This window comes from Natrialba aegyptia DSM 13077 (assembly GCF_000337535.1).
Lineage (GTDB): Archaea > Halobacteriota > Halobacteria > Halobacteriales > Natrialbaceae > Natrialba > Natrialba aegyptia.
This window is the reverse complement of the sequence record NZ_AOIP01000019.1, coordinates 1-56413: the sequence shown is the minus strand read 5'-3', so window position 1 is coordinate 56413 and position 56413 is coordinate 1. Positions and strand designations below refer to the sequence as shown.

Annotated in this window: 56 protein-coding genes (1 of these 56 cut by a window edge); 38 read left to right on the top strand and 18 right to left on the bottom strand. The window is 64.5% G+C overall.

The genetic code is table 11. The annotated features are described in order from the left end of the window. Nucleotides 1–303 carry the 3' portion of a rhodanese-like domain-containing protein gene (locus C480_RS09260; RefSeq protein ID WP_006665351.1) on the top strand. The gene continues 39 nt to the left of window position 1, outside the view, so the window shows 303 of its 342 coding nt (coding positions 40–342); the start codon falls outside the window, past its left edge; it ends in the stop codon at nucleotides 301–303. Between the two features lie 67 nt (nucleotides 304–370). After that, nucleotides 371–739 (top strand): hypothetical protein, encoded by a 369-nt coding sequence (locus C480_RS09255; protein WP_049903500.1) that lies wholly within the window; start codon nucleotides 371–373, stop codon nucleotides 737–739. Nucleotides 740–771: 32 nt separating this feature from the next. On the opposite strand, the gene C480_RS09250 is transcribed toward C480_RS09255, so the two are convergent. After that, nucleotides 772–2973: an ATP-dependent DNA helicase gene (locus tag C480_RS09250; RefSeq protein ID WP_006665349.1), complete on the bottom strand. Its 2202-nt coding sequence runs from the start codon at nucleotides 2971–2973 to the stop codon at nucleotides 772–774. Nucleotides 2974–3062: 89 nt separating this feature from the next. After that, nucleotides 3063–4025 (bottom strand): cation diffusion facilitator family transporter, encoded by a 963-nt coding sequence (locus tag C480_RS09245; protein WP_006665348.1) that lies wholly within the window; start codon nucleotides 4023–4025, stop codon nucleotides 3063–3065. A gap of 141 nt (nucleotides 4026–4166) precedes the next feature. On the opposite strand from C480_RS09245, the gene C480_RS09240 reads away from it, so the two are divergent. After that, entirely contained in the window at nucleotides 4167–4739 is a 573-nt protein-coding gene (locus C480_RS09240) for a metallophosphoesterase (protein WP_049903510.1), read from the top strand. A gap of 4 nt (nucleotides 4740–4743) precedes the next feature. Then, complete coding sequence (locus C480_RS24530) at nucleotides 4744–4866, top strand: hypothetical protein (protein ID WP_275040273.1); 123 nt, start codon at nucleotides 4744–4746, stop codon at nucleotides 4864–4866. Nucleotides 4867–5086: 220 nt separating this feature from the next. On the opposite strand, the gene C480_RS09235 is transcribed toward C480_RS24530, so the two are convergent. Then, nucleotides 5087–6199, bottom strand: coding sequence for an arginase family protein (locus C480_RS09235; protein WP_006665346.1), 1113 nt, complete (start codon nucleotides 6197–6199; stop codon nucleotides 5087–5089). Between the two features lie 173 nt (nucleotides 6200–6372). On the opposite strand from C480_RS09235, the gene C480_RS09230 reads away from it, so the two are divergent. The 6 genes from C480_RS09230 (at nucleotide 6373) to C480_RS09205 (ending at nucleotide 14205) form a co-directional block, all read left to right on the top strand. After that, nucleotides 6373–7776: an aspartate aminotransferase family protein gene (locus C480_RS09230; protein WP_006665345.1), complete on the top strand. Its 1404-nt coding sequence runs from the start codon at nucleotides 6373–6375 to the stop codon at nucleotides 7774–7776. A 6-nt stretch (nucleotides 7777–7782) separates the two neighbouring features. Beyond that, nucleotides 7783–8790, top strand: coding sequence for an NrpR regulatory domain-containing protein (locus tag C480_RS09225; protein ID WP_006665344.1), 1008 nt, complete (start codon nucleotides 7783–7785; stop codon nucleotides 8788–8790). A 212-nt stretch (nucleotides 8791–9002) separates the two neighbouring features. Further along, nucleotides 9003–10106, top strand: a complete 1104-nt coding sequence (locus C480_RS09220; RefSeq protein ID WP_049903498.1) for an ABC transporter substrate-binding protein — start codon at nucleotides 9003–9005, stop codon at nucleotides 10104–10106. A 5-nt stretch (nucleotides 10107–10111) separates the two neighbouring features. Next, the gene (locus tag C480_RS09215; protein WP_006665342.1) at nucleotides 10112–11257 is read left to right on the top strand and encodes an ABC transporter ATP-binding protein; all 1146 of its coding nucleotides are present in this window, start codon (nucleotides 10112–10114) and stop codon (nucleotides 11255–11257) included. After that, on the top strand, nucleotides 11258–13243 hold the full coding sequence (locus C480_RS09210) for an ABC transporter permease subunit (RefSeq protein ID WP_006665341.1): 1986 nt from the start codon (nucleotides 11258–11260) through the stop codon (nucleotides 13241–13243). Beyond that, nucleotides 13240–14205 carry a nitrilase family protein gene (locus C480_RS09205; RefSeq protein ID WP_006665340.1) on the top strand — a complete coding sequence of 322 codons (966 nt, stop codon included), beginning with the start codon at nucleotides 13240–13242 and terminating at the stop codon, nucleotides 14203–14205. Before C480_RS09210 ends, C480_RS09205 begins: the two co-directional genes overlap by 4 nt. Before the next feature lie 107 nt (nucleotides 14206–14312). Here the strand turns inward: C480_RS09205 and C480_RS09200 are convergent, their stop codons facing one another. Beyond that, nucleotides 14313–15359, bottom strand: a complete 1047-nt coding sequence (locus tag C480_RS09200; protein ID WP_006665339.1) for an NrpR regulatory domain-containing protein — start codon at nucleotides 15357–15359, stop codon at nucleotides 14313–14315. 228 nt (nucleotides 15360–15587) lie between these two features. Here C480_RS09200 and speB point away from each other — a divergent pair, with 228 nt between their 5' ends. The 3 genes from speB (at nucleotide 15588) to C480_RS24525 (ending at nucleotide 17975) form a co-directional block, all read left to right on the top strand. Further along, nucleotides 15588–16592, top strand: coding sequence for an agmatinase (gene speB / locus C480_RS09195; RefSeq protein ID WP_006665338.1), 1005 nt, complete (start codon nucleotides 15588–15590; stop codon nucleotides 16590–16592). Between the two features lie 3 nt (nucleotides 16593–16595). Then, the gene (locus tag C480_RS09190) at nucleotides 16596–17780 is read left to right on the top strand and encodes a pyridoxal phosphate-dependent aminotransferase (RefSeq protein ID WP_006665337.1); all 1185 of its coding nucleotides are present in this window, start codon (nucleotides 16596–16598) and stop codon (nucleotides 17778–17780) included. A 69-nt stretch (nucleotides 17781–17849) separates the two neighbouring features. Next, nucleotides 17850–17975, top strand: coding sequence for a DUF7859 family protein (locus C480_RS24525; protein WP_006110933.1), 126 nt, complete (start codon nucleotides 17850–17852; stop codon nucleotides 17973–17975). 35 nt (nucleotides 17976–18010) lie between these two features. Here C480_RS24525 and C480_RS09185 read toward each other — a convergent pair whose 3' ends face one another. After that, a complete protein-coding gene (locus tag C480_RS09185; protein WP_049903496.1) occupies nucleotides 18011–19024 on the bottom strand; it encodes a threonine aldolase family protein in 1014 nt (337 codons plus the stop codon). Nucleotides 19025–19157: 133 nt separating this feature from the next. Here C480_RS09185 and C480_RS09180 point away from each other — a divergent pair, with 133 nt between their 5' ends. The 7 genes from C480_RS09180 (at nucleotide 19158) to C480_RS09150 (ending at nucleotide 25572) form a co-directional block, all read left to right on the top strand. Beyond that, complete coding sequence (locus C480_RS09180) at nucleotides 19158–19643, top strand: hypothetical protein (RefSeq protein WP_006665335.1); 486 nt, start codon at nucleotides 19158–19160, stop codon at nucleotides 19641–19643. Next, a complete protein-coding gene (locus tag C480_RS09175; RefSeq protein WP_006665334.1) occupies nucleotides 19633–20031 on the top strand; it encodes a hypothetical protein in 399 nt (132 codons plus the stop codon). The genes C480_RS09180 and C480_RS09175 overlap by 11 nt, the downstream gene beginning before the upstream one ends. A 63-nt stretch (nucleotides 20032–20094) precedes the next feature. Further along, nucleotides 20095–21189 carry an aminopeptidase gene (locus C480_RS09170; RefSeq protein WP_006665333.1) on the top strand — a complete coding sequence of 365 codons (1095 nt, stop codon included), beginning with the start codon at nucleotides 20095–20097 and terminating at the stop codon, nucleotides 21187–21189. A 396-nt stretch (nucleotides 21190–21585) separates the two neighbouring features. Continuing rightward, nucleotides 21586–22167 carry a plastocyanin/azurin family copper-binding protein gene (locus C480_RS09165; protein WP_006665332.1) on the top strand — a complete coding sequence of 194 codons (582 nt, stop codon included), beginning with the start codon at nucleotides 21586–21588 and terminating at the stop codon, nucleotides 22165–22167. Between the two features lie 178 nt (nucleotides 22168–22345). Next, on the top strand, nucleotides 22346–23404 hold the full coding sequence (locus C480_RS09160; protein WP_006665331.1) for a DMT family transporter: 1059 nt from the start codon (nucleotides 22346–22348) through the stop codon (nucleotides 23402–23404). A gap of 176 nt (nucleotides 23405–23580) precedes the next feature. Next, a complete protein-coding gene (locus C480_RS09155) occupies nucleotides 23581–24693 on the top strand; it encodes a pyridoxal-phosphate-dependent aminotransferase family protein (protein ID WP_006665330.1) in 1113 nt (370 codons plus the stop codon). Between the two features lie 597 nt (nucleotides 24694–25290). Next, nucleotides 25291–25572 (top strand): hypothetical protein, encoded by a 282-nt coding sequence (locus tag C480_RS09150; RefSeq protein WP_006665329.1) that lies wholly within the window; start codon nucleotides 25291–25293, stop codon nucleotides 25570–25572. A gap of 181 nt (nucleotides 25573–25753) precedes the next feature. Here C480_RS09150 and eif1A read toward each other — a convergent pair whose 3' ends face one another. Next, complete coding sequence (gene eif1A, locus C480_RS09145) at nucleotides 25754–26044, bottom strand: translation initiation factor eIF-1A (RefSeq protein WP_006110924.1); 291 nt, start codon at nucleotides 26042–26044, stop codon at nucleotides 25754–25756. 115 nt (nucleotides 26045–26159) lie between these two features. On the opposite strand from eif1A, the gene C480_RS09140 reads away from it, so the two are divergent. Then, nucleotides 26160–26339 carry a DUF7470 family protein gene (locus tag C480_RS09140; RefSeq protein WP_006827001.1) on the top strand — a complete coding sequence of 60 codons (180 nt, stop codon included), beginning with the start codon at nucleotides 26160–26162 and terminating at the stop codon, nucleotides 26337–26339. A gap of 367 nt (nucleotides 26340–26706) precedes the next feature. Here C480_RS09140 and C480_RS09135 read toward each other — a convergent pair whose 3' ends face one another. Then, nucleotides 26707–28680, bottom strand: coding sequence for a DUF460 domain-containing protein (locus C480_RS09135; protein ID WP_006665327.1), 1974 nt, complete (start codon nucleotides 28678–28680; stop codon nucleotides 26707–26709). A 123-nt stretch (nucleotides 28681–28803) separates the two neighbouring features. Continuing rightward, nucleotides 28804–29736, bottom strand: a complete 933-nt coding sequence (gene rnz, locus C480_RS09130; protein ID WP_006665326.1) for a ribonuclease Z — start codon at nucleotides 29734–29736, stop codon at nucleotides 28804–28806. 162 nt (nucleotides 29737–29898) lie between these two features. Between rnz and C480_RS09125 the strand changes: the two genes are divergently transcribed. From C480_RS09125 to C480_RS09115, 3 genes are all read left to right on the top strand, one after another. Then, nucleotides 29899–31011 (top strand): DUF7282 domain-containing protein, encoded by a 1113-nt coding sequence (locus tag C480_RS09125; protein WP_006665325.1) that lies wholly within the window; start codon nucleotides 29899–29901, stop codon nucleotides 31009–31011. A 39-nt stretch (nucleotides 31012–31050) separates the two neighbouring features. Continuing rightward, complete coding sequence (locus C480_RS09120) at nucleotides 31051–32055, top strand: AAA family ATPase (RefSeq protein WP_006665324.1); 1005 nt, start codon at nucleotides 31051–31053, stop codon at nucleotides 32053–32055. A 194-nt stretch (nucleotides 32056–32249) separates the two neighbouring features. Then, nucleotides 32250–32687, top strand: coding sequence for an acyl-CoA thioesterase (locus C480_RS09115; protein ID WP_006665323.1), 438 nt, complete (start codon nucleotides 32250–32252; stop codon nucleotides 32685–32687). 442 nt (nucleotides 32688–33129) lie between these two features. Here C480_RS09115 and C480_RS09105 read toward each other — a convergent pair whose 3' ends face one another. After that, the gene (locus tag C480_RS09105; RefSeq protein WP_006665321.1) at nucleotides 33130–34206 is read right to left on the bottom strand and encodes an RNA methylase; all 1077 of its coding nucleotides are present in this window, start codon (nucleotides 34204–34206) and stop codon (nucleotides 33130–33132) included. A gap of 168 nt (nucleotides 34207–34374) precedes the next feature. On the opposite strand from C480_RS09105, the gene C480_RS09100 reads away from it, so the two are divergent. Both C480_RS09100 and C480_RS09095 read left to right on the top strand, forming a co-directional pair. Next, nucleotides 34375–34935 carry a TATA-box-binding protein gene (locus C480_RS09100; protein WP_005554970.1) on the top strand — a complete coding sequence of 187 codons (561 nt, stop codon included), beginning with the start codon at nucleotides 34375–34377 and terminating at the stop codon, nucleotides 34933–34935. 205 nt (nucleotides 34936–35140) lie between these two features. After that, nucleotides 35141–36211 (top strand): potassium channel family protein, encoded by a 1071-nt coding sequence (locus C480_RS09095; RefSeq protein ID WP_006665320.1) that lies wholly within the window; start codon nucleotides 35141–35143, stop codon nucleotides 36209–36211. A gap of 66 nt (nucleotides 36212–36277) precedes the next feature. Here C480_RS09095 and C480_RS09090 read toward each other — a convergent pair whose 3' ends face one another. Both C480_RS09090 and C480_RS09085 read right to left on the bottom strand, forming a co-directional pair. Then, the gene (locus C480_RS09090; RefSeq protein WP_006665319.1) at nucleotides 36278–36703 is read right to left on the bottom strand and encodes a universal stress protein; all 426 of its coding nucleotides are present in this window, start codon (nucleotides 36701–36703) and stop codon (nucleotides 36278–36280) included. A gap of 177 nt (nucleotides 36704–36880) precedes the next feature. Next, entirely contained in the window at nucleotides 36881–37168 is a 288-nt protein-coding gene (locus C480_RS09085; RefSeq protein WP_006665318.1) for a DUF5789 family protein, read from the bottom strand. 152 nt (nucleotides 37169–37320) lie between these two features. On the opposite strand from C480_RS09085, the gene C480_RS09080 reads away from it, so the two are divergent. Together C480_RS09080 and C480_RS23795 are read left to right on the top strand one after the other, a co-directional pair. Next, on the top strand, nucleotides 37321–38121 hold the full coding sequence (locus C480_RS09080; RefSeq protein WP_006665317.1) for a PHP domain-containing protein: 801 nt from the start codon (nucleotides 37321–37323) through the stop codon (nucleotides 38119–38121). A 59-nt stretch (nucleotides 38122–38180) separates the two neighbouring features. Next, nucleotides 38181–38345, top strand: a complete 165-nt coding sequence (locus C480_RS23795; protein ID WP_006665316.1) for a DUF6757 family protein — start codon at nucleotides 38181–38183, stop codon at nucleotides 38343–38345. 47 nt (nucleotides 38346–38392) lie between these two features. Here the strand turns inward: C480_RS23795 and C480_RS09075 are convergent, their stop codons facing one another. The 4 genes from C480_RS09075 to C480_RS09065 all read right to left on the bottom strand — a co-directional run bounded on the left by C480_RS09075 (nucleotide 38393) and on the right by C480_RS09065 (nucleotide 41153). Beyond that, nucleotides 38393–38716, bottom strand: a complete 324-nt coding sequence (locus C480_RS09075) for a 4Fe-4S dicluster domain-containing protein (RefSeq protein ID WP_006665315.1) — start codon at nucleotides 38714–38716, stop codon at nucleotides 38393–38395. Nucleotides 38717–38829: 113 nt separating this feature from the next. Further along, nucleotides 38830–39636, bottom strand: a complete 807-nt coding sequence (locus tag C480_RS09070) for a TrmB family transcriptional regulator (RefSeq protein ID WP_006665314.1) — start codon at nucleotides 39634–39636, stop codon at nucleotides 38830–38832. Nucleotides 39637–39717: 81 nt separating this feature from the next. Beyond that, nucleotides 39718–39870 carry a hypothetical protein gene (locus tag C480_RS23790; RefSeq protein ID WP_006665313.1) on the bottom strand — a complete coding sequence of 51 codons (153 nt, stop codon included), beginning with the start codon at nucleotides 39868–39870 and terminating at the stop codon, nucleotides 39718–39720. Between the two features lie 107 nt (nucleotides 39871–39977). Next, nucleotides 39978–41153, bottom strand: coding sequence for an MFS transporter (locus C480_RS09065; protein ID WP_049903507.1), 1176 nt, complete (start codon nucleotides 41151–41153; stop codon nucleotides 39978–39980). A 307-nt stretch (nucleotides 41154–41460) separates the two neighbouring features. Here C480_RS09065 and C480_RS09060 point away from each other — a divergent pair, with 307 nt between their 5' ends. Next, entirely contained in the window at nucleotides 41461–42594 is a 1134-nt protein-coding gene (locus C480_RS09060) for an asparaginase (RefSeq protein WP_006665311.1), read from the top strand. A gap of 21 nt (nucleotides 42595–42615) precedes the next feature. Here the strand turns inward: C480_RS09060 and C480_RS09055 are convergent, their stop codons facing one another. Beyond that, nucleotides 42616–44142, bottom strand: a complete 1527-nt coding sequence (locus C480_RS09055) for a hypothetical protein (RefSeq protein ID WP_006665310.1) — start codon at nucleotides 44140–44142, stop codon at nucleotides 42616–42618. A 113-nt stretch (nucleotides 44143–44255) separates the two neighbouring features. On the opposite strand from C480_RS09055, the gene hemB reads away from it, so the two are divergent. From hemB to C480_RS09030, 5 genes are all read left to right on the top strand, one after another. Next, nucleotides 44256–45260: a porphobilinogen synthase gene (gene hemB / locus C480_RS09050; protein WP_006665309.1), complete on the top strand. Its 1005-nt coding sequence runs from the start codon at nucleotides 44256–44258 to the stop codon at nucleotides 45258–45260. Between the two features lie 506 nt (nucleotides 45261–45766). Continuing rightward, nucleotides 45767–47482 (top strand): ammonium transporter, encoded by a 1716-nt coding sequence (locus C480_RS09045; RefSeq protein ID WP_006665308.1) that lies wholly within the window; start codon nucleotides 45767–45769, stop codon nucleotides 47480–47482. Nucleotides 47483–47601: 119 nt separating this feature from the next. Then, the gene (locus tag C480_RS09040; RefSeq protein WP_049903492.1) at nucleotides 47602–48189 is read left to right on the top strand and encodes a PH domain-containing protein; all 588 of its coding nucleotides are present in this window, start codon (nucleotides 47602–47604) and stop codon (nucleotides 48187–48189) included. 125 nt (nucleotides 48190–48314) lie between these two features. Further along, complete coding sequence (gene hemL / locus C480_RS09035; RefSeq protein ID WP_006665306.1) at nucleotides 48315–49661, top strand: glutamate-1-semialdehyde 2,1-aminomutase; 1347 nt, start codon at nucleotides 48315–48317, stop codon at nucleotides 49659–49661. A 60-nt stretch (nucleotides 49662–49721) separates the two neighbouring features. Beyond that, nucleotides 49722–50393, top strand: a complete 672-nt coding sequence (locus C480_RS09030; protein WP_006665305.1) for a hypothetical protein — start codon at nucleotides 49722–49724, stop codon at nucleotides 50391–50393. 82 nt (nucleotides 50394–50475) lie between these two features. Here C480_RS09030 and C480_RS09025 read toward each other — a convergent pair whose 3' ends face one another. Further along, entirely contained in the window at nucleotides 50476–50838 is a 363-nt protein-coding gene (locus tag C480_RS09025) for a group I truncated hemoglobin (protein ID WP_006665304.1), read from the bottom strand. A gap of 219 nt (nucleotides 50839–51057) precedes the next feature. On the opposite strand from C480_RS09025, the gene hemC reads away from it, so the two are divergent. From hemC to C480_RS09005, 4 genes are all read left to right on the top strand, one after another. Continuing rightward, nucleotides 51058–52194 carry a hydroxymethylbilane synthase gene (gene hemC / locus C480_RS09020; protein WP_006665303.1) on the top strand — a complete coding sequence of 379 codons (1137 nt, stop codon included), beginning with the start codon at nucleotides 51058–51060 and terminating at the stop codon, nucleotides 52192–52194. Then, complete coding sequence (gene cobA / locus C480_RS09015) at nucleotides 52195–53028, top strand: uroporphyrinogen-III C-methyltransferase (RefSeq protein WP_006665302.1); 834 nt, start codon at nucleotides 52195–52197, stop codon at nucleotides 53026–53028. It begins immediately after the preceding gene. Continuing rightward, entirely contained in the window at nucleotides 53025–53795 is a 771-nt protein-coding gene (locus C480_RS09010) for a uroporphyrinogen-III synthase (RefSeq protein WP_006665301.1), read from the top strand. The genes cobA and C480_RS09010 overlap by 4 nt, the downstream gene beginning before the upstream one ends. Nucleotides 53796–53886: 91 nt before the next feature. Next, entirely contained in the window at nucleotides 53887–55473 is a 1587-nt protein-coding gene (locus C480_RS09005; RefSeq protein ID WP_006665300.1) for a DHH family phosphoesterase, read from the top strand. Here C480_RS09005 and C480_RS09000 read toward each other — a convergent pair. Then, the gene (locus C480_RS09000) at nucleotides 55465–56226 is read right to left on the bottom strand and encodes a PHP-associated domain-containing protein (protein ID WP_006665299.1); all 762 of its coding nucleotides are present in this window, start codon (nucleotides 56224–56226) and stop codon (nucleotides 55465–55467) included. The genes C480_RS09005 and C480_RS09000 overlap by 9 nt on opposite strands. Between the last annotated feature and the right edge of the window lie 187 nt (nucleotides 56227–56413).

Below are 56413 nucleotides of genomic sequence, written 5' to 3'. Positions count from 1 at the left end.
ATCGGCGACGATGGCGATGACGATGACGATGAACTCGACCTGATCGACGTCCGCGAGGACACGGCCTACGACGACGGCCATCTCCCCGGTGCCGAACACGTCACGATCGACGAACTCGAGGAGACGGTCGTCGACCGCGACTGGGCCGACGAGGTCATCGTCTACTGCTACATCGGAAAGACCTCGATCCAGGCCGCTCGACTCATCGACGAGTACGGCGACGCAGAGTCCGTTGCGAGCATGGACGGCGGCTACGAGGCCTGGGAGTCGGCTACGTCCGAATCAAGCCTCCAGCCGCAGTAACGGAAGACGCACAAGACACAGCAGTTCGGCCAGAAACTATTCGTGGCTACTATCGTGTCTCTGTTCTATGAACCGACGTTCTGTCATGGCACTCGCTGCAACGGTGCCGTTTGCAGGCTGTACTGGACTCCTCGCCGGCGGTGGCGTCGATACGACGATCGGCGAGGACGAAGTCGTCGAGTTCAGTGCCGACGCGGGATCGGAACTGGAAATCACGGTGGAGGTCGAAGAGATATTTCCGCTCGGTGACGGCGAGAACGGGAGCTCGGATCTCGAACGCGAGGGGATCGGATTTCGACTGGATCACGAAGAAAACGGCATCGTCGACACCCGGACGATCACGGCGGACGAGGAGACGTTCGAGGTGTCGGTCGAGGACGGCGGAACGCACGTCGTGATGCTGATCGGCGGCGTCGGGCACGTGACGATCGAGTGAGCAGGGCGGGCGTCGAAAGCGCCCGTGCCGAATCAGGGTGCCGGTGGGTCGCCACCGTAGCAGTCGTGGTCGCCGTAGAAGTTTCGCATCGCGAACTTGAGTTTGTCCGAGCCGATATCGAGTAGCTCCTGTCGTTGTTCGTGCGGAAAGGTACTGTTGACGCTGTACTTGCCGAGATCAGACTTCGCCTGCTTCGAGTAACGCCGGTCGAGGAGCGCGCGGACGCCGATGTCTTCGGGCGAGCGGATGACCCGGCCGAGCGCCTGTCTGGTCTTGCGGACGGTCGGAATCTCGACCGCGTAGCGCCAGCCGGTCTCGGTGCCCTCGAAGGCCGCGTCGTAGGCCTCCTGGACCGCCTCGGCCCGGTCGTCGAGGTGCGGGTACGGAACCCCGACGACGAGCACGGTTCGGGCGTCCTCGCCGTCGAAGCTCACCCCCTCCGCGAGCGTCCCCCACAGCGAGGTACAGAGGACGGCGTCGTCGTCCGCGATGAACTCTTGTCGAAGGTCCTCGACCGCGACGCCCGGTTCATCGAGGTAGACAGTCCTCTCTGACCGGTTTTCGAGTCGTTCGGCGTACCGACTCGCTTCCCCGTAGTTCGGGAAAAAGGCGAGCGTGTTCCCGGGCGTCATGCGAACGGCGTCGTGGATCGTCTCCGTGACATCCGTCTGGACCGCCGGGTCGTCCCGGTCCGAAGAGAAAAGCGGCGGCGTCTCGACGGCGTAGGTCCGGCGGTTGTCCGCGGGAAACTGCAGTCCGTAGGCCATCGTCACCGGCTTCTCCAGCCCCAGCACGTCCTCGGTCACGTCGAACGGCTGCAGCGTTGCACTCATCAGCACGGTTGCGGACACCTCCTCGAACAACTGGCCGGTGACCTGTCGAGGCAGACAGGAGTACAGCTCCGCGCGGCCGTAAATCTCGTCGGTCCCCGCGTCGCGGGTGACGGAGACGACCGGATAGAGCCCTTCCTTTGCCCCTTCGTTCATCCACGCGCTGACGAACGCCGCCGCCTGGAGCGTCTGACACTCCGTCCGCGTCGCCGTCTCGCCCTCGCGGTAAGCCTCCTCGTACTCCTCGTCTAACTCCTGGCCGAGTTTCATCGCCGCCTCGAGGTCCGCCTCGATCCCCCGCCCCGAGTAGCGCTGCAAGAACTCGAGTGTGAGGTCGTCGCGTCGGCCCTCGTTGGCGATCGGGACGTCCTCCCAGTTCTCGCCGATCCGTTCGCGCGCTCGCGGCCCGCGGCCGCTCGCGTTATCCGCGGCGCGTTGCACCGCGCTCTCGCCGAAGCCGAAGGAGTCCTCGTAGGTTTCGACGAGCGCCCGGTGGAAGGCAGAGAGCGCGTTCACGGCGTCCTCTGCGCGCGGATCGTCCGTCTCCGCGAGTTCATCCAGCGCGGACTCGAACGTGCGTTCGGAGCAGGTCCGGGTGGCGTGCTCGCGGGCGGCGTCTTCGACGTTGTGGGCCTCGTCGAAGACGGCGATCACGTCATCGGGGTCGCGGCCGAGCCAGCGGAAGAACTGCTCGCGGATCGTGGCGTCGAGCAGGTGGTGGTAGTTGCAGACGACGAGGTCGACGCCCTCGATGCCCTCCTTCAGGAGTTCGTAGCCGCAAAGCTGGCGTTGCTCTGCGTAGTCGTAAATTTCGTCCGGGGTGCGAACGTCCTCGAAGAGCCAGCCGAAGAATTCCTCGGTGTCTTCGGTCAGGTTGTTCCGGTAGTACTCACAGACGTTCTGGTCTTCGAGGTCGTCGAGGCGGTCCTCGATGGACTCGAGTTCGTCCATGACGGCGCTGCGGGCGTCGGCCGCGCCGCCGTCGCCGTCCTGGCTCTCTTCGAGGAGTTCGCGCTGGCGGCGTTCGAGTTGCTGTTTGTCCTGTTCGGCGTCGACGACGGCGCGGGTGTTGTCCCGGAGCGTTTGGCACTCCTCGTAGCCGACGTCGATGTGACACATCGAGCCTTTGCCCTTGAAGACGACGGCGCGGATCGACTCCTCGCAGGTGATCGCGCGGGCTTCCGCGACGAACTGGCGCATCTGCTGGTGGACGTTCGTCGTGATGACGACGGTCTTGTCCTGTTCGCGGGCGACTTCGAGAGCGGGGACCAGCGAGGAGAGGGTTTTGCCGGTCCCGCAGGCTCCCTCGAAGAGTACGTTTTGCCCGCGTGTGAGCGCGTTGTGGATGCGGTCCATCGCCTCGCGCTGATTCTCGTACGGCTGATCGTACGGGAAAAAGCGCATGTACCCGGCTGTCTCGGACACGATAGGTGATTGGTTCCCGCTCCGATAAAAGGGTTCGTCTCGGATGAGTACCTGCGGTCGCGATGCGCTCAGAGGCGATCGGACTGCGACGTTTCGGGTTCGATGTAGACGCGCTGGATCTGGTCGTCGTGCTCTTTCAGCGCCCGTTCGATAGCGGTGATCCGCTCGTCGATCGTCGCCGCATCGAGTTCGGATTCGAACGCGACATCTGCGGTGACGAGTAATTCCTCTGCGCCGAAGTAGACGGTGCGAAAGTCGACGAGTTCGGTGACGCCGTCCCAGTCGGCGACGATGGCGCGGAGTTCGTTTTCGGCGGGGGCGGGTAAGCTCTCGCCGAGGAGGAGGCGCTTGTTCTGCCAGGCCAGGGCGATGGCGAATCCCATGAGCAGGATGCCGATAACGAGCGCAGCGCCGGCGTCGTAGATCGGGTTATCGTACGTTCGAGAGAGGTAGACGCCGAGGAGGGCGATGCCGGCACCGGCGAGCGCGATGGCGTCCTCGGTGAGTGCGGTCAGCGTCGTCACGTCGCTGGTCTTTCGGAACGCCTCGCGGAACGACTCCCAGCCGTACTCGTCCATCTGGGCGGTAATTCCCTGGTAGGCCTTCCAGAACGCGTAGGATTCGAAGGCGATGGCTCCGAGCAACACCGCGTAGTTGACGTAGATCGGATCGAACGTCGCGCCGAGCAGCGTCACCGGCTCGTTCGCCCGGTGGACTTCGCCGGCTTGCAGTGCGCTGTAGCCGTGTGTCGCGCTCTCCCAGCCGGCGATGCCAAACAGCATGACGCTCACGAGGAAGCTGTAGAAGAACTGGGCCTTGCCGTGGCCGAACGGGTGACTTCGCGTGGGCTCCTGTGCGCCGTAGCGGATGCCGATCAGCAGGAAGACCTGATTGCCCGTATCTGAGATCGAGTGATAGGTCTCCGAAAGCATCGCGGGGCTGCCGGTGAGCACGAAGCCGCCGAATTTGAGAACTGCGATCGCAGCGTTTGCAAACAGCGCAGCGATGACGACGGCGGTACTGGTGGCCATTGGGTTCACTATCGAGACAGGTTCCTAAAGAAGTATGCCGGACGCGGGAAGGTATCATGTTGGATGAATGTCTATCCTCGGTGAGAGACCGACACCACTACACCGAAACCCATGCCACGGACGGCGGTCGTAGACGAAGCCATGACCGACTCAGACACCAACACCGACTTCGACTCCGACTCATCGGCGACGACGATTACCGTCCTCTCTGACACCCACAGCGCCGACGGACACGAACTCGACGGCGACGTGCTGCGTGCGGTCCGAAACGCGGATGTCGTTATTCACGCGGGCGATTTCACGAGTTCAGCGGCGCTCGATGCGTTGCAGGATGAGTGTGCGGTCCTGTTTGCAGTCCACGGCAACGCGGACAGCGCGGCGGTTCGCGACCGGTTGCCGACGGCCCGCGTCGTCGAGGCGGGTGGCGTTCGCTTCGCGGTTACGCACCGCCGTGACGGCGGCGAGACTGGATTAGCGATGTTCGGCCGCTCGCGGGACGCCGACGTCGTCGTCTCGGGACACACCCACTGCCCGACGGTCGTTCGGACGGACGATTGTCTCCTGTTGAATCCCGGTAGTTACGCCCAGCCGCGCGGGAATCGGCCGGGGTACGCCGTTCTCGAAACCAGAACCGACGGCGGCGACGATACCAGCGAACTCACCGGCGAAATCCGCGAGCCGACCGGTGAACTCGTCGAGTCGTTCGTCGTCTGAAGACATGAGTCGACTGCCGCAGGAGCGGGCAGTCGAAGCGGCGAAAGGTGGAGGAGAGACGAGGACGCCAGCGGGTGGCGAACAGCGGAGACGGCTGCGGTGGGTGGGCGGCGAGCGGGAGGGGTGAGGATGATCGGGGGTGATCGGATTGGGGGATTGGGGGTGATCAGGGCATGGCGATGGTGGATGGGGGGGGATGTGGGGGGGATGCTACCTGACAGCCCTCGAGTTCACCGGCCGATTCCCACCGCGGTGGGCCGGTGATCGAGGCGCATTTTGACCAACGGTGGCAAACACATTATAGTCAGCGCAAGGTGAAAAATCAGTTTTAGTCTCCGGTGGGTTGCTCACTCGAGGTCCCACCAGTCGGCGTAGTAGTCGGTGATTTCGGCGAGCGTTCCGGCTGCGGAGTCGAAATCCTCGTCGAGCCACGGGAACGGATCGGCAACTGCTGACTCGAGATCGAGCGCGCCCTCGAGCGTACCGAGCATGGCGTACCCGAGGTGGCTCGGGTGGTAGCCGCCTTCCTGCAGGACGACGAGTCGCCCGTCGGCGGTGCGCGCCGCGAGTTCGCGAGCGCGCCTGCCGAGCGATTCGAAGCCGGCTTTCGTCACGACATTGCGCCCGAGCGGATCGACGACGCCGGGGTCGCCGCCCGCGCTGACGACGAGCAGGTCGGGGTCGTACTGGTCGAGGACGGGGGTGACGAGCCGATCCATCGTCGCACGGTATCCCTCGTCGCCGGTTCCGGGCGGAAGCGGGACGTTCAGGTTGTAGCCTTCGCCCGGGCCGACGCCGTGTTCGTCCACGGTGCCGCGCTGCGGATGGGCATCGGGATTCCACGAGTCGTGGTCGTTGTGAACGCTGATCGTCAAAACGTCCGCGCGGTCATAGAAGATTTCCTGCGTGCCGTTGCCGTGGTGAACGTCCCAATCGAGCACGGCGACCCGGTCGACGGTCGTGTCGGCGAGCACCTGTTCGACCGCGACGGCGGCGTTATTGAAGAAACAGAACCCGTCCACCTGCGCCGGCTGGGCGTGGTGGCCGCTCGGCCGAACGCAGGCGTAGGGCACGTTTTCCAGCCCGTGTTCGAGGGCGTGCTCGGCGGCGGCCGCCGCTGCCCCCGCGGCGTGGCGGGCCGCCCGGGCGGTCGCTTCGTTCGCGCCGGTCCCGCCGGTGATCCGTCCGCCGCCGGCGGCACAGAACGCTTCGATCGAATCGACGTGAGCCGGCTCGTGGACGCGATGGAGCTGGTCGTCCGTCGCGCGCGGTGCCGATTTCCACTCGATCTCGTCGCCGAACTCGTGGCGCAGAATGTGGCGAACGTTCCGTACGCGCTCGGGCCGGTCCGGGTGGGGTTGTTTCACTGCGAGACGACCGCTCCACTCGGCTTCCCCCTCGCCGGCGGGCGGTTCGTGCGCGAGGAAACTGTCGTGCCAGAAGGCGGTTCCAGAGACCATAGAGACCCCAGGAATCTCGATCGTGGTATATGTGTGCATTGCGGAAGGTCGAATCGATCCGTCAGACGGGTCGCGAACGATCCGCCGCCCTGAATTGACTCCAGATTGATAGAAAGATATATTATTGGCCGCTACAAGACATCCTAGAACCGGAAGAGTGTTTCCGGGATTCGATGACCGATACCCACTCGCCACACGCCACGTCGACGGACGAACTACTCGCACAGGCGTACGATCAGTACCAGAAACGGACATCGAGCTCGGAAGCGATGGCCGACGAACTACGGGAACTCGTTCCCGCCGGCGTCTGTAGCACGTTTCGGGCGTACGAGCCGTATCCCGTCCACGCACGGCGGGCAGCGGGAACGTCCATCATCGACGTCGACGGCAACGAATACCTCGATTTCGCGTTGAACAACGGTACCCAACTCGTCGGACACACCCACCCACAGCTATCTGCGGCCGTGAAGTCGCAGATCGACGACGGAACGCTCTACACGCGACCGAGCTCCCTCCTCGAGTTCGCGGCGCAGCCGCTGATCGACCGCTGGGAGGCGATCGAGCAGGTTCGGTTTACGAACAGCGGAACCGAGTCGGTGATGCACGCGATGCGCCTGGCGCGGGCGGTGACCGGCCGCGAGAAGATCATTCGGATGGAAGGAGCCTACCACGGCGCGCACGATCCGGCGCTCGTGAGCAAGATGCCGCCGGTCGACCGCGCCGGGCCGGCGGCCGATCCGACGCCGGTCAAAGAATCGCAGGGAATCCCCGAATCGGTGCCGGAGAACATCCTGCTCGGGCAGTACAACGATGCCGACAGCGTCGAGCGGCTGCTTCGCGAACACGAGGGCGAGGTCGCCGGCATCCTCGTCGAACCGGCCTGCTTCAACCTCGGCGTCGTCGAACCGGAAGGTAGTTTCCTCCAGCGGCTGCGCGAACTCGCCGACGAGTTCAATGCGGTGTTGATCTTCGACGAGGTCAAAACCGGCGTCAAACTCGCGCCCGGCGGCGGAGCCGAGTACTACGGCGTCCAGCCGGATCTCGTCGCGCTCGCCAAGGCGATCGGCGGCGGCTACCCGGTTGGTGCCTTCGGCGGCCGGCGCGAGTTCATGTCCCAGATCGCGGCGGACCTGGACGAGGGCGTCGCCACCGGTGCCGCCCATTACGGTACGTACAACGGCAACCCGCTCTCGCTCCGGGCGGTCGGGGTTACGCTGCGAGAAATCCTGACCGACGACGCCTACGATCACGTGACCGAACTCGCCGACCGACTCGCCGCGGGCTATCGCGACGTCATCGACGATGCCGGTCTCGAGGGCCACGTCGTGACCGCCGGTTCGCAGGGCATGGTGTACTTCACCGACGAGCGGATTCGGACGTTCCGCGACTGGGAGCACGTCGACGAGGAGTTCCACGAAGCCTACTGGTTCGGCATGCTCAATCGCGGCGTCATCCCGCACCCGCACGACGCTTCCCAGCAGTGGACGATCAGCGTCCAGCACACGGCGGACGACATCGACGCCCACGTCGACGCCTTCGCGGATCTCGCCACGCATTTATCCGCCGCACAGCAGTAGTCAGGCATGACGAGCGATCCGGACCGGCGGACGTACGACATTCTTCGCCTGCTCGACGCACACGAGCCGATCGGAAGCGTCCATCTCACCGAGCACCTCCGAGAGCGAGGCTACTCGCTCACCGAACGAACGGTTCGGCTCACGCTCGCCGACCTCGACGAAGACGGCCTGACCGAGAAGGTCGGCGGGAAGGGACGGCGACTGACCGCGGCCGGCCGCGCCGAACTCGAGCGCGGCGGCGTGAGCGGCCGGGTCGAACAGGTCCGCGAACGGCTCGCCGATCTGACGAGCCGCGTCACCTACGATCCGCTCGCGGACGAGGGTGCCGTCGTCGTCGGCACCGTCACCGTTCCCGCAGCGGCGCACGAGCAGGTCGACGACCTTCTCACCGCGATCGACGACTCGCCGCTCGGACCCGTCGTCGCGTCCCTCGAGTTCAGCGAGCGCAACGGAGCCGAGTACATCGAGATCACGACGCCCTCGAGCGTGACGATCGACGGCGTCTTGCTCGCGGAGGGGATCGACAGCGATCTCGATACCACCGGCGTCGTCGAGTACCACCCCGATCCGGAGACGGTGCCCTACGAGGACCCCGAACCGACGGCACACGGCGGGGCGATTCGACGGTTTACCGACGTGATCGGCGACGAGCGCGCGACGGTCGACATGGTATCGTTGCTGATCGAGGCCCGACGGACCTCAGTCGAGGCCGCACTCGAGGGTGAGGCCGGCCTGTTGGTCGCCGACAACCGCGAGTTCCCGCTCGCACATTACGACCGCGCGCACGAACTCGCGGCGACGACCCGCGACCGCCTGGGCGGCGTCATCGACGCTCGTCGGCCCCGCGAACCGGGGCCGTTTCCGTGGGACGAACCGGGCTGGGCGTTCGCCTCGCTCACCTGCGTCGGCGCGTCCGAATGTCTCATCGCCCGCTGCGTGGAAGCCGACGTGGCAACCGAGTGGACGACGCTCGCCCGCGTCCAGTCGCGAGCTGAACTCGACGACTGGTCGTGACCCACCGTCATCGAACCCGAAACCGTCGTTCTACTGTTCCGAAATAGCCAGATAATACACGCATAGAGCATCAGAATTGGTGTTTCAGAAGTTCGCGACCGAGACAATCTCATTCAACCACCGTCCGGGCGAAAGGATGGTGGTACGTCATACCGTACTGTGGGAACACTTATGTAGGGATAGCCTGGATAGTGTGGGTAGGTGGCAATAGTATGCCAGCACAAGACACGAACGGGCGGCGGGAGTTCCTTCGCACGAGCGCGGCGGTGGGAGGCGTCGCAGCTCTCGGTGGGCTTGCCGGTTGTACAGGGATGCTCGATAGCGGCGACGATACGCTGACCGTCGCCGTCTACGGCGGCGTGTTTCAGGAGGTCATGGACGAAGAACTGTTCCCGGCCTTCTCGGACGAACACGATATCGAGGTCGAGTCCGAGGCGCAACCGACCTCCGAAGAGGCGCTGACGCAGTACGAAAACGCCGTCAGCGCCGGACAGGCACCGGTCGACGTCGCCATCATGGCACAGACCGGCGTGCTGAAGGGGCTAAACTCCAATCTGTGGCACCTCTGGAGTGAAGACGACTTCGAGAATCTGGAGTACATTAGCGACGACCTCGTTATGGAGGCGGACGGCGGAATACCGGCTATCGGCGCGCTCTCGTGGTACATCAACCTCGTCCAGAACACGGACGTCATCGAGGACCCGGTCGATAGCTGGGAGGCGCTGTGGGACGACCAGTACGAGAATACGCTCGGCCTGCTCGGCTACGCGTCGAACTCGTTCCTGCTCGACATCACCGCGGAACTGCGGTTCGACGACCCCGAGATCTTAGAGGACCGCGACGGCGTCGAAGAGGTGTTTCAGGAACTGCAAGGCGTTACCAGCCAGGCGAACATGTGGTACGAGAACGAGGCGGACTTCCAGCAGCGCCTTCGGGACGGCGAAGTGCCAGCGGGGATGCTCTACAGTGACATCACGCGCGTTATGCAAGACGACGGCGCGCCGGTGCAGTCAAACTTCGTCGAAGAGGGTTCTGTACTGGACTCCGGGCTCTGGGTCACCCTCGAGAGTACCGATCTGTCGGAGGAAGCCCGGCAGTTCATCGACTACGCGAGCCAGCCCGCGGTCCAGGACCGACTCGCCGAAAACCTCTATACGAGTCCGACGGTCGACCGCGAACACTCCGAAATCGACGACGAACTCTACGAACAGATCGCCGGCCCGGGTCCCGACGAAGCGATCACGCCGAACTACGATCTCTACGTCGAGGAGGAGGACTGGGTCAATCAACGCTGGGAAGAGTTCATCACCAACTAATCGGTATGAGTGGAATTTCACTCGCGGGCGTGACGAAGCGATATCCGGGCGGTGTCCTCGCGGTCAAGGGTGTCGATATCGACATCGAGAGCGGCGAGTTCGTGACGCTCGTCGGGCCCTCCGGCTGCGGGAAGACGACGACGCTTCGGACGATTGCAGGCTTCGAAACGCCGACGGACGGCAGCATTCGGATCGACGGCGAGAACGTGACCGACGCGCCGCCGTACGAGCGCGACACGGGGATGGTCTTCCAGGACTTCGCGCTGTTCCCGCACATGACCATCCACGAGAACATCGCCTACGGGATGGAGGCGGCGGGCGAGTACGCCGACGAGGAGATCGACGCGCGCGTCGAGGAGATGCTCGAACTCGTCGAGTTGCCCGGCGTCGGCGATCGAACCCCGGACCAGCTCTCGGGCGGCCAACAACAGCGAATCGCCCTGGCGCGGGCGCTCGCACCGCGGCCGAAGGCGCTGTTGTTAGACGAGCCGCTTGCGAGTCTGGACAAGCAACTACGCGAGCAGATGCAGGTCGAGCTCCGCCGTATCCAACAGGAGATCGGGATTACGACCGTCTTCGTCACGCACAACCAGGAGGAGGCGCTGACGATGTCGGACCGGCTTGCCGTCATGAACGACGGGAAATTCGAACAGGTCGGCCCGCCGGAGGACGTGTACAACGACCCCGATTCCCGATTCGTCGCGGACTTCCTCGGAACGGCGAACATCTTCGACGGGTCGGTAACGGCGATAGAAGACGGCTACGCGACCGTCGAGTGTGCCGACGTGACGGTGCAGGCGACGGCCCAGAACGGCGTCTCGACCGGCGACGACGTCTCGGTCATCGTGCGACCGGAACGGATTCGGTTCGCCGCGGCGTCCGAATCGGATGCGGACGCGGCCGCAAACGCCAACGTCAGCGCGAGTCCGAACCCGAGCGCCGACGGCGGCACGCAGCCCGCACCCGAAACCGTCTTCGAGGGCGAGATCACCTTCAAACGCCACCTGGGCAGCAGCGTCGAGTTCCGCGTCGAAACCGACGCCGGTCGCGAACTCGTCGTCGTGCGACGGAGCGGGCTGGACGAACGAGGCCCCGGGGACCGGGTGACGGTGTCCATCGGAGCCGCTGACTGCCGTCTCGTGGAGGAATAGATGACGAACCGTCCAGACACTTCCTCCGATACCGAAACTGGAACCGGAACTGCCACCACCACCGATGTAGCGACTACTGCGAGCGACACAGAGGCATCCACTGCAGAACCGTCCAGTTCGGGCGAATCCGGCCGTGCGGGCCTGAAATCGCGAGCGAAGTGGTACGTACTGTCGTATCCGCTGTTCTGGCTGGTCGCCGTCTTCTTCATCCCGCTGTGTATGCTGGTCGTCTTCAGCTTCTGGGAGAACATTCCGGGCGGGCAGTACCAGTTCGGATTTACGTTGGAGAACTACGCCCGGTTCCTCGACATCGGCTTCACGTCGACGTGGCCGTTCGTCGAACCCGGCCTGTATCTCGGGCAGCTCTGGCTGACGATCGAACTCGCGCTCGTCACGGCCGGGCTTTCGCTCGTGCTCGGCTATCCGATGGCGTACTATCTCGCGCGGATGAATCGCCCGTGGCTGCGGAGCCTGCTGCTCATTACGATCATCTCCTCGCTGTGGGTGACCTACGTCATCCGGGCCTACGCCTGGCAGGTGATCCTGGCTTCCGGCGGCATCCTGAGTTCGGTCGGCACCGCGCTCGGATTCCTCGCCGAACCGCAGTCGTTCTATCCGGGCTACTGGGGGCTGGTCGTCGGCATGGTCTACGTCTTCCTGCCGTTCATGATCCTGACCCTCTACAGCAGCCTGCGGAACCTCGACGGCGAACTGCTCGAGGCGTCGAAGAACCTCGGCGCAGGACCGGCACAGACGTTCCGGCGAGTGACGCTGCCGCTGTCGAAAAACGGCGTCATGAGCGGTACTGCGCTCGTCTTTATCCTGGCGCTCGGCTCGTACGTCCTGCCGCGACTCCTCGGCAGTCCCGGTCAGCGGACGCTGCCGGTGTTGATCGAGCAACAGATCATGAGCGAGAGCAACTATCCGTTCGGCGCGGCGATGAGCATCGGGCTCATCGTCGTCGTGCTGGTGTTCCTCTGGGCGCTGATCCGCGTGACGAACGTGACGACGGCGAGCCTCGGCGGCACCGAAGAGATAGCAACGGACGGCGGGTCGCAGCCGGCACATTCGTCCGCTCCCGGGCCGCTGACCCGATTCCGGAGCGGACTCGGAACTGCGGCGGCGACGGTCGGACTGACCGCCGCAGGGAACCGGCTTGGGTCCGCACTCGACTCGCTTGTCACGCGGATCGACGCGAACACGCGCGAATCCATTATCTGGGTGGCGTTTCGGACGTACGTCGCAGCGGTGATGGTGTACATCGCCCTCCCGCTCGCGATCATCATCGCGGTCTCGTTCACGCCCGAAGAGTTCCTCACGTTCCCGCCCGGCGGGTTCTCCCTGCAGTGGTACGCCGAGTTCTTCGGGACCGAGGCGTGGCGAACCGCGCTGCTCAACAGTCTCACGATCGCCGGGGCCGCCGCGCTACTGAGCACGACGATCGGCGGCGGACTCGCGTTCGCACTCGATCGCTTCGACTACCGGTGGGGGACGATCTACGGGACGCTCGGCGTGTTACCCATTCTGCTTCCTCCGGTCATCATCGGGGTCGCGTTCCTCGTGTTCTTCCTCGAACTCGGGCTCGCCGGCTCGCGGCTAGGCATCATCATCGCCCACGGGATCTTCTACGCCCCGTTCCCGTTCATCCTGATCTCGCAGGGATTAGACGAGATCGACCGCACTTACGAGGAAGCCGCGATGAACCTCGGCGCGTCCTCGCTCCGGACGATCCGGACGATCACGTACCCGCTGATCCGGGCGAACGTGGTCTCGGGCGCGCTGTTCGCGTTCATCCTCTCGCTGAACGAGTACATCATCTCGTGGCTGCTATCGCTGTTTCTCGTTCAGACGATTCCGATCCAGATCTTCAACCAGCTGCGGTACTCCTACCCGCCGACCATCGCGGCCGCCAGCGTGGTCTTCATCTTCCTGACGGTCGTCGTGATGACGGCTATCGATAGGCTCTCTGGAGGGATCTGGGAGTGACGGCGGAACCGGGTTCGGGAGCGGAGACGGACGCGGACGTGGAGGCGTCCGCAGGCACGGACATGGACACTGACACGGCCACAGATACACCCCCAGCCGCAACCGACGCCCGAATCGTCACCGTCCAGCTCACCCCCGAGTTCGGTGCCGTCGAACGCAATCGCAACCGCACAGTTGAACTCGTCCGCGAGCACGCCGACGCCGACCTGATCGTCTTCCCCGAACTCGTGACCTCAGGGTACGTCTTCGAGTCGAAAACGGAGGTCGCGTCGATGGCGGAACCGCGCGACGGCGAGACGGCCCAGGCGTGGAGCGACATCGCCGCCGACACCGACACCTGGATCGTCGGCGGCGTACCGGAAGCCGACGGGGACGCGTACTACAACAGCGCGTTCGTCGTCTCGCCGTCCGGCGTCGAGGCCGTGTACCGGAAAGTCCACCGCTGGAACGAGGAACACCGCTGGTTCGACCCCGGAACCGACAGCACGATCGTCGACACGCCGTTCGGCCGCCTCGGCGTCCAGATCTGTAACGACCTCTGGTTTCCGGAACTCACGATCGCGCAAGCCCGCGCCGGCGTCGATCTCGTCGCCGTGCCGACCAACTGGGTCCCGGGGACGCCGGACGACGCCCCGACTCGGCCCGGCGGCTGGACCGTCGGCGTCCACCAGGCGCTCGCCCACGCGAACTCGAATCGCGTCTTTATGGCGTGTGCGGACCGCGCCGGCACCGAACGCGGCATCACCTTCGAAGGACAGAGCGTTATTCTCGACCCGGATGGGGTTCCTCTCGCGGGACCGGCACCGACGACCGGCGAGCACGAACTCAGCGCCGAGTGCGCGCTCGAACAGGCGCGGGAGAAGAACCTGACAGCCTATGACGATGTGCTCACGTCTCGACGGCCGGCGATCTACGGGACGGCGCAGCGAGACGAACAGGGAACGGACGCGAACACAGAGTAACGCGACGCGAGTTCAGCCGTCGCCCGCTGGCCGAGCGGGCGTGTTGGTTGCCACCGGAATTCATCCTCATTCTCGCCGAATTGTCGTCGCGAACTGCGACGCCAGTCTTAATCGTCGAGCGCTGCCGTCGGCGCAACCGCCGCGACCGGTTCGAACGAGTTCCGTTCGACCGTGCCGTACAGCGTGTCCCACTCGTCGGTCAGGCCGGCCTCGCTGAGCGCCGCGAGCACGAGTTCGCCGACGCCGACGTAGGTGAGCGAGCCGAACGCCCAGGCCGAACTGCCGTTGGGGAGTTTGTCCTGTTCGCGCGGGCGGCGAAAGTCGAGGACGCCGCCGATCGCGTCTCGACTCGCGACCGCGAGGTCGCGGGCCTCCTCGTACCGGTTGATCGGGAACTGTCGGCCGTCGCCGACGAGAAGCCCCGACCCCTCGCTCTCGGTTTCGAGCAGCGTCAACACGTCGGTTCGCCCGGCCTCGATCAGCAGCGAAATCACGTCGATCGACGACCCCTCGCCGTTGATCACGTCGACGTAGCGCGTGATCCGCCCGCCGCTCTGGAGTTGTCGGTCGCCGTCGCTGAACTCGTCGACGGGGGCGGGTTCGTACTCGAGGATGCCCGCGGTCGTGAGGTCGGCGTTGACGCCGTGGGCGAGCAAGACGCCGTCGAGCGTGATACTCGAGGGGACGAGCAACCGCGTATCGCCGGGTTCGCCGGGTGCGCTGTCCTCGAGAGCGATCGGGATGGGACCGAGCGGGAGCGATTCGAGGCGGGAAACGAGTTCGAGCGCGTCGTCGACGGCGTCGGCATCGAGGGAGGCGGCCGAGGCGACGAGTGCGCCGGTATCCTCGATGGGGTCGTAGCTCACGCGGCTCGTGAGCGCGGCGATTCGGGCGCGGATCTGTTCGAGGCGGCTGCTCACGTCGCCCTGTTCGAGTTCGTCGCGGCCGCGTTGGGTTAGTCGCCGGCCCTGGCCGGGGACCTTTTCGGTGAGTTCGAGGTCGTCGAGATCGGAGAGCGTGAGCCGGATCGTGCGGTCTTTGATGTCGTAGCCGTGGAGTTGCATCAACTCGACGAGTTGGATGCTGCCGATCGGGCCGTGGCGATCGACGAGTCGAAGGAGATCGTACGTTCGTCTGTCGAGTTCCGGTGGCATGCACAGACAGTGGGCGAGGGTGACCACCAAGGTTTGGGTTACTAGGTTGGGCGATGGCGTAACCTTATTGTCCCTGTCGCGAAACGGATAGGGTGGCAACTACTTGCCGGGATGTGAAATTATGACAGCCAAACTGTTGCGGACACAGCGGCGAGCGATCGGCCAGCAGACGGCGGCCACGCGTGCTGGCAGGAACGCGATCGAGACGCACGAAACGGGGGCTGACCGATGACGGATGACAATCCCGCAGCGGCCTTTCGAGAGTCGGTCGACGGTGCCGGCGTCGAGCTGGCCTACGCCGGACTGGGGACGTTTCTCAAGGGAGACGCGCGGAACATCGACGACGTGACGGATGTCGACGCAGCGGTTCTCGGCGTCCCCTACGACGGGGCGGTCTCGAATCGACCTGGGACCCGGTACGGCCCGACGGCGATTCGACGGGCCAGCGGCTGGTGGGCGTATCTCTCGGACTACAAGGGCGGATTAACGAACATGCAGACCGGCAAGCAGGTGAACTTCGACGACCTCACCGTCGCGGACTGTGGTGACGTGCCGGTCTTCCCGATGGACGGCGAGACGACGGCCGAGAGCATCACCGCGCACGTGGCGACGGTCGCGTCCCAGACGTTTCCGGTCGTGCTCGGCGGCGATCACTACTGTACGTTCCCCGCGGTTCGCGGCTTCGCCGAGGGGAGGGACTACGACGACGTCGGGTTCGTCCAGATCGACGCACACACCGATACGACCTCGGAGAGTCCCGTCTTCGGAACTGACTTCCACGGCTCGAGTACGGCCCTGATCGCCGACTCCGAGTACGTCGACTACGAGAACGTCAGCCAGGTCGGCATCCGCGGCTACGAGTCACCCGAGTTCTTCGAGTTCGCCGAGGAGACCGGACTCGATCTCTACACGATGCGCGACATCGAGGACCAGGGTATCACGTCGGTCGTCGCGGACGCGGTCGCGTCGGCGGCCGAGGGAACCGACGCGGTGTACGTCTCCTTCGACATCGACGGCGTCGACCCGAGCGTCGCGCCGGGAACTGGCACGCCGGTTCCGGGCGGGCTGACGGCCCACCAGGCGCTCAAGACGATGGAAGTGCTCGGTGCGACCGACGCGGTCAGCGCCGTCGATATGATGGAGGTCGCACCCCGGTACGACACCGACGAGGGCACCCAGAAACTCGCCGCGTACCTGCTGGTTACGCTGCTCGAACGCCAGTTCGCGGAGTAAGCGATGGAACGAGACCCACCCGCCGAAACGACTGAAACGGCCGACGCGGTCGGCAGCGCCCGAACGGCGGGCGTCGCCGAGTCCGTGATCCGCCAGATGACCAGGGAGGCGATCGACCGCGGCGCGATCAACCTCTCGCAGGGCATCCCCGACGAGGACGAGACGCCCCCCGAAATCAAGGCCGCCGCCCAGGAGGCCATCGAAACCGACAGCCAGTACACCATCACCTGGGGCCTGCCCGAACTCCGCGAGGCAGTCGCCGAGCGCTACGCCGAGTGGAAGGGCGTCTCGTACGACCCCGAAACCGAGGTCACGATCACCAGCGGCACCAGCGAGGCCCTCATGTCGACCATGCTCGCGCTCGCCGGCCCGGGCGACGAAGTCGTCTACTTCGAACCCGTCTACGAGAGCTACATTCCGGCGAGCCAGTTCGCCGGCGCGACCGCGGTCCCGATCGACATCACCGACGACCTCACCATCGACGTCGACGAACTCGCCGCTGCCGCCGCGGACGCCCGCATCCTCGTGCTCAATACCCCGATGAATCCAACCGGGAAGGTGTTCTCGCGCGATGAACTCGAACGCATCGAGGAAATCGTCTTCGAGCACGACCTCATCGTCCTCACCGACGAGATCTACGAGCACATCGTCTACGCGGACGACTACGTCAGCCCCGTCGAAGTCGGCGACCTCGCCGACCGAACCGTCGTCTGTACCGGCATGTCGAAGACGTTCAGCGTCACCGGCTGGCGCGTCGGCTTCTGTCTCGCGCCCGAGTACCTCTCGAAAGAACTCCGGAAGATCCACGACTACACGAGTATCTGCGCGCCAACGCCGTTCCAGCGCGCCGGCGTCGAGGCGCTGTCGCTCCCCGACTCCTACTACACTGAACTCGCCGACTCCTACGAGCGGCGTCGCGACCTGCTCTACGAGGGCCTGCAGGAAGCGGGACTCGATCCCGTCAAACCGGACGGCGCGTACTACATTCTGACGCGATACCCGACCGACGAGGACGACATCGAGTTCTGTTATCGATTGATCCGGGAAGCCGGCGTCGCCGCCGTTCCGGGGAGTAGCTTCTACACCGACGCCGAGGGGGCATCCGGCTGGATCCGGTTTACGTTTTCGCGAAACGAGGCGACGATTCGGGAGGCGATCGACCGATTGGTCGAAAACCGCTGGTGGTAGTCGCCGATCCCGGATTCGAGCTGATCCACGTCGAAACGATTTTGCGCACTGACACTGTACCCGGCGCGTATGCTCGAGTTCATTCCCGACGACCCGGTCATCATCGCGATCGTCGTGATCTTGTTATCGCTGATTCTCTTCTCGTACCTGCTGCTCCGGCGGACAGTACTCGAGTTCCGTGACGGAATGCGGTAGATGAAAGCAAACGGACGACAGCGGGGCCTGCGGTTTCAGAACGCGTCGTCGATTCGCTCGAGTACCGCGTCGATATCGGACCGCGAGACGTCTCGGTGCGTACAGAACCGGATCGTCGTCGGGCCGAACGCTGTGGCCAGCACGTTTCGTTCTTCGAGTCGATTGAGGACACCCTCCGTTTCGAGCCCAGTGCCCGCGATGTCTGCGAGCACGATGTTCGTTTCCGGTTCCTGCACGTCGAAGCCGTCGACAGCCGTAAGTCCCTCCGCGAGCACGCGCGCGTGCTCGTGATCCCTTTCGAGGCCGTCGACGTTCTCCAGCGCACGGAGCGCCGGAGCGGCGATGATTCCGGCCTGGCGCATGCCGCCGCCGAACAGTTTTCTGGTGCGGCGGGCGTCCTCGACGAACGACTCGGGGCCGGCGACCATCGATCCCACGGGTGCGCCGAGGCCCTTCGAGAGCGAGATCATGACCGTCTCGACGGGATCGACGAGTTCAGTGACGGGGATGTCGAGCGCCGTCGCGGCGTTGAACACGCGCGCGCCGTCGAGGTGCACCGGAACGTCGCGGTCGTGGGCTGCCTCGGCCGCCGCGGCAATCCGTTCCGGATCGATCGCGAGTCCGCCGCGCGCGTTGTGGGTATTCTCGAGACAGAGCAGGCCGGTTCCCGGGCGGTGGAGTTCCTCCTCGACGAAACCGGCGGCGACCTGCTCGGGCGTCGGCGCGCCGCGGTCGGTGTCGAGCATGCGTACCTGCAGGCCGGAGAGATCGGCGAGACCGCCGAGTTCGTATTTGACGACGTGGCTCTTGCGGTCCGCCAGGACTTCCTGGCCGCGCTCGGTGTGCACTCTGACGGCAACCTGGTTCGCCATCGTCCCGGAGGGGAAATAAAGCGCCGACTCGGTTCCGAGTCGGTCGGCGACGGTCGTTTCGAGTTCGGCGACGGTGGGGTCCTCGCGGTAGACGTCGTCGCCGACGGCGGCCGACTGGGCAGCATCGCGCATACGATCGTCGGGTGTCGTTACGGTATCCGAGCGAAGATCGATCATGGCGCGAGATAGCCCGTCGCCGAAGAAATACCCTGTCATGTCCCGTGTGCGGTCGAATCACTGTCACACGATAGCTGGATGTCACAGTCTTCGACAGCGAAGGGTTCAACTACGCATCATTTGTTGTGGGCGTATGGACCCCGCATCTCGCTCCAGTTCGACTGATAGCGGACCGTACTCCGCAACGGCCGAAGGGGCGGAGACGAGTCGGTTCAGGGCGGACGGCGGTCGCGATCCGAGCGGCCCCCCGTCGCCGGCACCGAGTTCACCATCAACGCCCGCATCGTCCCCATCCCGATCGGCATCCCCCTTCTGGTACCACGTCTCGCGCGTTCTCGGTCGGTTCGGCGACCTCCCCCCGTTCGCGCTCGTTCCGCTCTGTCTCTCGCTCGCTGAACTCGGCAAGCTCAGACGGGCGATGGGACCGACTAACGGGGTTACCATCTCGGCGAAATTCGTGCTGCCGGAGCCGTTGCTCGAGCTCTGGTCGTTCGTCGATGCACCCAGTCCGGGGACAACGGGCGCATCGAGTGCACGTGGTTCGGCGACCGGCACAGCCGGCTCGTCGGCTCCGGACATCGTGCCCGACTACACCACGGGGACCGACGATGCCATCTGAATCGACTCGAACCGGAGCGAACGGGGACGAGGCCGAGCCTGAACTCGAAACCGACCCCGAAAAGAGAGGCGCAGTCGAAACCGAACTAAACGGCGATCAGCGCACGACGCGGCGATCAACCCGACGCGCACGTGAAAGCGGGCGCAGCCAGCCGCCCGCAGACGCCCAATCGCGAACCGATGGTGGCCGCCGTGGCCACCAGCTCGTCTCGGTGCTCCGGCTTGTCTCGCTAGCGCTGCTCATCGTCGGGTTCAGCGGCTGGCTATTCGACGAGCGGACGCACACACTCGATTCGCCGTTTACCCTCTCGTTCGCCGCGGGAATCGGCTGCGCGCTGACCGCGATCTACCTCGGGATTTTCCTGGCAGACGGCGACGCGGGGCGATGAGTGGGACCGGCGAAGGCTTTCGATTCGAAAATGGTATCCCAACACTGCGAATACATCTCCAGTATGGACCCGCGAATCCGAAACCATGCCGAGATTATCGCGAATCATTCGGTCGATCTCCAAGAAGGGGACAACGTCATCATCGACGCCCATCCGATCGCCGAAGACCTCGTCGTCGCGCTCTACGAAGTCATCGGGGAGAAGGGAGCGAATCCGGTCTCGACGAGCCAGCGCACCGGCAAGCGCCAACAGCGTGCGTACCTCCGCGCCAGCGACGGCGAGTTCGAAACGCCCCAACACGAACTCGCGCTCATCGAGAACACGGACGTCTACATCGCCATCCGAGCGAGTGACAACGTCACCCAGACGAGCGACGTCGACCCCGAAACCAGCTCGGCCTACCAGCAGGCCCACGGGCCGATTCTCGAGGAACGACTCTCGACGCGCTGGTGTCTGACCCAGTACCCCGCGCCCGCGAACGCCCAGCTCGCCGAGATGAGCACCGAGGGCTACGAGAACTTCGTCTGGGACGCCGTCAACAAGGACTGGGACGAACAGCGCGCCCACCAGGCGAACATGGTCGAGATCCTCGATCCCGCCGACGAGGTCCGCATCGTCAGCGGCGACACGACGGACGTGACGATGTCAGTCGACGGCAATCCGACGATCAACGACCACGGCGAGCACAACCTCCCCGGCGGCGAGGTCTTCACCGCCCCACAACCCGACAGCGTCGAGGGCGAGGTCCTGTTCGATATGCCGCTCTACCATCAGGGCCGGGAAATCACCGACGTGTATCTCGAGTTCAGCGAGGGCGAAGTCGTCTCGCACTCGGCGGCGAAAAACGAAGACATCCTGACCGAGGTGCTGAACACCGACGCGGGCTCGCGCCGGCTCGGTGAACTCGGCATCGGCATGAACCGAGACATCGACCAGTTCACGTACAACATGCTCTTCGACGAGAAGATGGGCGATACGGTCCACATGGCCGTCGGACGGGCCTACGACGACACCGTCGGCGAGGGCAACGAGCAAAACGACAGCGCCGCCCACGTCGACATGATCGTCGACATGAGCGAGAACTCGTTCATCGAGGTCGACGGCGAAGTCGTCCAGCGCGACGGCACCTTCCGGTTCGAAGACGGCTTCGAGAAGTAGGCGCCGAACGAACGGGTCGAACCGTTTTTCATCGACGGGTTCACGTGAGCGCTCGCAAAGCGACCCGAGCGGAGCCCGTCGGTAGTGATTCGACCACCGACGTTGATGATTGCTTTACCGTCTCAGACATAGTAAGATATGATATATGTTGTCGACTTTTCCCCGCGGCCGAACCTGTTCGGTTGCTGCGACCGGATTTGGCGACGGGTTTGAATAACCCGAATGGGACGTGAATATTTCAGAAAGTTCCGTATTTTCGGCATAAATATGTTATTTTTCGACTGTTTCGACAAGTAATAGGCTATTACCCCAAATCAGCACCATGGTGTGAAATCGCATGACAATGTGGGGGAAGAAGATGGTGATTTTTATGTATCCGTCTATAACGCTCAGTTGATGAGTCGAAACAACCCGATTTCACGGCGGACTGCGATGAAGATCACGGGTGCCGCGGCTACGACCGCACTTGTCGCTGGCTGTAGCAGCGATTCGGACGAAAACGGCAGCGAAAACGGCAGCGAAAACGGCGGCGAACTCGAGGCATCCAACTGGGAAGGCGTCGAAACGATCGAGTTCACCGGTGAGATGGACGGCTGGAAAGGAAGCGCACCAAGCCAGATCGAAGGCGAGTCCAATCCGACGATCCTGCTCTTTGAGGGTCAGTCCTACGATATCACGTGGACGAACGGCGACGGAAAGAACCACAACCTCGAGATTGTCGACGACAGCGACGAACCCGTCAACGACCTCTCGACCGATCAGATGGGTGAGGAAGGCGAAACGCAGACGCTCACGATTGAGGAAGTCACGAGCGACATGAAAGAGTACGTCTGCCGACCCCACGAGAGCCAGATGCGCGGCACGATCGAAGTGCAGCAGCCGCCAAGCGGTGGCAACGGTGACGAATCCGGTAACGGTAACGAGAGCACCGGTAACGGTAACGAGAGTACCGGTAACGGTAACGAAAGCGAAGAGTAACGCTGCTGCCGTCTTTTCATTCCCTATTCTTTTAACGCCTCTCGACCGAATAGCGGCCGCTCTCTACGCGCGTCGATACCGTGTTTCGTGATACCACATATCGGCGAATTTGGCACCGAGAGACACTGACGCGCCGAAATCCGAATACAAAAGTAGTCCCGCCCCTTCTCTTTCGAAAATGATTCTCAATCGAACCGGGGTTCTCTTCGTTGCCCTCGCATTCGCCTGGGGCAGCGCGTTCAGTGCGATCGAAATCGGACTGACGACGCTTCCCCCGATCCTGTTCGCTGCACTTCGCTTCGATATCGCCGCCGTACTCTTTGCCGGCCTGGTCGTCGTTCGCGAACTCGAGTGGCGACCCGAGACGAAAACCGATTGGCTCGCTATCGCCGTCTCCGGCGGCCTGCTCGTCGGCGGGCACTTCGCGTTTCTGTTTCTCGGACAGTCGTACGTCTCGAGTGCCGTCTCCGCGATCGTGCTGAGTCTCACCCCGATCGTTACGCCACCGCTTGCACTCCTCTTGCTCCCGAATCAGCGACTCCGCGCACCCGCCGTCGCCGGTCTCCTCGTCGGCCTCGTCGGCATCGTCGTCATCGCCGTTCCCGGCGGCTCCCTCGACGGACAGATCCTCGGCGTCGCACTGCTGTTCATCGCGGCCACAGTGTTTGCACTCGGGTCCGTTCTGTTCGAACGACTCGAGGAAACGCTCCCGACGATCTCGGTACAAGCCTGGGCGATGGTCGTCGGTGCCGGCCTGTTGCACGGCTTGAGCACCTTCCATCCCGGCGAGCAACTCGCGACAGTCTCGTTTCCGTCGGCAACCCTGAGCGCACTCCTCTACCTCGGCGTCGTCTCCACGGCCGGCGGCTTTCTCGCGTACTTCCTGCTTCTCGATCGCGTCGGCGCGACCGAACTCAGCCTCGTCAACTACGCGACGCCAGTCATCGCCGCACTCGTCGGCTGGGCGCTCCTCGGCGAAGCGATCACCGCGACGACCGTCCTCGGATTCGCACTGATCGTCACCGGCTTTGGGCTCTGCAAACTCGAAACGCTGTGGCGCGTCGGCGGTCCGCTGGTTGGATACGGTCCCCAGCGCCCCCTGCTTGCGGATGACGATGGCAATGACGGTGATGGCGATAACAGTATCGTCGTCGACGGGAACGCCTACCTGCGTGATCGTGAACTCGGCCTCAGTGAGACCGACCGCTCGACTCGCGTTGCTCCGCACGGGGACTGACGAAAGACCACCACCACCACCGCACGGCGGCTTTCGGAGCGCGTCGGCTATCGACAAGGTGAGAAACCGGCGAGCCTGAGATCGGAGACCAGCACTTCCACCGAACGGGGAAATAAGACGCCATCAAAAGTACCATACCGCCTCGCTACGCAGTAAGCCGTACTCAGGTGGTTTCCGTGACCGAGAAACGCGAATACAGAGACGACTATCCCGACAAAACGTTGTACATTCCGGGCCCGACCGAGGTGCGTGACGACGTTATCGAATCGATGTGCGAGCCGATGTTCGGCCACCGAATGGACCGAATGACGGACCTCTATACGACCATCGTCGAGGACACCAAGGAGTTCCTCGGCACCGACAACGAGGTCATCATCCTCACCGGCTCGGGCACCGAGTTCATGGAGAGTTCAGTCCTGAACCTCGTCGACGAGAACGTGCTCGTGACGACCTGCGGGAGTTTCAGCGAGCGCCAGGCCAACGTCGCCGAACGTCTCGGCAAGAACGTCGACACGCTCGAGTACGAGTGGGGGCAGGCGGTCAAACCCGAGGATGTGCGCAAGACGCTCGAAGCGAGCGACACAGCGTACGATGCCGTTACCTGCGTGATGAACGAGTCCTCGACCGGCGTCCGCAACCCGATCGAGGAGATCGGCGACGTCATCGCCGAGTATCCGAACACGTCCTTCATCGTCGACGCCGTCTCGTCGCTCGGCGGCGATTACGTCGACATCGACGAGCACAACATCGACGTCATCTTCACGTCGGTCCAGAAGGCCTTCGCCATGCCGCCGGGGCTGGGCGTCTGCGTCGTCAGCGACGACGCCTACGATCGCGAACTCGAGAGCGACTCGGCGTCGTGGTACGGCGGCTTCCAGCGCTCGCTCGATTACTACGACCGGAAGGGCCAGACCCACTCCACGCCGGCGATTCCGATCATGCTGGCCTACCGCACCCAGATGAAGCACATGCTCTCCGAGGGCCACGATGCCCGCGATCAGCGCCACCGGGAGATGGCCGAGTACACGCGCGACTGGGCCCGCGAGCACTTCGAGATGTTCCCCGAGGACGGCTACGAATCGCAGACGGTGAGTTGCATCGAGAATACACAGGGGATCGACGTGGCCGAAACCATCGACGCCGTCTCCGAGGAGTACGACATGGTCTTCTCGAACGGGTACGGATCCGAACTCGGCGAGGAGACGTTCCGGATCGGCCACATGGGCGAACACGACGTGGAGTCCATTCGGACGCTGACCGACGCGATCGAAGACACTGCCGGCCTGTAAGCTACAGTTTGTAGACATCGGTCAACCTGTTTGGGTTTCGGCTGGGCGCGAGTAGAAGCGAGGACACACGCTGTACGGTTGCATTCAGTACGGATTCTGTTGAGAGGTGGAAACCCATCTCACTGGTCGCGGATTCGTGCGGTTCGTGGCGGTTGTCCCGGATGATTCAACAGAGGCCCGTCCGGTCCGTCATAGTCTCCCGTCGCTTCAACGGCGTCGGCGCATAGAGCTAGTCACGGAGGCGTCACCGCAGTTCGAGTTCACAGGAGCGCGGGCCGAGCCGCAATTTTCGACTTCACCAGCAGTGATTCGATCCTGTATTCGATCCACGGTGAGTCACCCGGGTTGTCGCCACCCGACCATCCTCGAGACGGTCGTCTGAGAACAAAGCAGATAGGAAACATATTAGAAAGTAGTATAGTAGATACACTATACCATGGTATAGATTACACTACCTCTCAAAGTCTATAACGGATGTTTCCACCATTGCTGTGTGGTACCATTCATCCATTCTTACCAGAAATATGAAATACTATATACGGTGGAGACAGACGTTGTGTTGAAGCCAGTCGCCTCTCCGGCGACGGATACACGACCATGATTCGCTATCCACATCTGCGACCGAGCGGTACCGGCCCGAAACCACCATCCGCAACCACCTCGATCGGCGGCAGCCTCGTGTTCATGCTCGGCACGTTCGCCCTCTTCGTCGCCGTGAGCTACCCCGTCCCCGCGATTACACTCGTCGTCGGACTCACGCTCGCCGGCGTCGCGCTTCGTCGTATCCTTCCCGCACTCGGCCGCCGACTCCGCGGCCGCATGGCTGAACTCGACGTGCCCGGGTTCGGAACCGTCGAGATCCGTGTCAGTACCCGATAATCGCCTCGGTTGTATCCAAGTGTCGTCGTACAGTTGCGTCTCTTCTGAACCGGAATAGCCAGTGCGACCGCCTACTGCGTCGTTCCGAACGCTCAACTCCCGTTCGCGTACGACGGGACAGTGCTAGAGCTACCGGTAACGGCTACGTATCGGCTTGAAAAGGATCGCTTTCGGTGCTGTATTACTGAATGTGGCCTTCCCGGCGCAGTTGATCCGCATCGCTCTTCTCGTATCGCCAGGTGATATCTGCTTTCTCGTCCTGCCAATCCCAGGGTTCGACGAGGACAACGTCGTCTTCACGAATCCAAATCCGCTTTTGCATCTTCCCGGGAATCCGTGCCGTCCGTTCTTTCCCGTCTGCACAGCGTACTGTCACTCGATTTGCGCCGAGCATATTCGTGACGGTCGCAAAGACCTCATCCTCGTCAGGCATTCGGAGGTTCTTCCGACCGCCCTCGCCGTCGTCGCTCATGCGGCACGATTCGGGTTCGAACGGTTTAACCCTTTATCGATTCGCCGTCCGTCACCCGTTCTCGCCCGGACGCCGAACCACGCCGCTTATTTCGCTCGCCTGTGCAAGCCAGCACATGCTGAAAAACCTCGGACTGCTCGGTATCGTCGGCATCGTCGTTCTCCTCGCCGGAATCGGTGTGATCGCGTACGCAAATTGGATGGTCGCCGTCGGCATCGCGCTCGTCCTCGCCGGGCTCGGACTCGTCGTCAAATCCCTCGTTTCGAGCGTCCTCAAGCAGTTCGGCATGTTCTGAACGCTCGGCTAACCGCCCAGTCAGCCGCTCGAACGGACGTATAATTTCTCCGGACTTTTTGTCATCACACCGCCTAGAACTCGTCCGGGATGCACGCTCCAGTACTCCGATCTCGTCTTACTCGCGATCGACGTGAGCCCCGGGAGCGGCCTTGCAACCCCTATTCCATCCCCGATCCCTGCTGCCATCATCGGGCATGGGCTCGTCGCCATCGCGTTCATCGGCCACGCCTATTCGTCAACGGCCCGGTCAGCAAAGTCGACGATCCGGGCGAAGAAGTCGAACTCGAGGACGTGGCGCAGGTTCTCTCACCGGCTGAATCCGCCGAGTAACGAGTTCAGCGTGACAGAGCAGATAGCGTGGGTCGTTAAACTTCGTTATCGCCCGCACGGTGTTCGCTGATGAGTTGATCCACCATCGCCGCCTTCCGATCCCGCTGGCGTTCGCGGGCCCGGTCGTGCCAGTCGTCGATCACGGCTTCGATGTCTTCCTCGCGCGCAACGGCGAGTTCATCGACTTCCTGCATGGCCACGTCGCCCGCCGGACCGACGGGGATCTCGTTGTCGAAGAGGATCTCGTCGGCGACCTCCGAGAGTCCGCCGTCTTTGAGGATTACCCGCGGCTCGAACTCGGCGAGGAGTTCGGCCGTCGAGCGCCCGGCACCGCTCGCGTCACGGAGGTAGACCACGTCGTCGATCGCGATGCCGTACTGGTCGTCGGCCTCGCGGATCGCTCCCTTGGTGAACTTCTCGACGACTTTGACGGGAGCCAGTCCCTCTTTCTCGGCGGACACGTCGCTGAAATTCGAGTGATCAAGCTTCCAGAGGGCTTTCATCCGTTCGACCTTATCCTCGAGTTCGTCGACGCGGTCACGGGCCTCGTCGCGTTCGTACTCGAGTCGCTCGGCTTTGCGGCGGTGTCGTGTCACCTCGCGGTTTTGGCGGACTTCCTTGCGTTCCGTCCGTCGCGCACCGCTCAGTTCGTCCTCGAGTTCGTCGATGCGATCCTCGCGCTCTTCGAGCCGCCCTTCGAGCGTTTCGACGTGTGACTGGAGGCGGTCGACCTGCCGTTCTAGGTCCTTGATCCGCCGTTCGTCCTCGGTCAGTTCGCGAGGTTCGTGCTCGGTCGCCGCTTCGTCCGCACCGTCGTCGTCTTCGAGATCCGCGAGGACGGCTTCGACGCTCTCCTCGCCGGCGACGACGCGGGCGATCACTTCGCCGCGGTCGATCCCCGGCGGGAGTTTGTCGGCGATGCGCTCGAACTGGCCCTCGTGGGCGTCGGCGGCGTACAGGGCGGCCGCCATCGCGTCGCGCTGGTGATCGTCGTCGTAGGGCTGCTCGCGCGTTCGATGTTGCTTCTCGTCGATCGGCAGATCCGACTCCGGCGTCCAGCCCGCGGCATCGAAACTCCGGCGAAACTTCTCGACCGTTTCGGGCATCGGCGTCACGTCCGCCGCGACGACGATCGGTCGCCCGCGCTCGACGATCCACTCGATCACGTCGGCAGTATCGCTCGTGCGCGAACTCCAGACGTCCAGCACCTCGCCCTCCAGTCCCACGATGGCGACTGCGGTCGTCGTCCCCGGATCGATCCCGACGATGACGTGATCCCGGCGCTTTGCCAGCGGCCTGAACTCGATCCCGTCGCGGCGCTCGCGCTCGATTTCGACCCGGACGTCGCCAGAGCGGGCGCTGGAAACGGGGATGTCGCTCGGTCGCGCCTCGACGGTGAACACGGCGTTCGCATAGCCGCCGTAGGCCTCGCGAATATCCGTCTCGTAGGCGAGGTTCGCGTCCTCGAGTTCGGATTCGACCTCGCGGGCGCGGCGCTTGACGGCCCCGTGGATGCGGCGGGTGTAGCGGTCCTCGCTCCAGCCGCCGCTGCCGGTCGACCGGCCGCGCGAGACCTTGACGGTCGTGGTGTCGGTAAAGGCGGAGACCTCGTGGCCGACGTTGTGGGCGGCGAGACGGGCGGCGGCCTCGGCTTCCTTCATCGGGTCCTTACCGTAGGGGATGCCGTGGCGTTTCGCGACGCGAGAGAGCGGCTCGGGCTGTTCGGCACCCGTCACCTGCACCAGTTTCGTCCCGGTCGGCAACGAGCCGAGCAGGTGGATGAGCTGGTCCTTGTCGGCGGCCAGCTCGTACATGTTGTCCGTCGCGACGATCGCCGGCTCCTCGTCGTCGATCAGCCGCCTGAGTTTTCGGTGGGAAACGACGTCCCGAGCGACGGTTTCGCCGTCGAACTCGACCAGCGCGTACGACGGTGCGTCGCCGCGCACGTCGCCGCTCTGGATGTCGATCCCGAAGACGACTGCATCGAGCGCACTCGTTCGCGTACTCACGACGGGGGATAGGGGCGAGTCGAGTATAAATCCGGCGCGGCGACAACGCTGCTGAGAACCAGTGAAACACTCGTCGCGAGCGATGTCGAGGGTTTCCTTCGCGGGTATCGGAACGGTCCGTCGTCACTCGGGCGCGTTTGGGTACGGAATCTCGAGTTCGTCGCCGTCCGCGGGGACGAACGTTTCGCCGTCGAAGACCTCGCGAGCCTCCGCGAGGTGGTCGCCGGTATGGCCCGCGTACCGCGAGGAGAGGTGCATGAGCGCGAGTCGGTCCGCACCGGCGCGACTCGCGAGTTCGGCAGCCTGGCGCGCCGTCGAGTGGGCGGTTTTGGCCGCGCGGTCCGCGCGGTCCGCGGCGAAGGTCGCGTCGTGGATCAACAGGTCCGGTTCGTCCGCGATCTCGACCGTCGCCGCGGTGGGCCGCGTATCGCCCGTGTAGACGATCGTTCGGCCGGGTCGGGGCTCGCCGACGACCTGCTCGGATCTGACGACGGTACCGTCCTCGAGTTCGACCGTCTCACCCTCGTGGAGTCGCGAGAACATCGGGCCGGCGGGGACACCCAGTTCTTCGGCGCGTTCGCGGTCGAAGCGGCCTTTACGGTCGTCCTCGACGAGCGCGTAGCCGACCGAGTTCGTGTCGTGGTCGGTACCGAAGGCTCGGATCTCGAACTCGTCGGCGCGGTAGGCGACGTCGCCGTCGCCGACTTCGCTGATACGCACCGGAAACGAGGGGCGATTGTTGAGGGCGTTGACCAGTCCCTTGAGCTGGCGGCGCGTCCCGCGAGGAGTGTGAATCGCCAGGGGTTTTTCGCGGTCGTTGAAGGCCATCGTCTGGAGGAGTCCCGGGATTCCGAGGACGTGATCGCCGTGGAGGTGCGTGACGAACAGCTGCGAGACGGAAAACCCGGTTCCAAAGCGCATCATCTGTCGCTGGGTTCCCTCACCGGCGTCGAACAGCAGTCCCTCACCCTTGCGGGAGACGTGGATACTGCTCGGATTCCGTTCGGTCGTCGGAATCGCGCCGGCCGTCCCCAGAAACGTCACGCGTAGTGGCATCTGGTAGGGTGTTGGGCGGGCCGCGGCTAAACCGGCTTCGAATCGTGACCCGGCGCGACAACCCGACGCAGATCGGTTCGAAGTGACTCGAAACCCGTGAACGGACGGCGCGTTTTACGTCATTCGAGTCCGTATCCCCGGTCGCTATCCACCCCCAACCCAATGAGTTCGAGATCGACTTTCGGTACTATCAAACGCGTCGTCGCCATCCTGATCGCGATCATGATCGTCCTGGCCGCCGGAATCGTCGTCGGGCAGGCACCCACCCTCTTCGGGATCGAGGAAGACCCCGAAGCATCGATCGAGTTCACGGATCAACAGGGCAACGGAACGGCGGTCACGATCGACGAGGTGAGCCTGTCTGACGGCGGGTTCGTCGTCATTACCGCCAACAGTGACGGGTCGGAATCGATCGCGGTCTCCGAGCCGCTCGAAGCGGGCACCCACGAGAACGTCACGGTCGAACTAGCCGACGATGCCGACCGCGAACTGCTCGGGCGACTCACCGCGACGGTCCATCAGGACACCGACGACGACGAAACGTACACCTACGGGGAGAGCGACGGCGAGGAAGACCGTCCGTATCTCGACGCCGGCTATCCGGTCAGCGCCACCGCGACGGTCACCGCAGACGAGACTGACGACGCGCTCGGCGATTCGTTCGTCATCGACTCGCTCGACGTTCCGGACACCGCGACGACGAACGAGACGATGAACGTCACCGTCACCGTGCGGAATCCGACCGACATCCGCGCCCAACAGAACGTCGAACTTCGGCTCGACGGCCAACTCGTCGAGTGGCAGTCCGTCGATCTTGACGGCGGCGAGACGACCGAACTCACCTTCGAGGTCGATACCCGCGGCACGCCGCCGGGCGAGCACCCCCTCAGCGTCCAAACGAACCGCGACGGCACAGTCGAACTCGTCGAGTTCGAGTTCCACACTGACCCCGGTATCGAGGTGACGAACGCGACCACGGACCGCATCATCACCGACGTCGCGACGCCCGCCGAGGGATTCGTCGCCGTCGAAAACGACAGCGGCGAGATACTCGCCACGAGCGATGAACTCGACTCCGGCGAGCACGAGGAGGTCCGCATCTCGGTCCCGGAAAACGTCTCCGTCGACGAGGACACCGACCTCACCGCCGTCGTCTACGAGGGTGATCCCGACACACCCGAATCGGCATCGCCGTACGAGGAGGGCGGCGATCGAATCGAGACGACGTTCACGATTGGAACGACACCAGGCGGGCCGACGACTGACGCGGAGTAATCGACCGATTCTTACCCGTTCCGACCATAGCACCCGTCGATGGACGCGCCGCTGTGGACCGACACGTACGCGCCCGAGTTGGCCGAGTTGCCACAGGACGACGCCCGCGAGTACCTAGAGCGGGCCGTCGACGAGCCGATCAACCTCCTGTTGCAGGGGCCGCCCGGAAGCGGTAAGACTGCGGCGGCGCGCGCACTCGCCCGCGAAGCGCATGCGGACCCGGACAACGATCTGGTCGAGATCAACGTCGCCGACTTCTTCGGTCGGACGAAGACCGAAATCAAGAACGACCCGCGATTCTCGCAGTTCCTCGTCGGCCGCTCCTCGATGTCCAAACGCGACATGATCAATCGCGTTCTCAAAGAATCCGCGAGCTACGCCTCCGTCTCGGGAGAGTACAAGACGATCCTGCTCGACAACGCCGAGGACGTCCGCGAGGACTTCCAGCAGGCCCTGCGACGGATCATGGAACAACACCACCGAACGACGCAGTTCATCGTCGCTACTCGCCAGCCGACGAAGCTCATTCCGCCGATCCGGTCGCGGTGTTTTCCCGTCTCCTTTCGCTCGCCGACGACCGCCGAAACCGTCACCGTCCTCGAACGCATCGTCGAGGCCGAAGCCGTCGAATACGACGACGACGGCCTCGAGTTCGTCGCCGGCTACGCCGACGGTAACCTTCGGCAGGCCATTCTGGCGGCGCAGACGACCGTCGAGGACGACGGTGAACTCACGATGCAGGCGGCCTACGAGACGATCGGCGAAGTCGGGCTGGACGACGAGATCGAATCCATGCTCGACGACGCGGAAGCCGGCGAGTTCAGCGACGCGCGAAAGACGCTGGACGACATGCTCGTCGACGAGGGATTAGACGGCGAGGAAGTTCTCGACTCCGTTCTGGAACTCGCACGCAAGCGCTATCAGGGGGCGAAACTGGCCCGAATACACCGCCTGGCCGCGGATATCGAGTTCGAGATGCACGAAGGTACGAGCGATCGCATCCACGTCTCGCACCTGCTGGCTGAACTCGGGCGGGACGCCTGATACGGTCTGCTGTAACGATTTCCCGGCTAACCGCAGGACGGGCGCGGTTGCGCCGGAAATGACTTACAGCAGTCCGTGTGATGGCCGACATCGTAGCGAACGCGTCCCGAGTTCGTGCTCGTCGGGCGACGAGGGTGCCTCGTGAGGCGGCCGATCGAAGCAAATTTCTTCACCCCGTCGGGCGAAGGGCCGGTATGCCAACGGTTCGCGAAACGCATATTCAGAATCGCTTTCCCGTCCAGCCGAACCACGCAAACAGCAACGGCACGCTCCACGGCGGTAATCTGATGAAGTGGCTCGACGAGGTCGGCGGGATGGCGGCGATGCGCTTTGCCGGCGAAACCTGCGTCACCGCGCGGGTCGACAGCCTCTCGTTCGAGCGCCCGGTCCAGATCGGCGACACGGCGCTGGTCGAAGCGTACGTCTACGATGCGGGGCGAACGAGCGTCCACGTCGCACTTCGAGCCTGGCGCGAGAATCCGCGAACCGGCGAGACCGAAAAGACGACCGAATCGTCGTTTACCTTCGTCGCGATCGACGACGACGGGGCTCCCATCCCAGTACCCGAACTCGGCGTCGAAACGGACGAGGGCGAGCAACTCCGCGAGCGAGCGCTCGCGGCGGATTACTGACGGAGGGGGCGTTGCACGTGCCCAAACGCTCGGCTACGAGCGACTCCCGAATCCACGGCAATCACGATTCAGAAGAGATTATGCGCTCGAACAACCCGGGACGAACGAGCAGCATCACGCCGTAGAGAACGAGAAGGACACCACCGAGCGCATTTCGTCCTGGCCGCGTTCCGAGTCCGGTCTTGCTCACCCACACGATTCCGAGGCCGGCTACAAGCAATGTGACCCCAGCCGCGCGATTGTCGGCGGAGATCGACGGCCAACAGAGATATATCATAAAGGATATAGTCACCACACCAGCGGTGAGAAGGTGCTCGAGTGCGGGAAGCCGGCCGGCGAGAAGAGCATCGATAATCGGACCCCCGGAGATGACGGGCACGGCTCCGGCGACGAGCCACCGCTTCTGTCGTGTCGGTAGCCGCTCAGCGAGCATTTGGATAGTCTATTGGAGCACCAGCACGTACCGCGTCAACGATCGGTGAACTCGTCGCTCGAAAGTCGCCTCGAGTTCCCAGCCAGCGGCCCGCGCTTCCCGCTCCCAGGATCGATCGGCGACGACGACGGCCCGTGAGGCGACGCGACGGGCCTCGGCGAGCGCGCCGGCGACGAGATCCTCGAGTCGATGGGTGTCGATCTTCGACTGGCGGCCGTAGGGGGCGTCGAAGATCACGCTGTCGACGGCGTCGTCGGCGAGCGGCAGGCGCGTGCCGTCGCCGCGGCCGACGTGCCAGGTGCCGCGCTCGACGCCGATGGGCGAGGGCTCGTCGCGATCGAGAAAGGCGGTCAGGTTCTCTCGTGCGCCCTGGGCCATCTTCGCCTGCGCGTCGGTGCCGATCACGTCCGCGCCGACGAGGCCGGCTTCCACGAGGACGCCGCCGGTGCCGCACATCGGATCCAAGAGAGTGCGGCCGGGGCGCGCGCCGGCGATGTTCGCGACCGCACGAGCGAGCAGCGGATCCATGCTGCCAGGCTGGAAGAACGGCTTGTCCGTCGGGGCGCGAGTGCCGAAGTCGCGGACGCTCTCGGCGGCGAGCCAGCCGAGGGCACAGACGGAGCCCCGGTTTGAGTCTCCCGCTTTCTCCCCGTCACCGTCCCCCGCCGTCGACCCGTCCGCGGACGCGGTCGAAAACACGGCTCGCAAGAGGTGGTCCGGGTCGTCGAGATCGACCTCGAACCCGCGATCGACCAGCACCTGCCCGAGTTCACGTTCGGCGCGCGCAGTACTGATGCCGGTCGAGCCGTGCACGTCCGTCGCGCGGACGGCGACGGTTCCCGGCGGCTCGCGATCGAGTGTCGCCGCGTCGAGCAGCGCGCGGGCGCTTTCGAGGTCGGCGTCGGCGTCGGTTCGACCCAGTAACTCGCTCGCGCGGTGGGTGTAGGCCAGTCCGCGGACCCGCTCTGACGCGATGCCGCGCGCGACGCCGAGTCCGGGCGCGATCCGTCGCACGTCGCTCGCGGCGCTACGGGCCTCGCGGGCCGCAAAGGCGTCGTCCTCGCCGCCGAACTCGAGGAAGTACACGATGAGTCGTCACCGCGGGCCGAGTATGAGCCTACCGTTTTCAGTGGCACGGCCGGCGTCGGCTTCGCCTCGATTGCCGGTCACGACCGCCCCGTACTGAATGAACCGGATATATCAGGTGTCGGTACCAAGCTTTATAAACCTTAAATACGTCTTTTTAAGCGACTTATGACGGATCCGAAGGACACCATCAACATCGAAAACGTGGTGGCGTCGACCGGCATCGGGCAGGAACTCGACCTCCAAAGCGTCGCGATGGACTTAGAGGGGGCCGACTACGACCCAGAACAGTTCCCCGGTCTCGTCTACCGGACGCAGAATCCCAAATCCGCCGCCCTGATCTTCCGCTCGGGGAAGATCGTCTGCACCGGGGCAAAGAGCACCGACGACGTCCACGAGAGCCTTCGTATCGTCTTCGATAAGCTCCGTGAACTCCAGATTCAGGTCAACGAAGACCCCGAAATCGTCGTCCAGAACATCGTCACCTCGGCCGACCTCGGGCGGAACCTCAACCTGAACGCAATCGCGATCGGCCTGGGGCTCGAAAACATCGAGTACGAACCGGAGCAGTTCCCCGGTCTCGTCTACCGCCTCGACGAACCCGAAGTCGTCGCACTGCTTTTCGGTTCGGGCAAGCTCGTCATTACCGGCGGCAAGAAGCCTAAAGACGCCGAACACGCGGTCGACAAGATCGTCTCCCGACTCGAGGATCTCGGCCTGCTCGAGTAACGCGACTCGACTTTCGTTTCCGACGCCGACGGTTCGAGTGTCGACGCTGCCGCTATCGCCCCCGTTTCCGTTTCGTCGCCCATCCCTCGTTTTCCACCGGTCTCCACTCCACCTTACTCTGTCACTCCTCGCGTCGATCGCCCGCTGTCGTCCGTCGCTGGCCCATCGTTGACGGTCCCCCATCCCGTAGTCGTGTGACGGATCAATGCACCCACCGTTTCTGCTTGCCGGACTCGTCGTGCTGGCCGCCGTCATCATCGACTTACTCTGGACGACGCTCTGGGTCGACGGGGGTTCCGGCCCGCTGTCCGGTCGGCTCACGACCGGCGTCTGGCACGGCCTTCGACGCGCCACCGGCGACCACCCCCGCGCGCTCAGCCTCGCCGGCCCGATCATCCTCGCGCTCACCCTCGCGATGTGGATCGGACTCATCTGGCTCGGCTGGACGCTCCTCTTTGCCGGCGGCACGACAGCCCTCGTCGACAGCCAGACCGGCGACCCCGCAACCTGGGCCGGACGGCTCTACTACGTCGCCTACACGATGTTCACCAGCGGGAACGGCGACTACACGCCGACGAGTTCAGTCTGGGAACTCGTCAGTTCGTTCACGACGGCGACGGGGATGGCCTTCGTCACGCTCGGGGTGTCCTACGTCCTCTCGGTGCTCGGGGCGGTTTCCGAAAAACGAGCGTTCGCCAGCGACGTGACCGGGCTGGGCGAGCGGAGCGAGGCGTTCGTGCGGACGAGTTGGACCGGCGACGCTGCCGCTTCCGATTACGATTCCGAAATCGACAGCCGCCACCCGGATGGTGGGCGAGCCAGCGAGGCGCAGAACCCGTTCAGCGGACTCGATCTCCCGCTCGAATCGCTCGCCTCCCAACTCAGCCTCCTTGCGGAGCAGCACAAGTCCTACCCGATCCTGCATTACTACCACAGCGATCAGGCTATGCAGGCCTCCGCCGTCGCCGTCCCGATTATGGACGACGCGTTGACGCTCTTTCGCCACGGGATTCCCGACGAAGAGCAGCCGAATCCAACGCTGATCGAGGACGCCCGCACGAGCGTCCATCGCTATCTCGAGACGTTGGACACGGCTTTTATCGACCCCGCAGCGGAGGAGCCACCCGCTCCCGAACTCGATCGGCTGCGCGAGGAGGGGATTCCGACCGTTTCCGACGAGGAATTCGATGCCGCGCTCGAAGAGCTATCGGAGCGTCGACGGAAGCTACTGGGCGTCGTTCGGGCCGATGCGTGGGAGTGGCCGCCGGCGAAGTGATGGGACGGGGCGATCGGGATAGATATTCGAGACCGATCGCCGCCGCGAACGGGAACGGGAACGGGCTCACCGAACGATCGTCACCGGGACCGGCGAGCGCCGCGTCACCGTCTCGGCGACGCTCCCGAGGAGCACCCGGCTGACGCCGTGTCGACCGTGGCTCCCCATGACGACGTGGTCGATATCGTGCGTCGAGACGTACTCGGTAATCGTCTGTGCCGGCGTCCCGATCTCGAGTTCGGTCTCGATCGTCACGTCGCGACCTGCAACCTGGCTGCGGGCGTCATCGAGCAGTTCGGTGCCGTGCGCCCGGAGCTGATCGATGAACTCGTCCGTGAAGATGGCTCCGTCGGTGCCGTACGTGGAGAAGTTCCCCACGTCGATGACGTGCAAGAGCGTGATCGTCGCGTCCGGGTACTCCTCGACGGCGAACGTGAGCGCCGACCGGGATCGCTGTGACCGGTCGATCGGAACGAGGACGTGTTCTGGCATGCGTCTAGTTAGCACTCGGTGGCTAAATCGTTGCCGTCCATTGGCCGATCGAATCCGGTGGCGAGACGTCGATCAGCCGGATGAGGAGGCACTGCGATCGCCGAATGAGGAACGCCTGTAATCACCCGAATCAGGGACGCTGTGAAGGGTTCGGACGGACGGAAGGGTGCCGTGGCCCTAGAACGAGACGGCATCCGGCGAGTACGGACTCCCGACCGGCGTCGGATCGCGGTCGCTGTAACCGACGCGGCCAACGGCCTTGTTGCTCACGGCCGAGTAGACGGTGAGGTGGGCGTCGTCCGCCGATTCGAAGGTTTCGGACTCGAGGCGGGCGAGTACGTCGCTGACCGTCTCGGAGCCGTTCGGAAGTTCGAGGACGCGGTCGCCACAGTCCTCGATCAGTTCCTCGGTCGTCGCGGGGTACTCGTGGTCGTCGATGACCTCGGCGGTGCCGTTTGAAAGCATTACACCCAGTTGTCCGTGAACAATGATTATAAACATTGTCCATAATGAATTCCTAGTGCCACCCAAGACCTAATACAGCTAGAATGGGTCGACACCGCACGACCGAACCGACACTGAAAACGTCTTTATCGCCGGGACGGCTCGCATGAGCCATGCCCTACGCCGACCTGCACGTCCACACGACCTGCTCCGACGGCAGCCTCGAACTGGCGGACGTCCCCGCGGCTGCCCGTCGAGCGGACGTCTCGGTCGTCGCCGTCACGGATCACGACCGCCTCCAACCGTTCGATGCCCCCCTCTCGGAACGCGACGGGGTGACCATCATCCACGGCATCGAACTCCGCGTCGAACTCGGCGACGAGACCGGCGCTTCCGGCGGGGGCGACCGGCGCGTCGACCTCCTCGCCTACGGCATCGAACCCACGGCTGAACTCGAATCGCTGACGGCGCGTATCCAGGAGAACCGCATCGAGCGCGGCCGGGCCATCGTCGACCGCGTCGAAGACCGTCTCGATATCGACCTCGACGTTACCGTCACCGACGGCTTCGGCCGCCCGCACGTTGCCCGCGCCGTCGACGCCAATCCGAACACCGACTACGGCTACGAGGACGCCTTCGAGCACCTCATCGGCGACGGCGGTCCCTGCTTCGTCGCCCGCGACGTTCCGTCGTTCGAGGAGGGTCGACGAATACTCGCGGACGCCGCACAACTCGTCTCGCTCGCCCACCCGCTTCGCTATCCCGACCCGGACGGCGCGCTGGAATACGCCGCAGAACTCGACGCCGTTGAACTCGCGTATCCCTACGGCCGCCCGGTTGATCGCACGCCGGTCGAGCGGGCCATCGAGCGGTACGACCTCCTCGCGACTGGCGGCACCGACGCCCACGAAGAGACGCTCGGCGTCGCCGGGCTCTCCGAGACCGAGTTCAGTCGGCTGGATCTGACAGCGTGAAAATGTAAATCCTGGCCGGGAGCGGAGGGTTCAATGTTCCGTGTCTCCAACGAAGCCGTATGAACTGCCACTACTGTGACCGCGAGGCCGCCTTCGCCGCCGAATCCGATGGCCTCAAAGTCGGGCTCTGCGAGGACCACTTCCGCGAGCGGTTACAGGAACTCGCCGAAGCCGACGGCCTCGAGAACTTAAAGGAGAAGGTCGACGTGGACCGCGCTGAGTAACGCCGTGGGAAGGCGTCTAACTGGTTGACTGGTTGGTAGTGGCCGATTCAGGCCGATCGTCCGGCATCGACATCGATCGCGTCGACCGGACAGACGTCGACGCAGAGCATACAATCGATACACTGGGCCTCGTTTGCGGGATCTGCTTTTTCCTCGCTTTCGGGATGACCCGGCGTGTCGATCCACTCGAAGACGTCGACCGGACAGTCCTCGAGACAGGCACCGTCGGCGATACAGAGGTCGAAGTCGACGGCGACGTGTGTCCCGTGGATGCCGAGTTCGTCCGGTTCGTCGACGGGACCCCAGACGCTGTGGCCCTCGTGGTCGTCGACCTCCTCGCGGGTTTCGTGAAACTGCGGATCGATGGCCATTGCTAGCAGAGGAAAAGGGCCGATGCGTACTTAAAAGCACGGACTCGGTGTCGACGATGTGACCAGTTGATCGCCCGCTCGCTGGACTGACAGTTCGAATTTCTCGCCCGGTCTCATCCGCCGTCCGTCCGGTCGTCGGCGTACTGCTCGAGTCGGTTGTCGAGCAGCGTTCGAACCCAGGCCGCAAAGCCGTGATCGTTGCCGTAGGTCCAAACCGCCGTCTCCTGGACGACATCCGGCAGGTCGCTCTCCCTGATCCCGACCGCGACTATCGACTGGCCGTCGACAACGAGGAGTTGTCCCGGCCGTTCGTCGTAGACAGCAGCGGTCGTCTCGAGATCGGGCGCGACGACGATGTCGTCGGCCGGAACCGAACTTTCGAAGGCGTTCCTGTCGTCCGCGGTGGGAACCTCGACGTGAACGTCGACGCCGCGATCGACGGCCGCTGCCAGTCCGTCACGAGTTCGGCGGTCGACGACCGACGCGTCGGCGACGACCAGGTTGATCGTCTCGGCGGCCTCCTCCAGGAAGGAGACGATTCGATCGGTGACGTGCTCGGGCTGGGAAATCGCCCACATTCCCTCGTCCTCCTGGGACGACGGCTCTTCGACCTGCGCGAGAGCGTTCTCGGCGGCGCTGATCCGCGAATCGAAGTCCTCTCGGAGCCGCCGACAGGCCGTTTCGACGGACACGGCTTTGTACTCGCGGGGGTCGGTCTGCTGAACGTCGACCAATCCGTTTCGGTCGAGTCGTTCGATCGTATCGTATACCCGCGATCGAGGGATATCTGCAACCTGACTGATCTCTTTGGCAGTGCCTTTCGGAAGGCGCGTGAGCGCGACGAAACAGCGCGCTTCGTACTCCGTGAGCCCGAGTTCAACGAGCGTGCTGATCGCTTCCTCGGCTTTCTCGGCGGACACACGCGATACAGGATTCGAAGCGAGTAAAGTCCCGGGCCTTCAGCGGACGAGTCCGCAAGAAGAGCCCGCAGAACGATCCGGTTAGCCGAGCAGCCGAAACGAGGACCCGCCGCAGGGACAGCCGTCGACGGAGCCGATCGGGAAGATTTCGCGGGTCGAGGTTACCCAGACTGCGAGTGCCTTGCCGCAGGCCTCACACCGTGCTGCGCCTCTCTGTCGCGTTGATTCCGTCATCACGCGGGTTTCGCCGGCAAGAAATATAAACCGATTGTCGTTTTAGCAGTAGTACGACGATCGTTACTGCTGCCGTAACAACAGCGTACACGCGGCGGATATCAGCGTCAGTATCCGAGCGAGAGCGCCCAGTTGACGACGAGCGCACAGAGCACGAGCGCCAGCAGGCCCGCAAGCACGCCGAAGGTAACCCCCCAGTTGAAGAGGTCCGCTACCAGTCCGGTGCCGACCGAGCCGAGCGCGCCGACGAAACCGTAGACGGTGCGGATGAGGCCGAAGCCGGCCCCGCGTTCGGCGTCCGAAAGCACGTCCATGAACCGCGGCAGCAGGGCGGCCCCCCAACCGAGTCCGGTGCCGATCAGGAGCACGGCCACGGCCACGGCGGTGAAGCCGGGACCGACGACGAGCAGCGCGAACCCGGCCGATGCCAGGAGCATACAGCCCGCCGTGGCGAAATCGCGACCGTAGCGGTCCGAAATCGCCCCGACGCCGACCTGCGTCGTCGCCTGGACGACGAAGTAGCCGGCGAAGACGACGCTCGCGAGTTCAGTCGAGTAGTTCCGGTGGCGTTCGAGGAACGTGGGGAGGAACGTGGAGGTCGCTTGCCAGACGAACGCGGCGGCGATAGCGAGGCAGATCGGAAACGCGATCTGCGGCCGCGAGAGGAGGTCGACCATGGCACCGAGGTCGAAGCGGTCGCGCATCGATTGGTCGGGTCGACGGGGGGCGGTCGGCTCGATGAACCGCGCGAAGAGCACGTAGACCAGGATCGCGACCGGAACCGCGATGGCGACGGCCGGTCGCCAGCCGTAGGTGACGCCGACCCAGCCGGCGATCGGCGGCGCGATGAGTCCGGCGGCGGGACCGCCGCTGTTGTGAATGCCGATCGCGGCCCCGATCTCGTCGTAGGTCCGGGTGAGCAACGTCGTGGCGACGCTGTAGTGGAGGCCGGCGACGGCACCGAGCGCGACCGTGCCGAGGACGAAGACGGCGAAAACGGGGGCGACCGCGAGGAAGAGACTCGTCACCGCCGTTCCGCCGACAGCAATCAGGATGATCGGGCGCTCGCCGTACCGGTCGGCGAAGATGCCGCTCGGGAACTGCGAGAGGAAATAGGCCATCCACATGCCCGTCATCGCGATGCCGACGACCGTGTTCGAGACGACGAACTCGTCTTTGATCATCGGCAGAACGGGGCTGATCGCCAGCCGGCCGACCATCGTCGCGAAGAACGCGAGCGTCGACAGCGCGAGGACGGTTTCGCTGTATCGCCAGCGCCTCATTCGTGATCCCGCCGTCGCGTCGCGTATTCGGCCGGTCGCCTCTCGTGGTCGTGTCGTCGGTGAGTCGTCGCCATTGTCGAGCGCGTCGGGGGTGAAGTGTCTCGGCGGTCGGAAACGCGGCGTCCCGACCGGTCGCTCGCGCCGAGAGTTCATCCGTTCGTCACCGGCGTGTACGGATGAGGATATTGGTCCCGGCAGTCGCCGCCGTGGAGTAGCGTGACGATGCTCACCACAGGAGACAGTCCCATCCGCCGTGCCGACCGCGCGCTGGACTAGAGCCTTCCCGCTGGGGTGCGAGGTGAGCGGTATGGAGACGGGACGATCACGGTCGCGGTCACGGTCGCAGTCGCAGTCAGAAGTAAAATCACAATCACAGTCACAAACCCGACCGCACGTCAGAATCCTCAGCACCGGCGGCACCATCGCAAGCACGGGCGATAGCGAGACGAGCGGAAAAACCCCCACCCGAACCGGCGACGAACTCGTCGACGCCGTCCCCGAACTGGCCGACTACGCGACCGTCAGTGTCGAGACGGTCTGTCAGCGCTCGGGATTCCAGATAACCGCCGAGCAGGCGACGGCGATCGTCGATGCGGCCGAACGCGCCGCAGAAGACGGCGTGACCGGCGTCGTCGTCACCCACGGCACCGACACGATGGCCGAATCCGCCTACTACCTCGACCTCGTCTCGGCGGCCGACGTTCCAGTCGTGTTCACCGGCGCGCAGCGCCCGTTCGACCAGCCCGGTACGGACGGTCCGGCGAACCTGCTCACGGCCGTTCAGACGGTCGTCGACGGGCGATTCCGGTCCGGCAGCCATCTCGCGTTCAACGACGCCGTTCACGCCGCCCGCTGGGTCCGCAAATCCCACACGAGCAAGCTCGAAACGTTCGCCTCGCCCGGCGCGGGGCCGGTCGCCGAGCGCACGCCGAACGGACTGCGAACGTTCCGCGAGCCGCGAAGCTACAGCGACGCCGCGGCGATTCCGGATACCGGCGCGCGAATCGACCCCGACGTGCGCGTCGAACTCGTGACGAACGCGATGGGCGTCGACGGCACGCAGGTCGAGCGCGCACTCGACGACGGGACCGTCGACGGCTTCGTCCTCGCCGGCACCGGACTCGGCAACGCGACCGCCGAACTCGGGGCCGCACTCGAATCCGCGATCGACGCCGGCTACCCCGTCGTCCTCACCTCCCGCTGTCACGCCGGGAGTTCGGCCGGGCTGTACGGCGGCCCCGGCGGCGGGCGGACGCTACTCGACGCCGGTGCAATTTCCGGCGGCGACCTTCCGCCGTGGAAGGCCAGGGTGAAAACTGAACTCGTGCTGTCGGCGGCGACCGATACAAATGTAGATGCGGACACAAATACAAACCCAAACACGGACGCGCTACGAAAACAGGTCGCAGCCGCGTTCGACGGCATCGAGTCGGTCAATTGAGCCGCAACACTGGCTCGTCTCTCAGGTGGACTCGAGCGATGCAGTCGCTTCGAACAGGTCGCCCTCGTAGGCTATCGTGCGCGTTGTATCCGCTTCGAAGTCGAACCAGCGGAGCGCAGTGGAGCGATCCGTCCGTACCTGAACTCGTTCGACATCGTCCCCGAACAGCGGCAGCGAGTTCCGAAACGCTCGAAATGACGGCCGGGGGAGCTGCTCAGGAATGACGCGGGCGTCGGCCGTCGATGCTGCTCCGGCTGACGGCGATCCGACCCGACTGACGGTAACCGTTGCCGGGCGACGGGCGTCCGCGTAGTTTGGCAGCCGGACGACCCGCTCCGTCCCGTCGCTGCGGGCATCGTCGACCACCGCGTCGGCCTCCGGATCGACGTGCAGATCGGGCGCATCGAGTTCAACGAGCGCCGCGTGAGTTTCCGAGTCGACACTATATCCGACCGTATAGGCATACTGCCCGCCGCCGAGGAAGCCCACCGTCCGCTCACCCTGGTGCGTGATCGGCTCACCCGCGTAGACGACGAGTTCGGAGTCGTCGATAGCACCCGGTGTGACCCGCGATAGCGGTTGCGGAATCATCCAGGGCGCGATGTGGTGCCACGCGCCGTCAACCAACTTGTACAGCCGCCACTGGTACGGATTTCCGGACAGTCGCTCGCGGGCGTGATTGACGAGACTGAACTCGATCCGTGCCGGAACCGTGACCGACTCGCGACTCGGCTCGAGAAATACCGGCGTCTCGGGCGTCGCCTCGTGGTACCATCGAACGTCGTCTCGGTCCGGAAGCGGTGGGACTGTCGTCCCGGCGAACGTCGAGTCGCCGTTCGGACCCGGCTGTTCAGTCGGCCAAATGGCGATTTCGAACGAGCTCTCTCCGTAATTGAAGCGATAGCGACGGTCCTCGATGGGTTGTGTTCCGGGCTGGTGGTGACCGAGCAGGTAGTATTCAGCGCTGATGCGCTGGTCGGCCTCGAGCGTAATCGTCTCGGGGAACCAATCGCCGCTGGGGCCGGTGAGTCGCCAGCGGCCATCGTCGTCCCGGTCGTACTCGGGTGTCGTTTCGGCGAGTGGGTGGGCTTCGGCTGGAGCGAGGTACACCGCGTCACGGTCACCGGGCGAGCGACTGGCTACCGGCTCGTCGAGAACAACCAACCGATCCGGCTCGAACGTCTGTTCGTAGGACCGCATATTCGCGATGATTGCCGTGAGCGTCGCCGGCGACGACGAGGTTGCCGGCTCGTCGAAATCGAGCGCCATCATGAGACCGTCAGCGGTACGCACTCGACCGGTAACCGCGGCAGTTAGCGGCGCCGTCTCGAACTCGACGACCGTCGGGTTCGTTGCCAGGGTTCTACTGTCGGCTTGTTCGGTTAGCTCGTCGGACTCGTCCGTCTCGGAACTGCCATCGGAAGTGTCGTCTCCCTGCGGTGGCGAACGACCTGCATCACCGTCGACTGCGGCGAGTTCAGTGCAACCGGCGAGCAGGACGCTGCCACCGGCGAGTGTCTGGAGGAAGCGTCGGCGGTAACGGGACATACGTCAACTATCGTGAGAATACCCGTAAAGATATGGATAGCTCAAAGCCGTCTTTCACCGTCCGGGCCGCTCGCGAACGCACCGCTTTTGCCCGTTCCGTGACTAGCGCCGGTATGGATCTCACTCACCGTCCCCGCCGCCTGCGAGAAGACCGCGTTCGTGAACTCGTCAGCGAGACGAGCCTCGAGCCGGCGGATCTCATCGCACCGGTGTTCGTCGATGCGACGACGGGGGAGCGCCAGCCGATCGAGTCGATGCCGGGGCACGAGCGCGTGCCGATCGAGGACAGCGTGGCTCGCGTCGAGGAGGTGCTCGAAACGGGCGTCGAGGCGGTGATGCTGTTCGGGATTCCGGAGTCGAAAGACGCGACGGGAACGCGGGCCTGGGCCGAAGACGGCGTGGTCCAGGAGGCGACGCGACGGATTACCGCCGAGACGGACGCCTACGTCATCACCGACGTGTGTCTGTGCGAGTACACCGAGCACGGCCACTGCGGAACGCTCGAACCCGGTATCCGCGAGACCGAGACTGGATCGCGCGAGGATCCGTCGTTGACCGTCGACAACGACGCTACGCTCGAGTCCCTCCGGAAGACGGCCGTCTCTCACGCCGCGGCCGGCGCGGACATGGTCGCGCCGAGTAGCATGACGGACGGTATGGTGGGCGCGATTCGAGACGAACTCGACGGCGAGGGCTTCGACGACGTGCCGATCATGAGCTACGCCGCGAAGTACGAAAGCGCCTTCTACGGCCCGTTTCGGGACGCCGCCGACGGGGCACCCGCCTTCGGCGACCGCCGCCACTACCAGATGGATCCCGCCAACGCCCGCGAAGCCATGCGCGAGGTCCGCCTCGACGTCGAGCAGGGCGCGGACGTGCTGCTGGTCAAACCCGCGCTTCCGTACCTCGACATCGTCGCCGACGTCCGCCGCGAGTTCGAGCAGCCGGTCGCCGCCTACAACGTCTCCGGCGAGTACGCGATGCTCCACGCGGCGGCGGAGAAGGGCTGGCTCGATCTCGAGGAGACCGCCCGCGAATCGCTGCTGTCGATCAAGCGGGCCGGAGCGGATCTGATTCTTACCTACTTCGCCGAGGACATCGCCGAACAACTGCGCTGAACGGGGATCATTTCGGGCCGGTACTTCATCGACTGCGGACGTATCGTCGGATTTGGGTCTGATACTCGATCGGTACTGCACGGGCGTCGACGGCAAACCCAGTGTGAGACACCGCCATTCGGACGAACGTCCAACCGATGTCCGCATTCGCCGAACTGGCGGCAACATCTGCCGCGCGTGCGGTGTCGTGTCACATTTTGTCGTCACCTCGGTACGATACGCTACAGATCGCCGTTAGTTCGAGTTCACGAACGCCGGATAGATACCCGGGAAACGAAAAAGGCACAAAATCCAATACCCTTATACACATTAAATTGCCTTTAGATTTGTTCGGCTGTCCCTATTATGCGCCGATTTTTGGACAAGCATCAACGCTAATCCTTATATAAAGCCAGTCCATCGAGGATAAACGTGATTAAGAACATAACCATGAAGTCGACCGGATGGGACGTGGACATATGTCTACAAATTTCGGATAGTAGTACGCAGGTGGAGGTGAGCGAGTAATGGAGTCGATGGTGCTCCAGACCGAGCCCGACGCGTTGATGGAGGCGATCAACTACACGTGGATTCTCGTCGTCACGTTCCTGATCTTCTTCATGCACGCCGGCTTCGCCATGCTCGAGGCGGGGCAGGTGCGCTCGAAGAACGTTGCAAACCAGCTGACGAAGAACTTGCTGACCTGGAGTGTCGGCGTAACGGTGTTTTTCCTCATCGGTATCGGCGTCGAAAGCGCGGTCGCCGGCACGGGGTTCGAGCCCGCGTTCACGGGTGATGGGACGGGATGGATCGACTGGCTGTACGGTGCCGTCTTCGCAATGACGGCGGCGACCATCGTCTCGGGAGCCGTCGCCGGCCGTGCGAAGCTCCGTGCGTACGTCACCTACACGTTCCTGCTGGCCGCAGTCATCTATCCGGTCGTCACCGGGATCACCTGGGCCGGTGGGTACATCGAGACGCTCACGGGCACACCGTTCTCGGACTTCGCAGGCGGGATGATCGTCCACGGCATGGGCGGTATCGCCGGCCTCACCGCCGCGTGGATCCTCGGCCCGCGCATGGACCGATACAACAGTGACGGCACCGCAAACGTCATTCCCGGTCACTCGCTCACGTTCGCCGTCCTCGGAACGTTGATCCTCGCCTTCGGCTGGTACGGCTTCAACGTCGGTACGTCGGCGATCTTCTCCGAAGAGGGCGCGTTCCTCGGCGAGCAGCTCGGTCGCGTCGCCATGACGACGACGGTCGCGATGGCCTGCGGCGCAATGGGTGCGGGATTCGTCGCGTGGCTCAAGACGGGGAAGGTCGACACGCTATACGTTGCGAACGGACTGCTCGCCGGGCTGGTCGGGATCACCGCGATTCCGGACGCCTCGACCTGGTGGGGTGCGTTCCTCGTCGGCGGTCTCGCCGGCGCGCAACTCCCGCTCGTCTTCGGATTCGTCGAAGGCTACCTGAAGATCGACGACGTCTGTGCGGTCTTTCCCGTTCACGGCTCCGCGGGCGTCCTCGGCACGCTGCTGTTCCCGCTCGTCGCAACGTCGGGATACATGGCGGATCTCGGCGCGACCCGCACCGAGGCCTTCATCGCCCAGTTCGCCGGCGTCGCCGTCATCGCCGTCTGGACGATCGCCGCGACCGCTGCGATCTGGTTCGTGTTTAAAGCCGCCGGACAGGCCCGCGTCACGCCCGAACACGAACGCGACGGCCTCGACGTCTCCGAACACGGCGTCGACACGTACCCCGAGTTCGGCCAGCCGGATGTCGCCACCGACGGCAGCGGCACCGTCTCGGACGTTCGAACCGACGGCGGCAGCCCAGCGCGTGCAGGCGACGCTGAGCCAGAAATCCGGACCGACGGGGGCAAGCCGAACGGCGGCGAGATCAAGATGGTCACCGCGATCATCCGCCCCGACCGCCTCGGCGAGGTCAAACAGGCGCTCGCCGAAGCGGGCGCACCGTCGCTGACCGTCACCAACGTCTCCGGTCGCGGCTCCCAGCCCGCAAAGAAGGGCCAGTGGCGCGGCGAGGAGTACACGGTCGACCTCCACCAGAAGGTCAAAATCGAGTGCGTCGTCGCCGACATCCCCGCCGACGACGTCGTCGACGCGATCGGCGAAGGTGCACACACCGGCGAACCCGGAGACGGGAAAATCTTCGTGACGCCCGTCGAGAGCGCCTACCAGATCCGCACCGGCAAAACCGGTTCGGACGCCGTCTGAACCGACTGTTGTCTGCGTCCACAGCAACGACAACTCCTACCATATCATACATATCTATTAAACTGATTGTATCTGAAGATGATCACACTTATCACGTCACTCTCAAAGATAGCTGCTGGATGAGTCAACGCGGAAACCGGTCAACGGTGGGATACAACGAAAGTGGGACGGGGAAGGGCGAATCGGGATCATCGAAGCGGTCGAACTCTGAGACCAGTTCGGAGTCGGCGGAGAGCGAGCCGTTCCTTCTCAACGATGAAACAGTTATCGTTGATGTACGGCCGACGTGGTGGGGATGGACCGGATACATCGCACTAGCGAGCATGCTCCTAGGACTGGGTCTCCTTCTCAGCTTCGTGGAGTTTGCGGTCGGAATGATGGCTGTTATTCCGGGTGTTCTGCTCGCAGGATACGTCTGGTACCAGCGGAGTCGTCACCGGTATCTCGTCACTGATCGCCGCATCATCGTCGTTTCCGGGCTGTGGACCAGGACGACGACCGAAACGTGGGTCGAAGACGTAAGCGGGCTCCAGACAAAAACGACCACGTTCAGCCGCAGTCGAGGGTACGCCACAGTCGCAGCCTCTCACACGGTCTCCCCGAGTGGATTCGGCCTGGGAGGCGACCTTCAGTTACAGGGCGTCCCGAACTACAAACGGGTCACGCAGACGATTCGTCGATGCCAGTCGAAACGAAAAGGACGGTGAACTGCGGCTAGAGCCGAACTCCGAACGGCTCAGTTCAGTCTAACCGTGATAGCAACGGCGTGGCGTCTCGCGTTTCGTGATCGAACCTCGGTACTACTTTGCCGTTCCGTTACCTAGGCCCGCGCATGACCGACGACAACTCGCGTGCGCTGTACGACCGGGCGCTCTCCGTGATGCCCGGCGGCGTGAACTCCGCCGTTCGTGCGGCGATCGAACCCTATCCGTTCTTCGTCCAGAAAGGCGACCGCGGCCACGTCATCGACGCCGACGGCAACCGCTACATCGACTGGGTCATGGGTCTCGGCCCGCTGCTGCTCGGCCACAACCTCCCCGAATCCGTCCAGGCCGGCATCCAGCAGAAAGCCAGCGAAGGACCGATGTACGGCACGCCCACCGAAATCGAAGTCGACCTCGCCGAGTTCGTCGTCCGCCACGTCCCGAGCGTCGAAAAGATCCGCTTCGTGAACTCGGGAACCGAGGCGACGACCTCCGCGGTCCGACTCGCGCGGGGTTATACGGGCCGGAACAAGATCGTCGTCATGCAGGGCGGCTACCACGGGGCCCAGGAGTCGACGCTTGTCGAGGGCGACGCCGACGACCGCGCTCCCTCTTCGGCGGGAATCCCGCAGGCCTTCGCCGAGCACACCCTCCCGGTGCCGTTCAACGACGAGGACGCAATGCGCGAGGTCTTCGAGGAACACGGCGAGGACATCGCAGCCGTTCTCACCGAGCCGATCCTCGGCAACCACGGCATCGTCTACCCCGAAGACGGCTACCACGAGTTCGTCCGAGAGATCACGACCGAGTACGGTGCCTTGCACATCTTCGACGAGGTCATCACCGGCTTCCGCGTCGGCGGCCTCGGCTGTGCCCAGAGTAAGTTCGGCGTCACGCCAGATCTCACCACCTTCGGGAAGATCATCGGCGGCGGCTTCCCGGTCGGCGCGATCGGCGGCCGCGCCGAGATTATCGAGCACTTCACGCCCGCCGGCGACGTCTTCCAGGCCGGCACCTTCTCCGGCCACCCGGTGACGATGGCCGCCGGCCTCGAAACGCTGCAGTTCGCCGCCGAGAACGACGTGTACGCGCACGTCAACGACCTGGGCGAACAGCTTCGCAGCGGCCTCACCGACATCGTCGCCGATCAGGCCCCGAGTTATACCGTCACCGGCACGGACAGCATGTTTAAGGTTATCTTCACCCGCGAAGGGCCGGGGCGAGACGAACTCGACGGCCAGTGTCCGGCCGGCTCCCGACAGGACCCCGACTGCCCGCGCTACGAGTTCAGTCCGAAGAACGCGGGCGACGTGAAAGCCGCCGAAACCGACCGCTGGCGGCGCATCTTCTGGGGGCAGATGAAAGAGCAGGGCGTGTTCCTCTCGCAGAACCAGTTCGAGTGTCAGTTCGTCAGCTACGGGCACATCGAAGCGGACGTCGAGGACACCCTCGAAGCGTATAAGGAAGCGCTGTAAGTCGATCGCAGCGACGCGACGACGAACTGTTATGGGGCGGGGCGTGGTTCGATATCGCAGGTGTCGACGACCCGAGCCGACCGCGACTGGGCGCGCATCCTGGAGCACCTCCTGTATCTCGTTCCCCCCGTCGCCGGGGTCGGCATCGTCGGCGTTCTACAGGACCTCGAAGTCGGCGTTCCCGGCCTCGATCAGGTGCTGTTCCTGCTCGGAACCGCCGGCTATACGGTCCTCACGATCGGGATCACGGTCGCGATCGTCTGCGATGCGAGCCGCGTTCGGCGGCGGCCGAAAGCGAGCGGCAACTGGCGGCCCCGGCCCTGGCTCAACGGGCTTTTCGCGCTCGTCTGGGCCCCCGTCGCGGGCGTGGTCTATCTGGCCCGGCGACACAGATACTTCGGGACGCCGCCGGGGTGGTCCGGCTGGTGGCTCCTCGTTCTGGGCTCGCTGGTGGCGACACTCCTCGGAGCCGCCGTCGCAGCCATCGCGTACGTTCTCGCGATCCCGGGGCTGATCACGGCTGCAATCGGGCTGGCGAGCACGGTCGTCGTCGGTTCGTTCCCGGTCGCGATCCACCGGGATGCGGCGTACGTCTGCACGCAGCCGAACTCGTGGCGGCCGAATCCCGGGATCTACCTGGGGCTCGCGTTTCTGAGTCTCCCCGTCGCGCCGCTGCAACCGCTTCTTGCGGGGTACTATCTGTACAAGCGCCGAGCGGTGGTGGGCGAGTGAGAAGGCGCATCCACATCCACATCCACATCCACACCCACACCCACCACCCCGCCAGAGCAATCGGCCAGGGCGCGAAGGCGGTTCAATCGGCCGTGACGATCGCATCCTCGTAACTGCCGAACTCCGCGAGGACGGCCTCCCGGTCGGCTTCGTCGACATCGAACTCGGCCAGCGTGTCGTCCAGATGCGTCGCGATGGCGTCGAAGTCGGCGCGACCGATGTCGAGATCGGCGTGCACGGACTCCATATCCGCGCCCGTGTACTCGACCGGGCCGCCCGTGACCGCGCTGAGGAACTGCGCTTGATGGGCGCGCTGTTGTTGCATGTCGACGTCCTCGAAGAAGGGGGCGAGGCGCTCGTCGGCGATGACGCGATCGTAAAACCGGTCGACGACTGCGGTCAGCGCGTCCTCGCCACCGAGGCGCGTATAGAGCGTCTCTGTCATCTGGATCGATATTATCGCCGGTTGATGATAAGTACCGCCCCGAACATGTTATTCGAACCCGGTCAGTTCACCCGTTATCGGCCGTTGCGGCCGGCTTCCGCGACTTCCCGCGAGCTTCGTGACGATTCGACCAGTCCCGACGGCGGCCACGGAACCGGACAGTGTAGCCAGCGCCGGACAAGCGTGCGCTTTTCATACCTCAGGCGAGGACTACTCCCTATGAGAACGCGTGGGACGTTGCGACTGGCGACACGGGGATCGGCCCTCGCCCGGCGGCAGGCCGCACTCGTGAAAGAAGCCCTCGAGAACCGCCGGTACGAGGTCGAACTCGTGACCGTCGAAACGACCGGCGACCAGATCCGAGACGAACTCATTCACCGCCTCGGCAAGACCGGTGCCTTCGTCCGCGAACTCGACGAACGGGTCCTCGACGGCGACCTCGACGGCGCGATCCACTCGATGAAGGACATGCCGACCGAACAGCCCGACGAACTCGTCACCGCCGCCATCCCCGAACGGGGCCGCCCGGGCGACCTCCTCGTCACGCCCGACGGCACTTCTCTCGCGGAACTGCCGGACGGTGCAACCGTCGGCACCTCGAGTCTCCGCCGGCGCGCACAACTCCTGTCCGAACGGCCCGACCTCACCGTCGAACCGCTCCGGGGCAACGTCGACACCCGCCTCGAGAAACTCCTCGCGCCTGCGCTGCAGGCCGAACACCAGGAACGCAGCGAGGCCGACAAAGAACGGAAAGCGAATACCGGCGACGAGGACTTCGAACCCGCGTTCGAGCGGTCCGTCGACGACTGGTTCGACGACCTCTCCGAACTCGAAAAACAGGCCCTCAGCCGCGAGGTCGACACCGAGTACGACGCCATCGTCCTCGCACAGGCCGGCCTCGAACGCAGCGGCCTCACCCACTACGTCGACGCCCAGGAACTCCCGACAACGACGTTCGTCCCCGCCCCGGGACAGGGCGCACTCGCCGTCACCGCGACCGACGGTGAAACCGCACGCGAGATCCAGACCGCGATCGACCACCCGCGCAGCCGCGTCGAGACGACCGTCGAGCGAACCATCCTCGCCGAACTCGGCGGCGGCTGTATCGCCCCGATCGGTATCTACGCGATCGTCCAGGGCGAGTTCGTCCACACGAGCGTGAGCGTCTTCGACCGCGACGGCGAGGAGTCGGTGACGGCGACCCGCGACCTGCCGATCGAAACCCACGCCGAAGCGGCCCGCGAGTTCGCCGCCGACCTCGCGGACCAGGGCGCTGCGGCGTTGATCGACACGGCGCGCGAGGACGCCGACGGAGACGCCGAGCCGAGTCAGGAGGACCAGCCGGAGGGGAAGTAAATGGGGCGCACGGCCGAATCCGAGTCCGGTGCCGAGCACGAACTCGAACCCGGTACCGTCTTCCTCGTCGGCAGCGGTCCCGGCGACCCCGGCCTGCTCACGGTCAAGGCAAAGCGCCTCCTCGAATCGGCCGACGTCGTCCTCCACGACAAGCTCCCGGGACCGGAGATCATCGAAATGCTCCCCGAGGGCCGCCGCGAGGACGTCGGCAAGCGCGCCGGCGGCGAGCGCACGCCCCAGTCGGAGATCAACGAGCGACTGGTCGAACTCGCCCGCGAGGGCAAGTCCGTCGTGCGGCTCAAGGGCGGCGACTCGTTCGTCTTCGGCCGCGGCGGCGAGGAAGCCGAGTACCTCGCGGCCCACGAGATCCCGTTCGAGGTCGTCCCCGCCGTCACGTCCGCGATCGCGGCACCCGCCGTCGCCGGAATCCCGGTCACCCACCGCGATCACGCCTCGTCGGTCTCCTTCGTCACCGGCCACGAGGACCCGACGAAGGCCGAGTCGTCCGTCGACTGGGACGCCCTGGCCGCGACCGGCGGCACCATCGTCGTCCTGATGGGCGTCGGCCGGCTCCCCGATTATACGACCGCGCTGCTCGAGGCCGGCATGGCTCCCGAAACGCCGGTCGCGCTCGTCGAACGCGGCACCTGGCCCGGACAGCGAGTGGCCACGGGAACGCTCGAAACCATCGTCGACGTGCGCGATGAGAAGGATATTTCGCCGCCGGCCGTGACCGTGATCGGCGACGTTGCGGGCACCCGCGAGTCGGTCGTCGAGTTCATCCGGAACGAGTACGGGGAGACGGCCGATGAGGAGACTGGAGGAAACCGATGAGCGACGCCACACCGCTGGAAACGGAGACACAGACACCGACCGTCGCCGTCTTCCGCCCTGACGACGAACGCCTCGCGGCGGCGGCCGACCGCCTCGAATCCCTCGGCGTCAGACCGCTTCCGGACCCGATGCTCGCCGTCGAGCCGACCGACGCCGTCCCGCGAACCGACGCCGACTACGCCGTCCTCACGAGCAAGACCGGCGCCGAACTCGTCGCCGACGCGGGCTGGGACCCCGGCGACGCGACCGTCTGTGCGATCGGTTCCGCGACGGCCGACGCGCTCCGCGAGGCAGGCTACGCGGTGGATCGCGTCCCCGACGAGTTCACCTCGAGCGGTCTCGTCGCCGAACTCGCCGCGGAGATCGACGGCGCGCGCGTCGAGGTCGCTCGCAGCGACCACGGCAGCGACGTGTTGCTCGAGGGCTTCGAGAACGCGGGCGCGTACTGCCACGAAACCGTCCTCTACCGGTTGGTCCGCCCCGAGGGCAGCGGCGCGTCGACCGCCGCGGCCGCCGCGGGTGAACTCGATGGGGCCTGTTTCACCTCGTCGCTGACCGTCGCGCACTTCCTCGAGGCCGCCGCGGAACGGGGCGTTCGCGAGGAGGCACTCGCGGGACTCGACGAAGCCGTCGTCGGCGTCATCGGCGAACCGACCGCCGCGACAGCGGCCGAATACGAACTCGACGTCGATCTCGTCGCGAGCGAGGCAACCTTCGAGACGCTGGCCCGCGAGACGGTCGACGCCGTGACCGGACGGAATCGCTGATCGATCGGACGCGCACACGCACACGAATACGGACATCCGCTGCGAGCCGAGGACCGCACGTTTATCCCCGAAGCCGACCCACACTCGACCGATGGCTGGCCCGATCCCCGAACTCGAGGAACGCGCGACTGCGTGCGCACGGCGACTCGCCGACGCCGACTGCGTCCTGCTTGCCTCCCACATCGACGCCGACGGACTGACGAGCGCCGCGATTGCCTCGCAGGCGCTCGAGCGCGCGGGTATTCCCTTCGAAACCGTCTTCGAGAAACAACTCGACGCGGACGCGATTGCCGCAATCGCGGCGACCGAGTACGACACCGTCCTCTTTACGGACTTCGGGAGCGGGCAGCTCGACGAAATCACCGTCCACGAGGACGAGGGCGCGTTCACGCCTATCATCGCGGACCACCACCAGCCGGCCGACAGCGAAACGCACTATCACCTCAACCCGCTCCTGTTCGGCATCGACGGCGCATCTGAACTCTCCGGCGCAGGCGCGAGTTACGTGCTCGCACGGGCACTCGCGGATGTTTCAGAGGTGCAGCGTCGAGAGACTGCAAAGCGGACAACGACGACAGACGGCGGCGCATCCGCCGCCCGCGCCGACAACCGCGACCTCGCAGCCCTCGCCGTCGTCGGCGCGGTCGGTGATATGCAAGCCTCGGGCGGCGAACTCCACGGCGCGAACGAACGAATCGTCGCCGAGGGCGTCGAGGCCGGCGTCATCGAAACCAGCACGGATCTCGCACTCTACGGCAAACAGACCCGCCCGCTCCCGAAGCTCCTCGAGTACGCCACCGACGTCCGCATCCCCGGGATTTCGGGCAGCGAACGCGGTGCGCTTTCGTTTCTCGATGACCTCGATCTCGAGTTGAAACGGACGGGTGGCGGGGACAACACCGGTACCAGCACCAGCACCAGCACCAGCACCAGCGACGGCAACTGGCGGCGCTGGGCGGAACTCTCCGGCGACGAAAAGCAAACCGTCGCCAGCGCCCTCGTCAAACGCGCCGTCTCCCGCGGCGTCCCCGCCTCGAAAATCGACCAACTCGTCGGCACGGCCTACGTCCTCAGCGAAGAACCCGTCGGCACCGAACTCCGCGACGCCAGCGAGTTCTCGACGCTGCTCAACGCGACCGCGCGCTACGACCGCGCCGACGTCGGCCTCGGCGTCTGTCTCGGCGACCGTGACGAGGCCCTGGATCGAGCCCGCACCCTCCTACGAGATCACCGACGAAACCTCTCGAACGGCATCGAACTCGTCACCGAGGAGGGCGTCACCCACGCGGAGCACGTCCAGTGGTTCCACGCGGAGGACCGCATCCGGGAGACCATCGTCGGCATCGTCGCCGGGATGGCGATGGGCAACGCGGGCATCAGCCGCTCCAAGCCGATCATCGCCTTCGCCGACAAACGCGACGAGGCAGGCTCGGATGCGCCAGATAAGAACGATTCGGAAAAGCACGAGCAAACCCAGGACGTCAAAGTCTCGGCCCGCGCCACGCACAGCCTGACCCGCCAGGGACTCGACCTCTCGGCCGTCATGAGCCAGGCCGCACGGGCCGTCGGCGGCGACGGCGGCGGCCACAACGTGGCGGCCGGCGCAACCGTCCCGAAGGGCGAAGAACGGGCGTTCGTCGACCGCGCCGACGAACTCGTCGGCGACCAGCTATCCTGACCGCTCCATCGACGCCGGAACCGTCGGCACGAGCGGCGCGTGCGAGGTCAGTACGAACGCCGACTTCCGAACCGCTCCCTTGGCGTACTGCACCGAACTCTTGTGGATCGGCGTTCGCTTCCCTCGAATCTGCGTCCGGCCCTCGAGAATGGCCTGGACGAGGTCATCACCGTCAATATCGGCCTTCGTCGGCGTTCCGTTGTCCGTCTCGGGCGTCACGCGTACCTCAGTGTACGCCTTCCCGACGTTTGGCAGGTAGTGTGCGTCACTCGCGCCGATTTCGGGATATTCACGCCGGCGAGCGAACGTCCGCGCGCGGCGATTCCGGTAGCCGGTAAAGAGCATCGAGTTGTAGGTCTCGATCGCATCTGCATCCCGGATGCGGTGTTTGCGAACACCGTGGCGACTTCGCTGGAACGGGTGTGGGACAATCGCGATGCCGCCGAGTTCTCGAACGGCGGTGACAGTGTCCATGAACGGCTGGCCGGGGTCGGGGCGTTCGTCGACACCGATTGCGAGCAGATGGCCGTGTCGCGTCGACACCTCGACGCCTGGAATCCCGAGCAGCCCGTACTCGGGGGCAAGCGCAGCGGCGCGGCGCGATTCGCCGATCTCGTCGTGGTCGGTAATAACGACGCCGTCGAGATCGATGTCGGCAGCGTGTTCGAGAATGAGTTCGACCGGCTCGTGGCCGTCGTAGGAGTCGTCCGAGTGAACGTGAAAGTCGATCGTGAAGGGAATCGGCGCTGTCATGAGGACCGGGGATGCACACGTGTACTGTCGATAGAAGCTTAAACACTCGGTTGCGAGCAGGATCGACTGTACCCGAATTCTATATCGCAATATGGAGTTCGCTCTTGTGTAGCACTTTGTTGATTTCACAGCGTAGCTTTGATAGCGTGTTTGAGGGCTTTTCTCCCTGGTTTTCGCAATAGTTTTC

What these genes read in the sequence shown, in the direction of transcription:
- eif1A (WP_006110924.1), bottom strand. Translation starts at nt 26,044, where the DNA reads ATGAGCGACGACGGCGAGGGCGGTCGGAAGAACCTCCGAATGCCTGAC.
- C480_RS09175 (WP_006665334.1), top strand. Translation starts at nt 19,633, where the DNA reads ATGCCATCTGAATCGACTCGAACCGGAGCGAACGGGGACGAGGCCGAG.
- C480_RS09005 (WP_006665300.1), top strand. Translation starts at nt 53,887, where the DNA reads ATGGCTGGCCCGATCCCCGAACTCGAGGAACGCGCGACTGCGTGCGCA.
- C480_RS09010 (WP_006665301.1), top strand. Translation starts at nt 53,025, where the DNA reads ATGAGCGACGCCACACCGCTGGAAACGGAGACACAGACACCGACCGTC.
- C480_RS09075 (WP_006665315.1), bottom strand. Translation starts at nt 38,716, where the DNA reads ATGGCCATCGATCCGCAGTTTCACGAAACCCGCGAGGAGGTCGACGAC.
- C480_RS09210 (WP_006665341.1), top strand. Translation starts at nt 11,258, where the DNA reads ATGACGAACCGTCCAGACACTTCCTCCGATACCGAAACTGGAACCGGA.
- C480_RS09100 (WP_005554970.1), top strand. Translation starts at nt 34,375, where the DNA reads ATGACGGATCCGAAGGACACCATCAACATCGAAAACGTGGTGGCGTCG.
- C480_RS09200 (WP_006665339.1), bottom strand. Translation starts at nt 15,359, where the DNA reads ATGCCACCGGAACTCGACAGACGAACGTACGATCTCCTTCGACTCGTC.
- C480_RS09025 (WP_006665304.1), bottom strand. Translation starts at nt 50,838, where the DNA reads ATGACAGAGACGCTCTATACGCGCCTCGGTGGCGAGGACGCGCTGACC.
- C480_RS09250 (WP_006665349.1), bottom strand. Translation starts at nt 2,973, where the DNA reads ATGCGCTTTTTCCCGTACGATCAGCCGTACGAGAATCAGCGCGAGGCG.
- C480_RS09120 (WP_006665324.1), top strand. Translation starts at nt 31,051, where the DNA reads ATGGACGCGCCGCTGTGGACCGACACGTACGCGCCCGAGTTGGCCGAG.
- C480_RS09240 (WP_049903510.1), top strand. Translation starts at nt 4,167, where the DNA reads ATGACCGACTCAGACACCAACACCGACTTCGACTCCGACTCATCGGCG.
- hemL (WP_006665306.1), top strand. Translation starts at nt 48,315, where the DNA reads ATGACCGACGACAACTCGCGTGCGCTGTACGACCGGGCGCTCTCCGTG.
- C480_RS09065 (WP_049903507.1), bottom strand. Translation starts at nt 41,153, where the DNA reads ATGAGGCGCTGGCGATACAGCGAAACCGTCCTCGCGCTGTCGACGCTC.
- C480_RS09125 (WP_006665325.1), top strand. Translation starts at nt 29,899, where the DNA reads ATGAGTTCGAGATCGACTTTCGGTACTATCAAACGCGTCGTCGCCATC.
- C480_RS23795 (WP_006665316.1), top strand. Translation starts at nt 38,181, where the DNA reads ATGAACTGCCACTACTGTGACCGCGAGGCCGCCTTCGCCGCCGAATCC.
- hemB (WP_006665309.1), top strand. Translation starts at nt 44,256, where the DNA reads ATGGATCTCACTCACCGTCCCCGCCGCCTGCGAGAAGACCGCGTTCGT.
- C480_RS09160 (WP_006665331.1), top strand. Translation starts at nt 22,346, where the DNA reads ATGATTCTCAATCGAACCGGGGTTCTCTTCGTTGCCCTCGCATTCGCC.
- C480_RS09040 (WP_049903492.1), top strand. Translation starts at nt 47,602, where the DNA reads ATGAGTCAACGCGGAAACCGGTCAACGGTGGGATACAACGAAAGTGGG.
- C480_RS23790 (WP_006665313.1), bottom strand. Translation starts at nt 39,870, where the DNA reads ATGACGGAATCAACGCGACAGAGAGGCGCAGCACGGTGTGAGGCCTGC.
- C480_RS09170 (WP_006665333.1), top strand. Translation starts at nt 20,095, where the DNA reads ATGGACCCGCGAATCCGAAACCATGCCGAGATTATCGCGAATCATTCG.
- C480_RS09165 (WP_006665332.1), top strand. Translation starts at nt 21,586, where the DNA reads ATGAGTCGAAACAACCCGATTTCACGGCGGACTGCGATGAAGATCACG.
- C480_RS09220 (WP_049903498.1), top strand. Translation starts at nt 9,003, where the DNA reads ATGCCAGCACAAGACACGAACGGGCGGCGGGAGTTCCTTCGCACGAGC.
- C480_RS09180 (WP_006665335.1), top strand. Translation starts at nt 19,158, where the DNA reads ATGGACCCCGCATCTCGCTCCAGTTCGACTGATAGCGGACCGTACTCC.
- C480_RS09090 (WP_006665319.1), bottom strand. Translation starts at nt 36,703, where the DNA reads ATGCCAGAACACGTCCTCGTTCCGATCGACCGGTCACAGCGATCCCGG.
- C480_RS09255 (WP_049903500.1), top strand. Translation starts at nt 371, where the DNA reads ATGAACCGACGTTCTGTCATGGCACTCGCTGCAACGGTGCCGTTTGCA.
- rnz (WP_006665326.1), bottom strand. Translation starts at nt 29,736, where the DNA reads ATGCCACTACGCGTGACGTTTCTGGGGACGGCCGGCGCGATTCCGACG.
- C480_RS09000 (WP_006665299.1), bottom strand. Translation starts at nt 56,226, where the DNA reads ATGACAGCGCCGATTCCCTTCACGATCGACTTTCACGTTCACTCGGAC.
- C480_RS09060 (WP_006665311.1), top strand. Translation starts at nt 41,461, where the DNA reads ATGGAGACGGGACGATCACGGTCGCGGTCACGGTCGCAGTCGCAGTCA.
- C480_RS09095 (WP_006665320.1), top strand. Translation starts at nt 35,141, where the DNA reads ATGCACCCACCGTTTCTGCTTGCCGGACTCGTCGTGCTGGCCGCCGTC.
- C480_RS09115 (WP_006665323.1), top strand. Translation starts at nt 32,250, where the DNA reads ATGCCAACGGTTCGCGAAACGCATATTCAGAATCGCTTTCCCGTCCAG.
- C480_RS09190 (WP_006665337.1), top strand. Translation starts at nt 16,596, where the DNA reads ATGGAACGAGACCCACCCGCCGAAACGACTGAAACGGCCGACGCGGTC.
- C480_RS09215 (WP_006665342.1), top strand. Translation starts at nt 10,112, where the DNA reads ATGAGTGGAATTTCACTCGCGGGCGTGACGAAGCGATATCCGGGCGGT.
- C480_RS09185 (WP_049903496.1), bottom strand. Translation starts at nt 19,024, where the DNA reads ATGATCGATCTTCGCTCGGATACCGTAACGACACCCGACGATCGTATG.
- speB (WP_006665338.1), top strand. Translation starts at nt 15,588, where the DNA reads ATGACGGATGACAATCCCGCAGCGGCCTTTCGAGAGTCGGTCGACGGT.
- C480_RS24525 (WP_006110933.1), top strand. Translation starts at nt 17,850, where the DNA reads ATGCTCGAGTTCATTCCCGACGACCCGGTCATCATCGCGATCGTCGTG.
- C480_RS09085 (WP_006665318.1), bottom strand. Translation starts at nt 37,168, where the DNA reads ATGCTTTCAAACGGCACCGCCGAGGTCATCGACGACCACGAGTACCCC.
- C480_RS24530 (WP_275040273.1), top strand. Translation starts at nt 4,744, where the DNA reads ATGAGTCGACTGCCGCAGGAGCGGGCAGTCGAAGCGGCGAAAGGTGGA.
- C480_RS09055 (WP_006665310.1), bottom strand. Translation starts at nt 44,142, where the DNA reads ATGTCCCGTTACCGCCGACGCTTCCTCCAGACACTCGCCGGTGGCAGC.
- C480_RS09235 (WP_006665346.1), bottom strand. Translation starts at nt 6,199, where the DNA reads ATGGTCTCTGGAACCGCCTTCTGGCACGACAGTTTCCTCGCGCACGAA.
- hemC (WP_006665303.1), top strand. Translation starts at nt 51,058, where the DNA reads ATGAGAACGCGTGGGACGTTGCGACTGGCGACACGGGGATCGGCCCTC.
- C480_RS09045 (WP_006665308.1), top strand. Translation starts at nt 45,767, where the DNA reads ATGGAGTCGATGGTGCTCCAGACCGAGCCCGACGCGTTGATGGAGGCG.
- C480_RS09225 (WP_006665344.1), top strand. Translation starts at nt 7,783, where the DNA reads ATGACGAGCGATCCGGACCGGCGGACGTACGACATTCTTCGCCTGCTC.
- C480_RS09150 (WP_006665329.1), top strand. Translation starts at nt 25,291, where the DNA reads ATGATTCGCTATCCACATCTGCGACCGAGCGGTACCGGCCCGAAACCA.
- cobA (WP_006665302.1), top strand. Translation starts at nt 52,195, where the DNA reads ATGGGGCGCACGGCCGAATCCGAGTCCGGTGCCGAGCACGAACTCGAA.
- C480_RS09230 (WP_006665345.1), top strand. Translation starts at nt 6,373, where the DNA reads ATGACCGATACCCACTCGCCACACGCCACGTCGACGGACGAACTACTC.
- C480_RS09140 (WP_006827001.1), top strand. Translation starts at nt 26,160, where the DNA reads ATGCTGAAAAACCTCGGACTGCTCGGTATCGTCGGCATCGTCGTTCTC.
- C480_RS09080 (WP_006665317.1), top strand. Translation starts at nt 37,321, where the DNA reads ATGCCCTACGCCGACCTGCACGTCCACACGACCTGCTCCGACGGCAGC.
- C480_RS09245 (WP_006665348.1), bottom strand. Translation starts at nt 4,025, where the DNA reads ATGGCCACCAGTACCGCCGTCGTCATCGCTGCGCTGTTTGCAAACGCT.